Raw genomic sequence first — 56,569 nt, forward strand, 5'->3', positions numbered from 1 at the left:
GGTGGGGATAAAGTACAGCCCGCGTTGGGGTTTTTCAAGGGAATAGTCAATGACTATCAAGAGTACCTGGTCGGGGCTAATTTCTAGGTGCTCCTCTAGGGAAATATCGAGAAACTCGCCGTCGTAGTGGAAGGTCTGCGGCTGGTGTTGCACCGTTACTCCCTTGACCTGTTGCCCTACGGCATTGAGGCGCAGGTGACGCACGTGCGGGTGGAGCGGACGCAGGTGAATGTGGCACTGTCCTCCGCAGGTTTGCGCCTCTAAATCCAGCGTCAGGTCAAGAAAGATATGTTCTACCCGTCCGGGGCGATCGGGATTGTAGTGGGGGCGGGCACCAATGAGAACAAAGGACTTTGTAGAGGTGACATCAAAGGACATAAACGTGATCGCACAGCACTCCCTCCTAGTCTAGATCGCTCTTAATCTAGGAGTTCGATGACTTTATGGCGACTGGTGTGACCTTTGACCAACTGCAGGCGGGACTTGGGTACCTGAAAATAGTCCGCTAAAACTGCAATGAGTTCCTGATTGGCTTTACCATCGCTGGCGGGGGCACGCACCGCAACCACAAGTTGACCGTCAGGACTCACAGATACAGCAGACTGACGTGCATTGGGCTTGACAATGACGTGCTTCCTATTCATTGAGTTTAAGTCTAGCAATGGGCACAACTGGCTGGCCAATCTCCCTATGAATTTTCATGAGGTGTTTGACCAACCCATTCGCCAGCCTACCATGAATCATCACGGCAATAGACTCATCCCCTTGACTGCGGCGATACTCTTGCCAAAGCTGCTCAAAGTGCCACTCGACGCAGGATTTCATAAACACAATGCGCTGTTTAATACTAGAGGCACCGCAACTCTGTTCAATGGCCTCGGCAAGAGCATGAGTTGTGGCAACTAGGGCCCTGTGCTGAATGTCAAGTTGTATATTCAGCGTTGATTTTCACATAGTCGTAGCTGAGATCACAGCCCCAAGCGAGGCCGCGACCATGGCCGTGGCCGATACTCACTTCAATAACCACGGGATGTTCAATGGATTGTTGGCCGCTGGCATCCACGCTGGCAGTGGCTTGGTTCACTAAGTAGGCATTGGCAGCAGCGCGATCAAAGGGTAGGGGTTGGCCTTGGCGCATCATCGGGATCCCGCCAAGGGAAATAGCCAGATTGCCGGCATCAAAGGGCACCCCCGCGCGACCAGCGGCGGCAGCAATACGTCCCCAATTGGGATCTCGGCCATAAATGGCCGATTTCACCAGCATGGAACTGGCAATGGTTCTGGCCACTTGGCGTGCAGCTACATCATCACTGGCACCGCTCACTTGAACTTCAATTAGGCAGGTTGCTCCCTCGCCGTCGCGGGCGATCGTCTTTGCTAAATGGACACAGACTGCAGTCAACATTTCCTCTAGACGAGTTGCCGCAGGTCCTGGCTCTGTAATTGCAGGGGTACGGGATTGACCATTGGCCAAAGCAATGACACTGTCATTGGTGCTGGTATCGCCATCAACGGTAATTTGATTGAAGGAGCGATCGCAGGCGCGTTGCAGCATCTCCTGCCACAGCTGGGGAGATACAGCCGCATCACAGGTAATAAAGGCCAGCATTGTCGCCATATTTGGGTGAATCATCCCTGAACCCTTAGCGATGCCGCCAATGCGAACGGGTTGGCCTTCCCAGATGGCCTCAAGAGCAATTTGCTTAGGTACTAGATCTGTTGTCATAATGGCACGGGCAGCGGCCTCTCCATTACTGGGGCTTAAGCTTGCTGTCAGGGTGGGCAAAGCTTGGCGTATTTTCTCTAAGGGAATTGGTTGACCAATGACCCCTGTTGACGCCACCAGCACCATCTCTGGACTGACTCCTAAGGCCATTGCCACCATATCCGCTTGGGCTAAAACCGCCTGCCAGCCCTGTTCGCCGGTAGCAGCATTGGCCTGACCCGAATTACACAAAATGGCTTGCGCTGTTCCCTTCGTTTGTAACCGCTGACGACAGTAGGTTACAGGGGCTGCACACAAGTGGTTCGTTGTAAATACGCCAGCGGCGATCGCCGGCACGTCGGAAACAATCAATGCCAGATCTGCTGCCCCTGAAGCTTTTAATCCTGCTGCCATTCCCGCAGCCCGATACCCTTTGGCGGCAGTGACACCACCCGTAATCCGTTGCCAGTGGCTCATAACGTCGTCAACCAGAGAATCGTTGCGATTATATCAGGGCTATTTCCCAAAAGAGCAACGATTAACGGTTTTTGCACAAGTTCAGGGGAGGAATTGTTCAGTCATCGGCAGGGCAATATCGCGTCATGAGTCACCCTCTCGGTTGTTTAACCCGTATTGCGCATCCCTGCCGCCACACCATTGATCGTCAAAAGGGCTCCCCGCAGCAACTCGCCCCGACCGTAGCGGGAGCGGAGAATCGCGCCAGAGGTGGTTTGGCTGTTGTGCTGACGCAGCCGTTTCAAGAGAGAGACTTGTAGGAACCCCAAGGGAACAATGGTGCGGTTGCGCAATTGCACTGATCGCTGAAGTGCTGGGTCGCCGTCCAATAGCCGTTGATGTCCAGTAATTGTAAGTACCAGCTCTGTTGTCAGGCGATGCTCCTGAGCAATCTGATCATAAAGACGGAAGAAGGCTTCGCGGTTTTGGGGTTGGCTGAGTTCTTGAACGTAGTAGCGAGCGATTTCTAGATCTACCTTAGCGAGGGTCATCTCAACCTTGGAGATCACCATGCGAAAGAAGGGCCACTTGTAGTAGAAGTAGCGCAACAAAGATAGATGCTCAGCGGGTTTTTCCTCAAGAAATTCCTTCAAAGCAGTGCCCACACCGTACCAAGCCGGCAGCAGGAAGCGAGTTTGCGTCCAGCTAAAAACCCAAGGAATTGCCCGCAGACTCTCAAGGGTTTTCTTGCCCCCCCGCCGCGTTGGCCGTGAGCTAATTTGCAGTTGGCTAATTTCTTGGATTGGGGTGACCTCGTTAAAGAATTCAATGAATTCTGGCTGCTCATAGATGAGATGGCGATAGCACTGGCGCGATCGCGCAGCTAGCTCCTCCATAATCTCGTGCCAAGGCTCAATTTCATCAATGCTGCTGCGCAGCAAACTAGCTTGAATCACCGCTGTGGCCACTGTTTCTAAGTTAAAGAGAGCCAATTCCGGCAACGAGTATTTGGAGGCCAGCACCTCCCCTTGCTCCGTAATTTTGATGCGTCCTTTAATTGTTTGCTCCGGCTGCGCCAAAATGGCCTCATAGGCAGGACCGCCCCCACGCCCCACCGAGCCACCTCGACCGTGAAAAATCCGCAGTTGGAAGCCAAAACTTTCGGCAATTTTTTGCAGCCGTTGTTGTGCTTTATAAATTTCCCAGTTGCTACTGAGGAAGCCTGAATCCTTGTTGCTATCGGAATACCCCAACATCACCTCTTGGAGAAAAGGGGTACTGTGGCTGCCCAAGTAGCTGCGGCAAAAGGGTAGAGAAAACAGTTGTGTCAGCACCGCAGGGGCATGGTTGAGATCCTCCACCGTTTCAAAGAGGGGAATTGCCTGCAGGGTACTGGTGCCTGTGGCGGGATCAAAAAGTCCGGCTTCCTTGGCAAACAGGAGCACCTCCAACAGATCACTGACCTCATGGCTCATGCTAATGATGTAGGTATTGCACAGATCCGTGCCAAATTCCTGCTGTAGTTGCCGCACCATGCGGAATGTTTCAATGATTTCATTGGTGCGATCGCTAAAGGGGAGTTCTCCCGGAATCAAGGGGCGACGGGTTGAAAGTTCACTGAGAAGCCAGCGCGTGCGTTCGGTTTCCGAAAGTTCCGTATAGGGACAGGGGAGAATACCCAAATAGGCGGTAATTTCACTGAGAGCCTCAGCGTGACAGGTGCTTTCTTGCCGAATATCGAGGGCAGCCAAATTAAAGCCAAAGACCTCCACTTGGCAAATCAAATCATCCAGTTCCCGGCAGGCCAGTCCTGTTTCCTTGAGGTTACGCTGAATCAGCCTCAGTTCTGCCAAGAATTCTTGACCATGGCGGTAAAACTGCCCATTATTCAGCCTTTCCGCTTCATTGCGGCGAATGCAGTAGGTTTGTAGTGCCCGATTGCGATCGCGGGTATTTTGCAGTCGTTTGAGCACATAGGTGAGTTTGAGACGATAGGGTTCCTGCCGATAGCGCACCGCATACTGATCATAGATGCCAGGCAACTGCCGTTGATCCTGCTCCAGGGAATCCAATAAATCCGGTAGCACATCACACCAGTGCAGCGATAGGCTTAATAAATTGATCAAGCGCTCAACAGATTTAATGTATTCCTCTAGAACTAAATTGCGCTGATAGCAGGCTGTTTGCCAAGTTACTTCTGGCTTGACATAGGGATTGCCATCGCGATCACCCCCTACCCAAGAGCCAAAGCGACAGAAATTGTGACGGGGTGGCTTCAAGTAAGGAAATGTTTCATGCAACGCTTGTTCAAGCCGGCGATAGAGCTTGGGAATGACAGCAAAAATCACCTCTTTGAAGTAGTGAAGGGTGTATTCCACCTCATCGAGCACTTCGGGCTTAAATTGATGCAATTCATCTGTGCGCCACCAGAGGCGAATTTCTTCCATCAGTTGTGCCCGCAGTGTTTGGGCGTTCCAGTCCGTCAGGTGAGGAGAAGCCCCCTCTAGCACATCTAGTTGCTCCAATAATCGGGCAACCCGGCGCTGCTTATCGCGAATCGTTTGCCGCACAATCTCTGTCGGGTGAGCGGTGAAAACCAGTTGAATATCCAGTTGATCCAGCAGTTGTTGAATATGGCGTGGTGGTACATTCAGCATATGCAGTCGCGGGAAAAGCCACGCAAAAGAGCCATACTGCTGGGTGGCGGGAATGGCTTCATAGAGACTATGCTCTAGGCGCTCACTGGAACCACTGCGCACACCTGTTGCATTGGTAGCCGTGGGGGACAACGGAAATCCTTCACCACTTACACTGGAAATGGGTTCACTTATGACACGGCGAGGTCGTCGTCCCTCTTGAGCCGCCCGTTCGCGATTGTATTGTTGTTCGTAGTGCTGCTCAACAATGTTAATAATTTGAAAGTAAAGGTTAAAAGCACGGGCAGCACGAATTGCTTGATTCAGCTCGAGGGATTCAATGACCTTCAACAGTTCTCCTTCTGGAGGATGGAGGGCATGGCCTTCCGGCGAAGAAAGGGCACCCAAGCGCCGCAATAGATCAACTAATTCTTGACCGGATTCTGCTGTTAAGACATCCACCAAGACCTCTTCCACCAGTCGCAAACGTTCTTGTAAGGTACGGGCTGCTAAGCTTTCACTTTCAATCAAGCGATCGCGATTGGTCACATCGAGGACTGATGTCATATCTACCCCAGTCGGCAAACATAATCTACTTTACCGAATCCTGATGCAGCAAAATACAACAATTGCTAACAGACTTGTTAAGGATTTGTTAATGTTTGTAATGTGTTTCTAGTCTTTTTTGCTAGTTAGAATCAATTCTAGGTGTTGTAGGCGATCCTGAACCCCATAGTTCACTAAGGTAATATCTTGGAGCCGTTCTAACCCGCCGGCACTGACGCCATTGAGGTACTGAAGTAACGGCCAGCGCTGGCTCAAGGAAGCAAATAGCTGTGGCCAATGGGCATAGACCAGCCCATGAATTCCTTGACGCTGCCGCAGGAGACTTTGCGGTAGCCAAGACACCTTTTTATTCTCGCTAGGGGACAATACCGATAGAGAGGATGCAAGGATGAGGCGATCGCCCCGTTGCTCATAGACCGCTGCCACATCAGACACCAAGCCTTCACTCGTCTGGGGAGCCAGAACTAATTTCACCCAAGCGGTTACGGGTTCTTGATTCAACACCAAGCGGTTGACCTCATAGCCATTGGCACGGGCAAGATCATCCAGTTGCTGCAGCAGGACTGGCGTTTCTGGGGTATTGCCCGTCTGCCACCACCATTGCCACTGCTCATCAGCTTGGTGCCAAAGGGTAAGACTAAAGCGATCGCTAGCCAAAGGGAAGATTTGTGTCGTCAAATCCACTGGTATATCTGCCGTTAAATCCCGCAGCAACTGGCTTGCAAGAACATCCCCCTGGGGAGTTTTGCCAAAGCGGTAGTCCGCCAAAGCCTCGGTGAGTTGGCTATAGCCCTCTGGCAAGTGGGAACCCGCAATCACCACCGTCGGCATAGGCGCTTGGAAACGGAGGAACTCAAGGTCAAGGGGAGTAGAGGTGAGTGTTGGGTCACTGGTGCGGTGCAAAAGTGTTTGCAGATGCAGCTCATTGTTTTGGGTCTTTATGGCAACCAGCAGGCGATCATAGGTGGGTGCCAGTTCCCGATTCTCAGAACTCAGGGATTGCAAGTTGGCGTAGTAAAGAGCCGTAGGTTGAGCGTCTAATTGAGGCCGAGCCCGTTGATAAAAAGCCAAACCCGCAAGATTGCCATCTCCGGTCACCGCCGACCCTAAGCTAGTGGTCATGGTCTCCACATCCGAAGCGAGGAGCAGGCGATTGCCCAGTCGTGCTGTTACCAAGCCGTTGCCCACTTGGAGGGGAATGTTTTGATAGAACTGCGTCTCAAAGGGATGTGCCTGCCAGTAGGTTTCCAAAAAAGCTGTTGCTGCTTCTGGACGCTTCAGGGGCAGAATCCACAACCGGCGGGGAGTTTGGCAGGCTTCAGGGCAGGGGAACTGAGCGACAGTCACCCCCTCCCCCACCCAAGCATTTATTTCAGACCACGACCAGCCCCAATAAGTGAGTTGCGATGTCCAAAAACGCTCCCAAAAAAAACGCAGCAGACCGCTACTGGGATATTGATTGAGCTTGAGGACACTCTGGGCTTGACGGGGGACAAAAACCAGGTCATCGCCATCGGCAGCAAAGGCGGGCTGGCCACAGGTTAGAACCAACCAGCAGAGAATGAAGACCAAAAACGATGACCATAGCGATCGCTGGTGCCGTTGCATCAGTGTCCTCAATGTGGCAAGCCAAATTAGCGGTTGGTGACAGTGGCCACATCCCGCGAGGTCAAGCGCTCATAGGTGGCGCGCATTTTCAGCCCTGTCAGCACTTGGAATAGACCGGAACCATTATCAGAACCCGGATAATCGCGGTGCTTCAACAACAGTTCCGTCATTTCGCCATAGTGCTTGGTGGAGGTGTTGCTGAGGTGACTTTCGATGTAGATCAGTTCATCGAGTTTTTCAAAGCGACCGTCCACTTCTAACACCGAAACAGGATGACCATAGTATTCATCAGGTCCGTAGCTAAGGCGGATGCCCGGATAAGAGCAGGTGAGCTTACGACCGCAGGGGATCCAAGTAATCGTCGAGCCTTCATCAAAGAGATAGACTGGCTCAAAGCCGGGGATGCCTTCCCGTTGCAGCATTCGTACCCGCAGGATGTTGCTGACTTTCTCCTCTTTGACCAACTGGGTCGGCAGAATTTGCAAGACCACATCAGCGTACTGCTTCTGGGGATCGATATAGGCCATGAAGTCGGGGCGACGGGCATTGATGGAGGCAATCACATCTTCGTAACTATGACCCCGCTCGGCCATGTCGCGCTTGATTTTCCAGGCAATTTTTACATCATCGCTGATGTCGAGATACACACTGAAGTCAATGAGCGATCGCACCCGCTCATCATAGAGGGGATGCAGGCCTTCAATCACAATCACATGGTTGGGATCAACCCTCTCTGGCGGATCAATCGTCCCCGTTTCGTGGTTGTAAACGGGTTTCATGATTGATTCGCCATTTTTAAGAGCCTTGATCTGCTCATACATCAAATCAAAGTTGTTGGCGCGGGGATCAAGAGCCGTAATCCCCGTTTCTTTCCGCTGCTTGCGATCCAGACTGTGATAGTCATCCAAACAAATCACAGTCATAAATTCTTCGCCAAACAGATCGGCCAGTCGGCGCAAAAACGTTGATTTACCACAGCCGGAGTCTCCAGCAACGCCGATGAGAACCACACGGTCTGGCTTACTGCTCATAGCTGACGATTCCCTTTGCTCGTAGAAGTGGACATCCCCTAATGGGGTGGTTCAGTATTCCCTTACTGATATTACAAGGGTGGTGTCCCTCTGTGATAGTTTTTGTGCAAAAAGAAGAACATTGCTGTCCACAGTGGGAATCAGCAGTTGCCCTAAGGGCGAGTTTGGGATACACTAATAGATTGCGAAAGTTAGTCCTAGGGATTACCATGGCCTGCCCCAAAAAGAAAACCTCGAAGTCCAAGCGCAGTATGCGCCGTGCTGTCTGGAAGCGCCAAGCTGCCCTCCAAGCTCAACGTGCCCTCTCCATTGGCAAGTCTATTTTGACGGAACGTGCTCAAGGCTTTTACTTCCCTGAAGCTGAAGAAGAAGAAAACGAAGACAAGCAGGAGTAATCCATGGCTACCCCTACAGAGCCAAGCCGCACTCCAAAACTGGAAACCCCCAAGTACGGCTTTAATACGTTTGCTGAGCGGATCAATGGTCGTGCTGCCATGGTTGGCCTTGTAGTGCTTTTATTATGGGAATATTGGACAGGAGAGGGTTTGCTCCATTGGCTGGGCTGGCTTTAGCGTTGAGCAATTTCTCCGATGATTCCCTACAACCTCAGTGACCCCCGCCTCTTTGCCATTATGGTTGGGGTCATGTTTTGGATGGTGGTCAGCCGCCTTGTGTTGGTAGCCGGCTTTTTTTCGCTCGTATGTGCGCTGGCACGCTGGACGCCTCTTAAGAAACGGCGGGTCAATTTGCGCCCCTACCAGCGGGGACAATTTTGGCAGGAGTTTGGCTGGTCGTTGCTGACAGCCGCTATTTTTGCCTTGGCAGGGGCGATTGCCGCAGTGATGTGGCAGTGGGGCTGGACGGCGGTTTATCTAGAGTTGAATTCCCTTTGGGACTATATCTACTTTCCCTTGAGCATGGGTCTTGTGCTGCTGCTTCATGAAACCTATTACTATTGGCTCCATCGCTGGATGCACCACCCCAAAATTTACCGCCGCGTCCATCGCGTGCATCACCACAGCATTGTCCCTTCCCCTTGGACCGCCTTTTCGTTTCACCCTTGGGAAGCCCTATTGCAGGCAATTTTTCTGCCGGCGGCTATTCTCTTGGTGCCGCTGCATCCCTATGCAATTGTCATTCTATTGACCCTGATGACGGTCTCCAGTGTGATTAACCACCTGAATTTGGAGATCTATCCCCGCGGCTTTGCTGAGCATTGGCTGGGGCAGTGGCTAATTGGCGCAACGCACCACAGTTTGCACCACAGCCAATTTCGCTGTAACTATGGCCTCTATTTCACCTTTTGGGATCGCTGGCTGGGAACAGAGAGCCGCGACTACCTGCCTTTGTTTCGCGATCGCACCCAAGGCTGAACTGAGAATAAATTCTGCATAGGCCAATTGACGAAGGCGTAGGACAATGTGTCTAATTCAGTGGCAGTGAGCATGGTCAAGGTTCTCTCCTTTCCCAGAATCGCGGAGCGGCAACATCCCCTGATTCAGCCGTTACTCACTTGGTCCGATGAGGAATTAGTTCAACACTTTCAAAAGGAACGCGATCGTGGCTGCTACTTTGTTGCCCTCTACTGTCGCTACGGCCCCCTTGTTTACAGTGTGCTGCAGCACCACGGGCGATCGCCGGTGCAGGTGGACTATCTTTTTGCCAAGGTGTGGCATGGGTTATTTTTCAGCCTTGACCTTGTGGAGTTTACTCCTGAGGGGGTGAAAGTGGGTGATGAGGAAGCTCACTCCCTGCGCAACTGGATTGTCAATCGCACCGCCACCCTGATTCAAGAGGAACTCCCCGGCATCGAACACATTACCTATGTTCTTCAAGATGTCCCACCGCCCCTTTGGTGCTATCTAGAAGCCAGCCTTGCCTACCTCAGTCCCCTGGGGCGCTTGGTGCTGGTAACGACGCAGACATTCCATTGGAGTCTTGAGCGTGTACGCGCCTACTTAGAAGTTCAAGGGGAAACCTACACCCTTGAGGAACTCAACCAGCATTTAGAAGACGGGCTTGCACGCATCGTGGACTATCTGCCGTCAGACATTTGCCAAATTTACTTAATGCCCGGTCTCAATTCAGGGGAACCCTCTGCTACGCAGCCTACTCTTGAAGAACTCTTTCCCAATAGTGTCGAGGAGACGGGCAGCCATTTTAATAGCACCTCTACAGAAGATGTAACTGGCACAACAGATGGGAGTATTGATAACCTACTAGCAGAGTGGGAGCGGATTCTCTCCAGTTGAGATGATTTTTCTGCTCAGAGGGATCTGATCTTGATTTGCAATCAGCCCAAGACTGTACCCTCTATGCTAGACTCAATTTATTGAGAAAAAATTCTAATAAGGTCTCACTTTCATGGGTCTGGGTGTCATTGATTTGCCAGCATTTAGCCTTGAGGGCACTGTCGAAGAGGTGTTTTACAAAAAGGGGCTGCCCAAAGTCGTAATCTTGAAAACCGCCCTAGGAACAGTCTGGATTAAGCTGGAAAAGTCGCTGCGGCGCGAGTTAGTGCAACTCCCCAAGGCGGGCGATCGCCTGCGGTTAGCGGGAACCATCAGCGATAAGTATGATGGCTGGGTCAAGCAATACAAGGCAAGCTATTTAGAATTTTTAGCAACGGCTCAAGCCTCAACAGCAAAGAGTTCTCAGCTCTGTAGGGTGCTCATGTGTCAAAAATCTTCCTGCTGTCACCGAGGAGCCAAGGAATTGTGGCAAGAACTAGAAGCCCAAAGGCTCCCCATTACCCTGAAGGCAACTGGCTGTATGGGAGAATGCAAACGAGGACCTGCAGTTGTTGTCCTGCCCCATAAAAAACGGCTCACCCACGCCACCGTCCAGCAGATTCGGGAGTTAGTTTTGGCGACGGAGGCTCAGGGAGTTGAGGACAACGGCAATTGAACTGGTGGCCATACAAGCCGCAGCAATTCCGGGCGTGAGACTGAGTCCCCATAGGAGTAACCCCACACCGGCGGCAAGGGGTAAACCAACGATATTGTAGGCTACTGCCCAGAGGAGGTTTTGCTGAATTTTGCGGAAGGTGGCACGGCTGAGAGCCAACACGGCAAGCACATCCTCCAGATGATTGCGAGTGAGGATAATATCCGCCGCTTCTATGGCCACTTCGGTACCGCTGCCCAGACTAATTCCCACCTGAGCGGCTGTTAAGGCAGGGGCATCGTTCATGCCATCCCCCACCATGGCCACGATTTTGCCTTGGGTCTGCCACCCTTCAATGAGGGCGAGCTTTTGTTGCGGCTGTAGGTCTGTGTGGAGATGCGTCGGCGGTAGGCCGAGGGGTTCTAGGAGTTGCTGCGTCGCCTTGGCGGTGTCTCCCGTGAGTACGTGAATCTCATAGCCCTGAGCTTTCAGAGCTTGAACGGTGCTCACTGCCTCCGGACGTAGGCGATCGCGAAAAGTCACTATTGCAATCAGCTGGCGATCGCAGGCTAGGGCGACATGGGTTTCTAGCTCTAGGGCAGGACAATCAACGCCCTGAGCGCGTAGCCAATCGAGGCGTCCCGCCCGATAGCACTGCCCCTCAATGTAACCGCTGATCCCCAGTCCCAGTTCACTGTTGATATCAGTGACCGTTGCTTGCTCTGGGGGGTTGCCCGTGGCCGCCCATGCTTTTTGAATTGCCACGGCAAGGGGATGACGACTTCCATGCTCCAAACTGGCCAGCAAACACAGCACCTCCTCTGCGGAGTAATGGCCATACAGGTTCATCTCGGCCACTGCCAGTTCACCCATTGTCAATGTGCCCGTCTTATCAAAAACAATGGTGTCTAACTGCTGACTGCGCTCGAGAACATCGCCGCCGCGAATAATTAACCCTTTGGCAGCAGCGTGACTAGTGCCCACAAGTAGGGCAATGGGGGTGGCTAAGCCAAGGGCACAGGGACAGGCCATCACTAAAACACTCAAGGCCAGCTTTAAGGGCAACAGGGGTGTGCTATGGGTCAATTCTGGAAAGAGATGGGGGGCGATCGCGCTCCAAAACAGGGCCGTTGCCACTGCCAACCCCAGCACCCCATAGCAAAAATAGCCGGCCACCACATCCGCCATCTGCTGCACCGGTGCTTTGCGGTTTTGCGCCTGCACCACCAAGTCTAAAATCTGTCCTAAAAATGAGGCGCGACCACAGCGTTCTACCCGCAGAGTGACTGCAGCCCCCACATTCCGACTGCCTGCAAGAACGGATGCCCCCACCCCCTTAGCCACTGGTAGAGATTCCCCTGTGAGCATGGATTCATCCACCAAGGTTTCTCCCGTTACAATCGTGCCATCGGCGGGAAAGGGTTCCCCGGCATCCACCCACAGCCAGTCTCCCACTTGGATACGATTGATGGGAATTGGCCAGCGATCAGTGGTGGTCAAACTGGGTTGCCACAGGGCTTGTTGGGGCTGAAGGGCAAGGAGCGATCGCAAGTCCCGTTGCGCCTGCTGACGAACCCGTTGCTCAAGACTGCGTCCCAGTAAAATAAAGCCAAGGATCATGACAGGTTCATCAAAGAAACACTCCCACCCCAAAGCCGGCCACAACCATGCCACCGTACTGGTGAGGTAAGCCCCCAAAGCCCCCAGCGCCACCAGCGTATTCATATTGGGGTGACGTTGGATCAGGCCTATTATCCCTTCCTGTAGGATCTCCCACCCCGGCAGGAGAAGGGCAACGGTGGCTAACCCCCAATGCCAGATCATCGTTTCCAACATTGGCCAGTGACCCGGCAGCAGATCAATCCCATGCCCGACACTGGAGAGAATGAGGAGCACAAAGGCGATCCCTAGCCTGGGCAAAGAGGTTTCCTCTAACGGGGCAGGCAGCTCCAAAAGGGCACTGTCTTCTGCAAGAGTGGCTTGAAACCGTCCTTGGTTCAATCTCTCAACAATGGCGATTGGGGTTGTTTCGGTAGGGGAATAGGTGATAACGGCGGTTCCCGTCACTAGATTCACTGCCGCTGCATCTACGCCCGGCTGTTCTTTCAACTGATTTTCTAGCGATCGCACACAGCCGACACAGCGCAAACCACTGACCCGTAGGATGGCCACCTCAGCGGTGTGGGAATCAACCCTTGAATTTAGGGACACGGTGCACTCTCTCCAAAAAGATCAACTTGAACCTCACTAACTGCGTCCCCACCGCCTATTGTGACACACTGGCTTTGAGCAGTGCCGCTAGGGAATCGCTAGTGAGCGGCGGACGGGGTATAATTTTTCCAGCCAAGGACGGCACTATTGCCCACCAGACAAGCACTCTGGGCGTCTGGGTAGACATAAGACCACCTTGGCAAGGTACAACTGCACACCGCAGGGGCTTTGACCCTGCAGGTCTTGGCATTCCCAGAAGCAGGCTGTAGCCTTTTTCTGAGAATCACCCGATTTGTCAACGTAGGGAACAGGCCAAACGTTGGTCTGAACAACTTCAACCCCAAACCCACAGGCAGAAATGACCTGGGGTGCTGCAAAGGCAAAAGTTCCTAGCAGTAGGTAAGAGCGCCACCTCCCTCTCTGGTAACAGGATGGGGAAGCTGCGATTGAATGGCTAGTTGCGTTCACACAAAAGTACATTCAAGAGGGACAGGAGATGTTGCCCTTAACGCTGAGTCGCCTTTGGACAATCAGCCGTAATGTCTTTAATGAAATTCTGCGGGAGCGGGTTCTCTATGTCACGGCGCTCTTTGCCCTCAGCCTCGCCGTAGCAATTCTCATTTTGGGGCAGGTATCAGCAGGAACCCAAGACAAAATCAGCCTCGATGTAGGGATGGCGGGAATTTCCCTCTTTGGTCTAATGATTGCCGCCTTTGTGGGGGGTGGTCTTCTCAACAAAGAAGTAGAAAAACGCACCATCTTGGTGATGTTGGCAAAGCCCATCAGTCGGGCAGAATTTATCATTGGCAAGCATTTAGGTCTTTCGGCGGTCTTGCTGGTGCTAGTGGCACTGATGACGCTGATCCTGTTTATTTTGATGAGTTTAAATCAGTTTGCCTATCCCGCGGGTCCTTTAATAGTAACTGCTCTCTACATTGTGCTTCAGCTATCGCTGCTTACGGCGGCAGCGTTGCTCTTTGGGAGTTTTACTAGCTCTCTGATTGCAACGCTGTTAACAGTCGCCCTCTACTTTATGGGGCACTTTAGCCAAAACTTGGTTCGGCTGGGTCAAAGAATTGAGAGTGAGGGTGTGCGCCAACTGTTGCAGTTGCTCTATCTTATCTTTCCTGATTTATCTCGCCTAGACCTTAAAAATACGGCGGTCTATGGGATGTTACCATCCCCCCTAGAACTGGGGGTCAACGCCTTTTATGGAGTAATTTATACCGTGGCACTGCTGGCGATCGCCACTTTGATCTTCTCTCGTCGCAATTTTTAAGAAAAACTAGTAGCTCAGTGGTACAATTGTTTCCCTAATGGGCTATGATAAAATTCTTGGAATTCTTGCCCGTGTAGCTCAGTGGTAGAGCACACCCTTGGTAAGGGTGAGGTCACGAGTTCAATCCTCGTCACGGGCTTTTTGGGTCAATTCTGTGGAATTCACAATCCGCAGCGGGGGATTTATCGCTGTCGCAGCCAGTAAATGATTGCCAGTATGACCGCCCAAAAAACCACAATGCGGCGTAAAAGCACGGGGTTAACCGCGCGGGCAAATTGACCCCCCAAAATACCGCCAACAATGGTGGCGATCGCCATTCCCACAGCAACAGGCCACACCACCTCCCCCGACAGGATAAAAAAGGCAGCAGCAGCACCATTGATCCCAAAGGCTAAAACTTGCTTTAACCCATTGAGGCGCGTCAGGCTGTCCCCAAGCACAATGCCTAGGACTGCTAGCAGAATCACACTCACACCCGCACCAAAATAACCCCCATAGACCGCAGCCAGAAATACAAGGGGAATAGCACCCACTTCCGAAACAACTGGCGAACTCGCCGGCCGCTGTAACCAAGCCCGCACCTGTTCCTGAATGCCCAAAAGAAGAGCAGCTAGAAGCAACAAATAGGGAATCAAGGCATTAAATAGCGCCTCATTGGTGTGCAGCAGTAACACTGCCCCTGTGATGCCCCCTGTCACAGCGCTGGGAAACAACCAACCAAGACGCCGTTGCTGACCCTTCAGATCTTGGCGTTGTGCCACTGTGGCTCCCAAATAACCGGGAACCAAAGCCACCGTGCTCGTAAGATTGGCAACCAGCGGCGGCAAGCCGATCGCCACTAGGGCAGGAAAACTAATCAGTGTTCCCCCACCGGCAATCGCATTGACAAAACCTGCCCCTAAGCCGGCAACAGTGAGGAGTCCAATCTCGCTAATCACGTCACTGGAGCGCCGAGATAGCGCTGGATGGTTTCGCGGTACTGACTCTTAGGTTTCATCCCCACCATTACCTCCAGGAGTTCTTTATTTTTGAACAGTTGAATGGTGGGCGTGCTAGTCACCCCTGCTTGCTCGGCGATCGCGCTGTCTTCAGTGATGTCAATTTCAATCAATTGCACCTTGCCGTCAAATTCATCCACCAGTCGATCCAAAATGGGCTTGAGGGTATGGCACGGACCACAGGTGGGGGAGACATATTTCACCAACAGCAAGCGATCGCTCTCATGGAAGAGTTTGCGCAAGGCATAGCTGCCCCGATGCTTAACGGCATTGGGATCAAAGGCTTGTTCTGGGGATGCAGTGGGTTTCGCCGTTTCTTCAGGTTTAGTCTTGGTTTCCGTTTGATGAAACTCCTGAATCAGACCCCGCGCCGAAAGCCAGCGTTCTGCATCAAGGGCAGCCATACAACCACTGCCTGCCGCTGTTACCGCTTGGCGGTATTCATGGTCTTGCACATCTCCTGCAGCAAAAACTCCTTCCACATTCGTCTGTGTCCCGTGGCGGGTGATGATATAGCCGACGCTATCCAATTCCAGAAAATCCTTGAAAAGTTGGGTATTGGGTGTGTGACCGATGGCGTAAAATAGACCGCGCACCGGCAGGATGGATTCTTCCTCTGTGGCTTTATTGATAATCCGCAGACCTGTCATTAAATTGCCATCGCCAAGAATTTCCCGAGCTTCGGTTTGCCAGTGTACTGTAATTTTGGGGTTGGCAAACACGCGATCCTGCATCGCCTTACTGGCTCGCATCCTGTCACTGCGGACAAGGAGATGAACGTGGGAGCCATATTTGGTGAGATAGACTGCTTCCTCCGCTGCACTATCGCCGCCGCCAATGACCGCCAACTCGACATCCTTGAAAATTGGCGTTGCCCCATCACAAATGGCACAGGCGGACACCCCTTTCGTCCAATACTGCTCTTCGCCAGGAAGATGGAGCCGTTTGGCCGTCGCACCGGTACAAATAATCACGCTGTGGGCATACACCTGCCGCTCCGCCGAGCTAATGAGAAACGGGCGTTGACTAAAGTCCACTTGAATCACATCTTCGGTAACCATCTCTGTGCCCCAGCGCTCTGCTTGCGCCTTCATCCGTGCCATCAGTTGTGGCCCTTGAATGCCCTCAGGAAAGCCGGGAAAGTTTTCCACTTCGGTGGTGGTCATGAGTTGTCCCCCCGGCAACCCCCCAATTTGATAGCCTTCAAACATAAAGGGCTTGAGGTTAGCGCGAGCCGCATAAATAGCTGCGGTGTAGCCCGCAGGGCCAGAACCAATAATGACAACATTTTCAATCCGTGGCGGTGTCATGGCTAAAACAAACTCGAAACGACTATGAGTTATTTATTCTAACCTAATTTTTCGCGGCAAACAAGGGAATCCCCTTTCGGCATAATGGGCATAGCAAAATCAAAGGTGAGATCAATCCCTAGGCCTAATAGAGTGCAGGAGTACAGTTTGAATCAAATTCCATTGTTATCTACTATCAAATCTATCGCACCCATCGAAACAAATTTCAAACCAGACGCTCGTGTTACTATTTTTTCTGGTGATGTTAACGATTTCGTGAAACAAATTCCCGATAATTCGGTTACCCTAGTTGTAACTTCGCCCCCCTATAACCTAGGCAAAGAGTATGAGAACCGCCTGTCAGTTGATCAATATCTCAAAATCCAGTTGCAATTAATTACTCAACTTCACCGTATCTTAAGAGAAGATGGCAGTATTTGCTGGCAAGTTGGTAATTTTGTTGAAGATGGAGAAGTTTACCCCCTTGATATTCTCTATTATCCGATTTTCAAAGGGCTGGGCATGAAATTACGTAATCGCATTGTTTGGAAATTTGGACACGGATTACATGCCTCTAGGCGCTTTTCAGGGCGTTACGAGACTATTTTATGGTTCACCAAATCCGATAATTACATCTTCAACCTTGACTCGGTTCGGGTTCCAGCAAAATACCCAGGTAAACGACACTTTAAGGGTCCAAACAAAGGGAAACCATCCGGCAATCCTCTTGGAAAGAACCCATCGGACGTATGGGAAGTTCTGGTGCAAGACTGGGAAGCCCTGATTTGGGATATTCCCAACGTCAAGTCTAACCATCCAGAGAAGACGATCCACCCTTGCCAGTTTCCCATTGAGCTGGTTGAACGTTGTGTGCTGGCACTGACTAATAAAGAGGATTGGGTCTTCGATCCCTACATGGGCGTTGGTTCTGCATTGATTGCTGCGCTTATGCACAATAGGCGGGCAATGGGTTGCGAAAGGGAAATAACCTATGTGGAGATAGCCCGTCAACGCATTCAGGAGTATTACAGTGGCACGCTCCGTTATCGCCCAATGGGCAAACCGGTCTATCAGCCAACGGGGAAGGAGAAAGTATGCCAAATTCCTGAAGAATGGAAAGAATTTTCCCAAGTGTGCCTTCGGGAACAACAGGGCGGATACAAATGATCATTGGCGGTTCTATACCTACTTGGCCAAAGCTACTGAGCCATGTTCGACTGGCCTGCCCACAGTGTGTATATCGTTGAGCGGCTTCCTTAGTTGTGTACATCAAGCAGTTAGAACTCACAAATTTTAAGTCCTTTAGCGGCACAACGGTGATTCCGCTGCTGCCGGGGTTTACGGTCATTTCAGGCCCGAATGGCTCAGGGAAGTCGAATCTTTTGGATGCGTTGCTTTTTGCCCTCGGCCTTGCGGGGTCTAAAGGGATGCGGGCAGAACGATTGCCAGATTTGGTGAACCATAGCCAAACGCGGCGTGGCCATAGTGTTGTCGAAACGCGAGTTACGGTGACCTTTGCACTGGATGCCGAAACTGAATGGCGGGTGACGCGGCGACTGCGGGTAACTAAGCAGGGCACCTATACCTCAACTTATGCGGTAAATGATCAACCCTGCACGCTGAATGAACTCCACGACCAGTTGCAGGCGTTTTGTATCTATCCCCAAGGCTATAACGTCGTCTTGCAGGGGGATATCACCAGCATTATTTCCATGAATGCCAAGGCACGGCGGGAAATTATTGACGAGTTGGCGGGGGTGGCGGATTTTGACCGTAAGATTGCCCAAGCTCGCGAAAAGTTAGATACGGTCAAGGAGCGTGAAGAACGCTTGCGCATTGTTGAGCAAGAATTGATGCGACAGCGCGATCGCCTGCAACGGGATCGCCTGCAAGCTGAAAAATATCAAGCTCTACGATTGGAACTGCAGGAGCGAGAGCAATGGCTACTGGTGCGCCAATGGCAAGCCCGTGAACAGGAAAAAACACGGCTGCAAGCCCAGATTCAAGCCCTGCAAAAAGAGCAAGACCAACGCCAAGCACAGCTGCAGCAAAAAGCACGGGAGATTGAAGTGGCAGCCGTTACGCTAGAACAACTCAATCAACAGGTGAAAACCCTCGGCGAAGAAGAGTACCTCCGCCTGCAAGCAGCGTTGGCGGCTCTCCATGCCCAAGAGCGCCAGTGTCAACGCCAGCAAACCGCCTACCAACAGCAGCAGGAACAGTTGGGGGAACAACTACAGCAGCGACAAGCCCAGTACCACAGTCAACGGTTGCAGCAACAGCAACTCGCTGAAGAGTTAGAACAGCAACAGGGCGATCGCCCCCCCTTACTCCAAGCAGTTGCCACCAGCCAAGCTACCCTCGACGCCCTGCGGCAGCAGGCTCAGGAGCTGAATACAGCTGCCCAAGCTTGGTTTCAGGAGCACAGTCGGCGGCGGCAGCGGATTGAGGCTCTGATCCATGAACTGGAACCGAGTCGCAGTGAGCTTTCTCGCCTTCAGGAGCGATCGCAACAGTTGCGCCAGCGCCAGGGGGAACTCAATCAAGCGCTCACTCTCCTCAATGCCCAACAACTGGAATTGGAAAAGACCCTTACCCTAGCCAAGACAGCAGTCGGCCAGCAGGAGCAGCAACTGCAAATCCTTGCCCAAGACTTAGCAACCGTACAGCAACAATTGCGCTTAACCGCAGAAACCCATCAACGCCTTGAGCGAGAACAGCGACAAAAGCAGCGGGAGCTAGATCAACTGGAAGCGCGGCAACAGGCCGTCCAAGAAACCCAAGGGAGCTTGGCGACTCGACTGGTTTTAAGTGCTGGGATACCGGGTGTACTGGGGCTGGTGGCGCAGCTGGGGCAGGTGGAACCCCGCTATCAACTGGCGTTAGAAATTGCAGCTGGCGCACGCCTAGGAAATATCGTTGTCGTAGATGACCGTGTGGCAGCGGCCGCGATCGCCCTTCTCAAACGGGAACGGGCCGGCAGAGCAACATTTTTGCCCTTGAATCAGATGGCACGTCCCAAGACTCTCCCTCCCATTGCCTTAGTGGGCTGTGTTGACTATGCCCTGAATCTCGTTACCTTTGAACCGCAATATGCGCCAATTTTTGCCTATGTGTTTGGCAGTACGCTGGTGTTTGAGACCCTTGAGGCAGCGCGACAATACTTGGGACAGTATCGGATGGTAACCCTGGAAGGGGACTTACTGGAACCCTCAGGGGCAATGACGGGGGGGAGCCACAGTCGCACCAACCTGCTCCATTTTGGTCAGGGCATTCCCCCCCAAGAGTTGACAGAAGCTCAACTGTTGCGCGATCGCCTTGGGGAATTGGAGCACTTACTGGATCGCCTCTTACAAGAGCGCAGTCAAAAACAGCAGCTAGTCAATGAACTAAGCCAAGCCTTAAGCGAGGCGCGTCAAAACCATCGCGATCGCCAGCGGCAATGGGAGCAACTCCAACAGCAACAACACCGCCTCCATGGCCAACAGGCAGACCTAGAGCGGCAACAGCAGCGCCTCAGCCAAGAGTTAACCACCGCAGAAACTGAACTCGCGCACCTAGAGACTCATCTTCCTCAACTGGAAGCTGAACTTGCCGCAGAACGTCTTGCCCTCAATGCCCTTGAAGCCAATCCTTGCCATCAGCAGTGGCAGCAACTTCAGGAACAAATTCAAGCACAGGAGAAAATCCACGCTGACCATGTGGCCGCCCTCCAGGCGGTGGATCAAGCCTTGAGCGATCGCCAGCGCCAACTCGAGCAACTAAAGCAAGACCAACGCCAAATAGAGCAGGAGATACGGCAACTGCGCCAAGCCCAACAGGAGACACTGTGCCAGCAGCAAGCTCTCGATCAAACCCTTGGGGACTTGGCCACACAAATTCAAAGGACGCAAACTGCCCTGAGGGAGCTAGACGCCCGTCTCGGTCACCTTAAAAGCAATCGCGATCGCCAAGACTACCAACTGCGGCAGGCTCAAAAGGACTATCAACAACTGGAATGGGAATACCAAAAAGCCAGCGATACCCTTACCACGCTGCAAGCACAACTTCAGGAATTGAGCACCACTGAGGTACCCCCTTTACCGCAGCCATTACCCGAAGTGCCCGCTGGCCTTTCCCTCAGCGACATTCAGCAGCAGTGCCAAGCCCTAGAAAAACAGCTCCGCGCTATGGAACCCGTTAATATGCTGGCAATTCAAGAATTTGAGGAGACACAAGGGTGGCTCAGTGAGCTACAGGAAAAGCTCGCCGTTCTAGAAGCCGAGCGCACGGAGATCCTACTGCGGATTGAGAACTTCACCACACTGCGTCACCAATCCTTCCGTGAAGCTTTTGATGCGGTCAATGCCAACTTCCAAACCATTTTTGCCACCCTTGCCGATGGCGATGGCTATTTACAACTGGAAACGCCAGAGGATCCCTTTGCAGGGGGTTTGAATCTGGTGGCACACCCCAAGGGTAAACCCGTGCAACGCTTGACCTCAATGTCGGGGGGCGAAAAATCCCTAACAGCGCTAAGTTTTATTTTTGCCCTACAACGCTATCGCCCCTCTCCTTTTTATGCCCTTGATGAAGTGGATATGTTTCTCGATGGCGCCAATGTTGAGCGCCTAGCCAAAATGATTCAGCAGCAGAGCCAAGCAGCACAGTTTCTCGTTGTCAGTCTGCGGCGACCAATGATTGAAGCAGCTCAGCGTACCATTGGTGTCACCCAAGCACGGGGGCAACATACCCAGGTGATTGGCCTAGACCTAACTGCTCACCGCCGAGATCTGAAAATCTGAAAAATAATTTCTAGAATCTTGATAGGCCATCGGCGTGGATCGTAGTGGAACAGTAGCATATCTTTAGCTGTCAAAACCTCCAAGTTCTGTTGAGGAGTGTCCCTATGAAATACTGGCAGAAACTCGGCCTGAGCCTACTGACTTTAGCTTATTTAGGAGCAATTGCCCCTCGGCCTGCCCAAGCCAATATGTTTACACAAACAGAGGTGGATCAAAGCCGCTATGTAGTAATGGCCATGCCCCTTGCCCGCGGTGGGTATCGCTTACTGGTGGTCGAGCAGATCAAGGATACTCGTCCCTGCTGGAGTGAATCGGGCAGTAACCCCGTGGTGATCGATCCACTGTTGACGACGTTTGACTTCACGGGCATTTGTGGTCGTGCCACCGATAGCAATGGCTACTCGATTCGGGTGGCTCAACAAGATTTAGGGTTGCAGTACAATCTGCGCATTGAAAGAGGAGATGGCGAGTTACTCCTTGTCGGCAGCAGCAATCGCGGTGGCCAGCGGATGATTATTGGTCGTACCCATGGCCTGCAGGAGGGACAGTTTCTCAAGTTCCATCTGGAACCCACATGGCGGTTAACGCGGCGCACCTATGAAGGAAACGTGCTTGGCCATGTGTATTTCAGCAATGACTCTTGGGAGGCGGCAACAGGAGGTACACTTAGCCCTACTCCTGCACCAGTCCTGCCCGTCAGTACAGAAGCCAGCCCACTCCCGAAACCGCAAAGCTAAACTTAGCGCTGCTTCATTGCCCGCTCCATTTCCCGTTTGTCTTGCCGCTGCTTGAGGTCTTGGCGTTTGTCGTGGAGTTTCTTGCCGCGAGCCAGCCCTAAGGAGACCTTGACTCGACCATTTTTGAGGTAAAGCTTAAGGGGCACAAGGGTCAGTCCCTTTTGTTCCACTTTGCCCACTAGCTTGCGGATTTCTTGCTTGTGAAGAAGGAGCTTGCGATCGCGTAGGGGGTCATGGTTATAGGATTGGTGGCTACTCTCGTGGGGCGAAATGTGGACATTCATCAACCACGCTTCACCATTGCGGATGCGGGCAAAGCCATCCCGTAAATTGACCTTGCCAGCGCGAATAGACTTGACCTCAGTGCCGAGCAGCACAAGACCACATTCATAGGTGTCCAGAATTTCGTATTGAAAGCGCGCTTGGCGATTTTCACTTAGAATTTTGACGCTATCACCCATGTGAGACTCGCAAGGGTATTGCCAATATACCGTAGTTTAGGGGAGGGAAAACTTTCATCATATCACTGCCCTCCCATCTCCTTACTGAATGGTTATGACGCCATGCCCAAGCTGCAGCAGTTAGAGTTTTTGCAAGGTCTGCCCCTGATTGCCGTGGTGCGTACAGCTGATCCTGCTGAAGCAATCGCCCGCGCTCAGGTTTACATTGAAGCAGGGTTTTCCTGCCTAGAGGTGGCTTGGACAATTCCCGATGCAGCTTTGGTGTTGCGGCAACTCCGCCAAGCATATCCCAACTGCACTCTTGGTGCGGCCAGCTTAAGCAACCCACAAATGGTTGAATCGGCAGTTGCCGCCGGCGCACAGTTTCTAGTGACTCCCCACACAGCTACGGAGCTGATTCCCATTGCCCAGCGGGCAAACCTGCCCTTGATTTTGGGCGCCTTGACGCCAACGGAAATTCTCCACGCTTGGCAAGCCAAGGCAGTGGCGGTCAAGGTATTTCCAATTATGGCGGTGGGGGGTGCAAGCTACCTGCGGGCATTGCGACCCCTGTGTGCTGAGATTCCCTTAATCCCCTGCGGAGGTATCGGCTGGGAGGATGTGGTGCCCCTCTGGAGAGCGGGGGCGATCGCCATTGGTATGGGCAGTCAACTCAGCAGCGATGTAACTCTGCTCAAGCAGCAGGTGGCTCAGGCTCGTCAAGCGTATCAGGGGTTGGGGTGAGGGTGCGTACCCGCTCAGCATGGAAGCGTTTGCGCCGCCACCGTTTGCCTAAGTTTAGGCCAATAGTTTTGTGGAAATCCTCTTGAACCTTTGCCGTCAGGCGGTAGGAGACTTGGCGGACAATTTGCGCCAACACACGGTTGCCCGTTCCTTGGACTAGTCTATGGGGCAGGCGGTAGATAAACCGTGGGAAGTACATTGCCACCCGCAAATCCAGTTCCCAATTGACCCTAGTGTAGTCCATCACATTCAGTACCAGCAGGTCGCTATCGGTTTCAGGGGTGGCTCGCATCGGTACTAAGGCCATGGCCGCTTGAAAATTGACCTCATAGTTCAAAAATGGCTGCTCTGGCACAGGAATCGTTTCAATGCGATAGACTCCCTGCTCTTGGGGCAGCAAGTGTAGGCCAATTTTGGGTTCTACTTCATAGCCATGGGAACCGTAGCGACCAATGGTGAGAATGTAGCCATGCTTACCCACCGGTTCTACTTTCATGGGATGGGCGCAGCGATGAAACCATTCTTGGTGATTGTTGAGGTAAGTTTCGTAGCGTTGCACTGGTGCATAAACTTCCATCCACCCTTGGAACTGGTTGTGAAAAACGAAGGGGGGCAACTTCGTCCCCTCTGGGAAATCCGTCATGGCGTGAAACTGGCATTGAGTGATATTCATCCTGACATACAGCTAGGGGCAATCGCCACTGGGGGGAACCTTAAAGAAGTGGTTCTTGTCTAAGGGCTGGTTTACATTTCGTTAGATTATTTTAGTATCTGAGGGTGGTGCTGCAATGGATAGCGATCGCTCGACAACGCCTTGAATCTCCTTCAACCTTTGATGAAGGCTTCACCAATGTCCACCGTCACTCCTTGGCTCGCCGTTGAATATTTAGACACACCATGGCTGTTTTGGCCATTGTGCTTGATGGGGGTTCTCAGCAGTGTCGTTTTGCGCTGGGGCAAGGTGCAGCAGTTGTGGGCGCGGGTCATAGTGGTGGGCAGTTTAATGGCCTTGATGCTTCACTATCTGCTGTGGCGATCGCTAGCCACCCTCAATCTGCGCACCCCCCTGGAGGCGGCTTTCAGTTTACTCCTGCTGGGCATTGAAAGTTTTATGATGGCGGGCTATGGCTTGCAACTGTACCTACTTTTGCACATCAAAAATCGTCGTCCTCAAGCCGATGCCGCTGCCTTTGCGGTCAAAAGTGGCCACTATCAACCTTGGGTGGATATTTTTATTCCCACCTACAATGAACCCCTGACCATTTTGCAACGCACGATTGTCGGCTGCCAAGCCCTTGACTATCCTCACAAACGTATTTATGTTCTTGACGATACCCGTCGCCCTGCCCTACGGGAATTGGCCTTGGCATTAGGCTGTGAGTACCTCAGCCGTCCAGACAATCGCCACGCCAAAGCAGGTAACCTCAACCATGCCCTTGCCCATACTCAGGGTGAACTGATTGCGATTTTTGATGCTGATTTTGTTCCCACGCGCAACTTTCTCACCCGCACTGTGGGTTTTTTTCAAAGGGCTGATATTGGCCTTGTCCAAACCTACCAGAGCTTTTACAACCCGGATCCTATTGCTCGCAACCTTGGCCTCGAGGAGCACCTGCCCCAAGAGGTGGAGATCTTCTCCCGTCATTATCAAGTCCTGCGGGATGGCATTGAAACAGCACTGTGCTACGGCAGTTCCTTTGTGGTGCGGCGGTCGGCCCTAGAGGCCATTGGCGGCTTTGTCACCGAATCTCTCAGTGAGGACTACTACACAGGAATTCAATTGGCGGCAGCAGGTCATCGGCTAATTTACCTCAACGAAAGTCTCAGTGCGGGGCTGTGTGCGGAGGAAATCACGGCGCATATTCGTCAACGGCAACGCTGGGCACGGGGCACCCTCCAAGGATTATTCATTGCAGCAAGTCCACTGCGGGTGCCCAATCTCAGTTGGCTTCAGCGCCTTGCCCACTTGGAGGGAATCACGCAGTGGTTCCACAGTCCCCTGCGTTTGCTGTTGCTGCTTTTGCCCCTAGTTGCTGCTTTTGGGGGGGTGGTACCCCTTGAAACCAGCCTGCGGCAGTGGCTCTACTATTTTGTGCCCTATTATTGGCTCCTAGTGGGTACGTTCCGCTGGCTCAATGGCCAAAGTCGCTCTGCCTTTGTGTCGGATATCTATGCGGTGATTCAGTGTGTGCCCTTGACCTTAACGGTGATTGACACGTTATTGCGTCCCTTTGGTCAGGGCTTCTGGGTGACCCCTAAGGGGAGTTATCGCGATCGCTACCGAGTTCAGTGGCATCTCGCTGTCCCTCTTTTGCTACTGTTTGTGCTTTCCGCTGCCGCCGCTGTCTTGAATTGGCAGGCATTACACACCAAGGGGCTGCTCCTGGCATGGATCTGGAATCTCTACAATTTAATTGTTCTCGCCCTTGCGCTTTATAGCCTCATTGATCGCCCCCGCCCCGATCCCTATGATTGGCTCAATGTGCAGCAAACGGTTGAACTCCATCTTGCTTGGGATAAAGCCACTGCCCTTTGGGGCAAAACCATTCGCCTTTCTGAAGGAGGGGCGATTGTTCATCTGCACCAACCCCTCCCCCCCTCTGCGATGGGTGTCTCCCTTACCTGTCGGCTGTTGGAGGCAGGCATTGACCTCAGCGGCCAAATTGTTGATATGCCCAATCAAACGACCCTAAAGATTTATTTCGATCCCCTGACCTGCGCTCAATATCGCCAATTGGTCGCCTTACTTTTTTGTGAACCCAACCGCTGGCAATGGCAGAAAGCGCCCAGTGAATTGCAAACTCTATGGTTGCTCCTGCGCACTCTTATTTCGCCTCCTTTAAGTCGCCACTGGATGCGGATTCTGCCCTCTAATCCGGCGAAAGCGTGGTCTCGCCCTTATCGCTATTCCGATCAAACATGAAGAATGACTCAGTGCAATGGAGCGATGGCTAAGATTCCAATATGATTAAATAGTTATAGTTATCGCGATGAACAGCGAGGCAATGAGCGGTTCTGATTTGCAACTCCCCCCTCTCACAGAAACCACATTGTGGCAAATTCTCAATGATGAATTGGATGATGCGACGGTAAATCAGCTTCTGTGGCACTGCTTGGGTTATCGCTATAACACCGATACTCAAACTTGGCAGAGCGATCGCGTGCCCCCAGAATGGCAGCAAGACTATCCCCAACCGCCGGACTTCATTGGTAGCCGCCCCGCCATTGTCAAACTGACACGCTCGATTCCTCCTGCCCACAAACAACTGCTCAAGGAACAGCTGGGCTTTCCTGGCTATGAAATCAAGGAACTGACCCCCCGCCGTACCCGCCGTGCCACTGCTGTCAACTGGCTGCTGAGCTACATGGCCACTCAAGCAGAAGCTGCCGTGAAATAACCTTCGGCAACCTCGATTGCCACTTGACGGATGGCTTGATAAACGGTGGCTAATTCCCCGTCGGTAACGCAGTAGGGGGGCAAAATATACACCGTATTCCCCAAAGGCCGCAGCAGAACCCCAAGCTCAATAAAGCGGCGCCGCAGTTGGGGCACAAGCTCACTAAAGTAGGAGGCTTCAGTTTCTAATTCCATGGCCGCAATTGTGCCACAGGTACGAAATTGCTTGAGATTGTTGAGATCGGCAAGATACTGCTGTTGACACTGCCAATGGCGTGTTTCTAAACTTTGGTAGCGCTCTGGCTCTGAGAGCAACAACTGGAACGAAGCCACACTTACTGCACAGGCCAAAGGGTTGCCTGTGTAGGAATGACTATGGTAAAAGGCTCGCGTTGGGTCGTCATCATAAAAGGCTTGGTAAATTTCCTCCGTTGCCAAGGTTACTGCAATGGGCAAGCAGCCTCCCGATAAGCCTTTGGACAAACACAGCAGATCTGGTTGCGTTCCTGCTTTCTCACAGGCAAAAAGGGCACCGGTACGACCAAACCCCGTCATCACCTCGTCATAGACCACTAATACTCCGTAGGCCTTGGCAATCTCAGAAATTGCCTGCAAAAACGTGGGACGGCACATGCGCATCCCCGCAGCTCCCTGCACCAAGGGTTCAATAAAGAGGGCAGCGTAGGTTTCTGGGGCCGCTTTGAGGGTGTCCTCCAGTTGAGCGATCGCCTGTGCCTCCTTGGTTTCTACCTCTGGATCCCCTGGATAGGTTGCTGGGTAGGGCAAAAGGGTTAGGGGAGGAAGCAGGGGCTGGAAGGGTTGCCACCACGGGGAACTTTGACCCACAGTCATTGCGCCTAGGGTATCGCCATGGTAACCGCCGACAAAGCCAATAAAGCGCGATCGCTGGGGTTGATCTCGCCGCTGCCAATACTGGTAAGCCATCTTCAGGGCTACTTCGACTGCTGTGGAGCCATTGTCGGAAAAAAAGACCCGTTGTAACCCCGCTGGGCTGTGGGCACACAACAGTTGGGCAAGCTGCTCTGCCGGCTCATGGGTAAAGCCGGCAAAAATGACGTGCTCAAGGGTTTGTGCCTGCTTGTAAAGGGCTTGCGCCAGCAGAGGATGGCTATGGCCGTGGAGGGTGACCCACCAACTGGAAATAGCATCAATAATCTGCCGACCATCGCTGAGTTCAAGACGGGCACCCTGGGCACCCACCACCTTTAGCGGTGGATCCGCCGTTTTCATTTGTGTAAAGGGTTGCCAAATGGGGGAGTCAGTCATGGTTGGGAGGGGGATCTAAGCGAGCAGCTAGGGTGGTAAAAATCTCCTCAGGAATGGGACAGCGGAGCGATCGCGCCAAGCGTTTTTTTTGTTTGGCCACTTTGAGACATTCAGCTGTACGACATAAGTAGGCCGATCGCCCCATTCCTCGATCCAACTGCACCCGTTGATCAGGCCAGCACCGGACGACGCGCCAAAATTCTGAGCGCTCAGCCAATCGGCCACAGGACACACAGCGGCGTTGGGGGAGAGTCATGACATCCCTAACTGGCGACCTGTTCTTCAAGGGCGGCCATGGCCAAGCGATCCTCCTCTTCGTAGTTGTATTGGGAGCTGTCGCGCACCTCAATTTTCCAGCCCGTTAGGCGAGTTGCCAAGCGCACATTTTGACCTTCTTTACCAATGGCTTGGGAGACCTTATCCGGTGCTACAAGAACATGGGCAATACGCGCTTCGGGGTTAATTAGCCGCACCTCTTCCACCGGTGCCGGACTGAGGGAATTGGCAATGTAGGTGGCGGGATCCGGCGACCAGCGAATGACATCTATTTTTTCGCCCCGCAGTTCATTCACCACCGCTTGAATGCGAGATCCCCGTGCCCCAATACAAGCACCTACAGGATCGACATCCCGCTCTAATGTATCCACAGCAATTTTGGTGCGGGGGCCGACTTTGGGAGTGGGGGGATTGGCTTCACGGGCAATGGCAACAATCCGCACCACCTCATCTTCAATTTCGGGCACTTCATTCGCAAAGAGATAGACCACCAGGCCGGCATCGGCACGGGAAACCTCCAATTGGGGTCCCCGTTGCGGCCCCTCTTTGACGCGCTTGAGATACACCTTGAATGTGGAGTTGGCGCGGTAGTTATCGTTGGGCAGTTGTTCCCGTTTTGGCAGTTCGGCCTCCACTTCTGGCTGGCTGGCGTCACTGCGCACAGCCATAATCACCGATCGCCGCTCAAAGCGCAGGACACGCCCCACAAGTACTGTCCCTTCGAGGTCTTTAAATTCCTCTTGGACAAGGCGACGCTGTTGATCTCGCAGTTTCTGCGCCAGCACTTGCTTGGTTTGCATGGCGGCCATACGGCCAAATTCCTGATGATCAGGGGTCACATCCAACAACACCGTATCGCCGACACGGGCATCCCGAACCACCTCAATCACATCGGCCAGGGCAATCTCCCGATCGGGGTTCTCCACTGTTTCCGTAATTGTTTTGGTGGCCAAAATGCGGAAGCCCTCTTGCTCGGTGTCGAGTTCCACTTCAAAGTTGGCAAAGTGATCTTCCTCAAAGTGGCCATGATGGGGACGCAGACTGCGGCGATAGCGTTCGTATCCCTTGAGTAGTGCTTCTTTGAGGGCTTGATGCACTGCGTGTTTAGGTAAGTTTCGCTCTTGGCTGATTTCATTGATCATGGCCCGTAGGCCAGGTAAGCGATAGATGGTCATTGTTGGTTACAACCTCAATTGACTGAATGAAATTCATTGGAGCTAGAGTTCGCTACTGGGGGTGTACAGTTGGACACTGGCAATGAGGGAGCGGGGAATCGCCAGCGATCGCCCCCGTTGATTGAGATAGACATTCTCCTCGTCGCGGCGAATCAGGGTCCCCTCCCAAAGGGTTTTGCCCCGATGGGGTGCAGTGGTGGTGACGCGCACCGGAAACCCGCGAAAGGCATCAAAGTCGCGATCGCTACTCAAGTAATCCGATAGACCCGGACTTGACACCTCAAGAACGTAGGCAAACTCCAATTCCGGCAGCCCATCCAAGGCCATCTCCAGTGCCCGACTCAGTCGTTCACAATCCTCTAGGCTGGTGTCATTCTCAGGATGGCGCACCTCCACCCGCAAAATGGGTGGCGATTGATGGGTTAGCCACTGCACGCTAACTAAATTGAGGTGTTCTTGATTGGCAACCTGCTGCGCCAGAGTTTGCACGACCGGCAAAAGCATTTGTATCTGCATAATAAAAAAGGCGGGACATTGCCCACCACACCCAAACAATCTCCACAAATGACACTCCTGCCTCTCTAAAGGAAGGAGGATTCTGAACCTTTCAGCGTTGAAGGTTCATGGGTGCTGTCACTACACCGCTGTTGATAAAGATTAGTATAACAGCCAACTGCCGGCGATCGCCACCTCGGTTTTCCTAGCGATCGCTAAAATCCCCATTCGTCAGTCCATCGCTGTTGTAGTCTTCTTCCTCCCGCTCCAAATCCTCCAGTACGGGACTCAGGAGCACAGCCATCTCAGCCTCATGGTGGGTCAGCCACTGTCCTGGGGTGCGGAACCAACGCGGCGGGTTAATGTAGCGAGCATAGTACCACGGGGGAGCAGTGGGCTGGCTAATTTCTGCCTGGACACGAATTTTCTCACCCGCATAGTAGGCATCTTCGGGTTCCACTTCTAACCACACTTTTTGGCCAATGATTTCTTGGGGGAGCAGCATAATGGCACTTCCTCGGGGAACCTCACCATACAGCCCTTTTCTAAGGGATAGGGGACACACAAGAGAGAATGCTGACCCTGTTTGGGTGCTGAGCGCGCGCATCCTTTTGCCGAGGGCTGTACCTTCATTTTAGTCAGTTGCTGTTTATCTGGGGAAATGTTGCATTTATTCACCATCACCCACAGCCAAGGAGGGATAAGGCTGCTGCCGTTTTGGATCTTCCAGCTTTAGGGAAATCATCCCCGCGCAGAGAACGAAAACCATCGAAATCCACAGACAGCCGACAATGCCCCAAATTTGATAGATAAGACCAGAGAGCACAGTTCCCGCCAGTCGCCCTCCAGAATTGGCCATGTAGTAAAAGCCAACATTCAAGGCTACTTTTTCATCATCGGTGTAGGCCAGCACCAAGTAGGAGTGGACTGCCGAATTCATGGCAAAAATCAAACCAAAAAGGAGCAAACCGCCAATAATCACGGCATTGGGGTTCCAATCACTCATCAAGCCCAAGGCAATGACGGCCGGGACAATCGTCAGTGTAAATGTCCAAAATTGGATAGTGGCTGCTTGGGGAGGCCGACCGCGATTGAGGTATTTCAACAAAACCGGTGCCGCAGACTGCACACCGCCATAGCCAATGACCCACAAAGCGAGAAAGCCCCCCACTTCATAAAATGACCAGTTGAGAACACTTTGGAGATAGACCGGCAGGCCTACCACAAACCAGACATCCCGCGCCCCAAAGAGGAAAAAGCGGGCAGCGGAAAGGATATTGATCTCCTTGCTCTTGGAAAAGAGTTGACGAAACTTGATTTTCTTTTTGATCTGCCCCATCCCCCGTGGCAGCAAAAAACCGGTAAACATGATCAGAATGAGGGCGATCGCCATGATCCACAGGGAGGCGGTAAAGCCCGCTAATGTCAACAGCACACTGCCCACAAAGAAGCCGACCCCCTTGAGGGCGTTTTTAGACCCCGTAAGAATCGCCACCCACTTAAAGAGGCGCGACTCCGCCTCTTGGGGCACTACCAAGCGAATGGCACTCTTGGAACTCATTTTGGTTAGGTCTTTGGCCACCCCCGACATTGCCTGTGCCGCCATTACATAGGGCACCGCAAACCACAACGGCCAGTCTTGGGTGAGGGGGGTCAGCATGAGCAGCGAGATCACCTGCAGGCCAATGCCGGCGTAAAGGGTGACATTCAGCCCTAAACGGGAACCAATCCAGCCACCGAGAAAGTTGGTAACAATGCCAAAAATTTCATAGAAGAGAAACAGGAAGGCAATTTGCAGCGGTGTGTAGCCAATCTGGTTAAAATACAGCAGCACTAACATCCGCAGCGCGCCATCGGTAATCGTGAACCCCCAGTAGGCGAGGGTAACAATCATGTAGTTACGGACACTGGTGGACACAGCCATAGCAGACTCCCTAGGACAAAGTTATGGCAACGTAGCGAGCTAATTCGGCCATGCGATTGCTGTATCCCCATTCGTTGTCATACCAGGCAAGGATTTTTACCTGCGTTTCATCCACCACCATGGTGGAGAGGGCATCGACAATACTGGAACGGGGGTCGTTGCAGTAGTCAACAGAGACAAGGGGACGCTCCTCATAGCCTAGAATTCCCTTGAGTTCCCCAGCTGCAGCTGCCTTGAGAGCTGCATTTACTTCTGCCACGCTCGTGGGGTGACTAACTTCAAAAACACAGTCTGTAAGCGATGCATTCAACAGGGGCACCCGCACCGCCAAGCCGTTGAGTTTTCCTTGAAGTTCCGGATAAATCAACCCAATGGCAGTGGCCGAGCCGGTTGTCGTCGGTACAAGGGACATAAGGCTAGAGCGGGCACGGCGCAAGTCTTTGTGGGGGGCATCAACGACGGTTTGCGTATTCGTAACATTGTGAATGGTGGTGATCAAACCATGGCGAATGCCAAAGGTTTCGTGAATAACTTTAACAACAGGGGCAAGGCAGTTTGTCGTACAGGAGGCAGCTGTGAGCAAGTGGTGTTCTTGCGGATTGTAGAGGTGATCATTTACCCCCATGACAATGTTGAGGGCTTGCTCTTTCACAGGGGCAGCCACAATGACTTTTTTCACCCCTGCTGTAAAGTAGGCAGCCAGTTGTTCTGGCGTACGGAATTTACCCGAGCATTCCAAAACAATCTCTACTCCCCGCTCTTGCCAAGGCACCTCTGCAGGGGTTTTGGCTTCAGAAAAAGTGAGAATCCGCTCGTTGATGGCGATCGCCCCCTCTTTGGCTTGGATGGTTTGGGGCCAACGGCCATGGACTGAGTCAAACTCTAGTAGATGAGCAGCCGCCGCTACTCCCCCCTTAATCTCGTTGATGTGGCGAAAGTCCAGCTCAGGCCAACCCCAAGCAGCCCGCAAAACTAAGCGACCAATACGACCAAAGCCATTGATGCCAATGCCGACGCCCATCGTTGCTGCTCCAGCAGTACACCCTTACCCTATTTCAAGACATCTTGAACTGTCAATCTGCAACAATTCTCAAAGGGTGCCCCTAGACGTGGGGACAGGGGGTTTGGGTTGGTTCATGCATTGGCACTCGGCCAAGTAACGGCATTTTTACTCTGTTGCCATTGGCGAGAGTTATCGGCGAGAAGCACCTCGACCCAGTAGCGATCGCTAGCACCAACTAGCCAAGCTGTGAGCCGGATGGCAAACCACGCATTCCCTTCACCAACCCGGTGGGTAGGACGCCCAAACCTGCAGATTAAAGGACTGACCGTTGGCGGCATGAGAAGATCAAAGACTTTGGCAACGATGGCCTGCTGCTGCGCTGGCGATCGCCTTTGCTTTAGTTGCCAAGTAACCGCAACAAAGCCAACGTAATCGAATCGTTGTGCCTGAAGCCAATGTCCTTGGCGAGCGCCTGAATGAGGTGGGCTAACCACCATTGCTCTAGCCAATTCAAGGACTTAGGCAGCATTGTCAAGATACTCTAACACCTCCAGAGCAGCACGGCGAACAATTGGATCGGTTTCCTCTCTTAAGAGGAGATACAGTGCTTCCTGCACCTGACGGCGATCAGCGCCCTGAGAGACACGAGCGAGTTGGCGAATGGCCACCAGCCGATGGAGGGGTTGAGGATGGGTGAGGTCAGTGAAATACTGGGAGACCTGTTGGCTCTGATGCTGCTGTTGCAGTTGTCCCACCGTGGTTCCCAGAAGAGCAATGACACCCACTAGCAGGAGGCCAAGGAGGACAAGAGCCACCACCAACCACGGATCTGCCGTGTGCTGCCCCACATGGAGAAGGGTATAGGTGCCCAAACAGGCCAGCGCCCCCCCCGCCACCGTAAAGGCAAAGGGGTGATATAGCCACTGCTGAACCTGCCGGCGCAGATCTTGCCACAGCGTTAAAAGTCGGCGTTGCCAGCGGCTGAGGAGAAAAATCGTACCCACCCCACTGAGAGTAGCAATCATCAGGGGGCCATCGGTTTGCCACAGAAGAAGGCCTATCCCTAGGCCAGCGATGACAAGTACAAGGCGTTCAGAAAGGAACCTCACAACAGAGGACTGCCAGCGGCGCCGGGGCGATCGCCTTTGGCGCAGCGGAGTTGAATGCTGTTGAGGTTGTGGCAATGACCATTTCGCCCAAGAGGTAACCATAGGGTGGGTGTGCTGCCAATTGCTGTCTTATTTTACCCTAATTCTAGGGTGCAGCCCCTCTAGACTAATTGGATTATCCTCTCCAGCGCAAAATGACGACTTCTTCTCGCAATTGCTCCTTTGTGCCGGTGGCAAAGCGGGTTCGGAACAGATCCGTGCGCACAAATTCATAGCCCAATGATTGGGCAATCTCGGCCAACAATTGCCCCGTGCGGATCATCACCCGCAGGTAGGACGCTTGATCCCCCACAACATAGGCCAGTTGGGCATCGGGGCGCAAAACCGAGCGCAGAGCCGCCAAGTGACGGGCCATCCCCCCAAAGTAAAGTTTGGTCACCCTGCCATAGAGTTTCTCAAAGCCGGAGGTCTTGCCCAGTTCAATTCTGCGGCGTTCAATCCTATTGGCAATGGCCTGGATTTCAGGATAATCTTGAATCCATCGATCATCATCATCGGCTTTATACACATTGCGAGTGTTAGAACGGATCAACACCTTCTTAAAGGCTTGTAAATCGGCCTTGGTTTTGATGAAACCCAGTATCACCGACTCTAAACGGGTTATTCTCGTGTAGTCCTTTTCATTGGGGTAAGGGGGTGATGTAATTACCGCATCCACAGACTGCGGGGGCAGAACTTTGTCAATCCCTCTGGCATCTGCCAGATAGGCGCGAGTAGGAGCAAAGCTTTGACCTTTTACCCGCCGCAAATTCTCGGCCATTTCGTTGATCTTGGCAATCCAAGTGCCGATTATCGCTGCATCCACTGTGGATTTTCCTACCCCAACTTCAGGTCCAAACCGGAGATTGCTTGCCGTAAAAACAAGTACGTTGGCGATCGCCAACAATTGATGCCGATAGACTTTTTCTATCTTGTATTTCTCCAAACACTCAAGGAGTACCAATACCTTATGCAAGGGAATCGGACTAATTGACCCCGAAAGGATGAGTTTATTTTGCTCAGGAGAGAGTTGGTGCAAGGGGAGGTCGGCAATATTCCCCGCAAAAGGAACCGAGTCCTCTATTCCTTGCTGCCGCAGGAGGTCAAGGGCAAGTTCTGCGACTTCGCGGGAGTGACTGTAGAGTAAGTCAGGATCAACGTCCCAATCGATCTTTACCGATGTGGCAAAATGGGCGAAGGGATTGGCTTCTATTCCCCATGAGGGAATCCCCCAGAGCTTCGACTCAACAAGAGTTGTACCTGTACCACAAAAGGGGTCAAGGATCACCTGCTTTTCATTCAAGCGGAAGTTTTCTATGTAATCTCGCACAAGATGGGGCGGGTAAGACAGCACAAACCGATACCAGTCGTGAAAGGCGCGGTCTTGCTCATCTATTTTGTTGAGATTGCTGTTGTCTTTGGTTACTTTGCTATCTTGGCAATTTTTAAGCAACTTAGCTCCTGTGACTATTTGCTCCTCATTTTCCAAGTGTATGAAAGATTGACTGTTTTAGGCGGGAGTTCACTTTGTTGACTGAAGGAACCGCAATGAAGAAAACCTTTAGCCCTCTTCGCGATATTCTTCATCCGCCTAGAGTCGTTCATGGGAGACGCTGAATTTCAGCACGGAAGCCATTGACCTCCATAAAAGCGCGCATTTGACTGGCATTGGTCTCGTTTTGGAAACTGCCCACTTGCAGAGCACGGCGCTGGCCGAGGGTAATGGGTATCACGTCGGGGACGAGCGATCGCAGGCGTTCTTGGTTGGCCAGATCATCCTCTCGCAAATCAAGTACAATTACCCGAAATCGCGTTCTGGGGGCAACGGGTGCCGGTGTTCCTCCCTCTGCTTCAGAAACCTGCGGGGGCGGTGGCAGTTGGTTCATGGCTGGGTTATTGCCCACAAATCCCATTGGAATCGGTGTCCGCGGGACCGGCAATCGTTCGCGGGAGTTGTCAAGCCGCTGAGGCGGCGGGCTAGGAATTGGCGCGGTACTCACCTCTGGCGGTGGTACAGGGATGGGAATTGGTTCTGCCGCCAATGCGGGCGTCCCCCAACCCATTAGGATCAAACATAGGTGACTCAACCACGGCTGGCAGTGAATGCTGAAACGGCTCATCAGGGACTTCATTGCTCTATCAACAATGCCGATGAACGATAAACAAGACTATGTTGATTTTTTTCTGTGGAGATCGGACGTCCTATGCAAAATTTAGCTCCCGGCTCTGAGGGGCAACGCATCCGGCGCATTCTTGATGCCAACCTTGACCGTGCCCGCGAAGGTCTGCGGGTGATTGAGGAATGGTGCCGCTTTGGCCGCGAAGATGCTGCCCTGAGTGCCGAATGTAAAGATTTGCGCCAAACCCTCAGCCGCTACCATACCCCAGAGTTGCGGGGGGCACGACAAACGGATCAGGATCCGGGGACGGCCTTGAGTCATCCGCAGGAGCGCGATCGCCAGACCCTCAGCGAGGTGCTCACCGCTAATTTTGCCCGCGTCCAGGAAGCGCTACGGGTAATTGAGGAATACGCTAAATTAACCAATACTGAGCTGAGTGAAACCGCCAAGGCGCTGCGCTATCGCGTTTATATTCTGGAGCAAGCTCTGATGCTCAGCCCGCGCCATGCTCGGCTGCAGCAATTGCAGCAGGCAAAACTTTATCTTGTTACTTCTCCTAGCGATCGCCTGTTGGAAATCGTTGAAGCAGCCCTCAAGGGGGGATTGCCCCTTGTGCAGTATCGGGACAAGACCAGCGATGATGCCACTCGCTTGACGATGGCTCGCCAATTACAGGCGCTCTGCCAGCGTTATGGTGCGCTGTTTTTAGTCAACGATCGCGTGGATATTGCCGTTGGTGCCAATGCCGATGGGGTACACCTCGGACAGACAGATATTCCCATGGAACTTGCTCGGCAAATTTTAGGGCGCGATCGCCTTGTGGGACGCTCGACCACCAATCCCCAAGAACTGGAGCGGGCACTTGCCGAAGGCGCCGACTACGTCGGTGTAGGGCCAATTTTTGCCACCCCCACCAAGCCCACTAAGGCCGCTGTTGGCTTTGACTATCTCCAGTACGCCCGCAAACACGCGCCGCTGCCCCAGTTTGCCATTGGGGGAATTGACCTGAGTAACATTGATGACGTTATTCAAGCAGGCGCGACTCAGGTGGCTGTTGTCCGCGCCATTATGGAAGCGGCTGACCCAGAAGCCACCACACGCGAGTTCCTACGACGCTTATCTCAAAGGGAGCAATCATGACTTCGGCGGCTGAAATTACCGCTGCTGTGCGGCAACTGTACAATACCTATCCCTTTCCCCCAGAACCCCTGCTTGATGAACCGCCACCGGGGTACAACTGGCGCTGGTCTTGGCCGGCGGCCTATAGCTTTTGTACAGGACGCTATCCCTCCCAATTGGACGTGGCCATCCTCGATGCCGGCTGCGGCACCGGTGTGGGGACAGAATACTTAGCCCACTTGAATCCGCAGGCAAAGATTACTGCCTTAGATGTCAGTGAGGCTGCTTTGGAAATTGCCCAAGAACGCTGTCGGCGCTCCGCTGCCACCAATGTGCAATTTCACCACCTAAGTTTAGAGGATGTAGCTCAATTGGGGCAGACGTTTCAGATGATTAACTGTGTCGGCGTACTGCACCACTTAGCGGATCCGCAGCGGGGGATTCAAGCTCTGGCCAATGTTCTTGCCCCCGGCGGTATTTTTCATATCTTTGTCTATGGGGAACGCGGCCGCTGGGAGATTAAGCTGATGCAGCAGGCCATTGCCCTCCTTTTGGGGCGCGATCGCCACAACTATCGCGAGGGGGTGGCCATTGGCCGGCAACTCTTTGCCGCATTGCCCGAGAATAATCGTCTGAAAAAGCGAGAGCAGGAACGCTGGAGCTTTGACAATCAGCGCGATGAATGCTTTGCCGATATGTATGTGCACCCCCAAGAAATCGACTACACAATCGCCAGTCTCTTTGAGCTGATTGCTGCCTCTGGTCTGGAGTTTATCGGCTTTTCCAATCCCCAAGTCTGGCGGTTGGAGCGATTGTTGGGCACTCAGCCGGAACTGTTGCAGCGGGCACAGCAATTAACCCCAATTCAGCAATATCAACTCATTGAATGCCTTGACCCTGAGGCAATGACTCACTTTGAGTTCTTCTTGGCCAAGCCGCCACTTCCCCGTCATGATTGGTCCGACGATGCCGGACTATTGGCTGCCCTGCCGTGGCGCCATCCCTGCTTGGAGGGTTGGCCGGGGGCCTGCGTCTTTAACTGCCACTATGAAGTAATTCACCTTACGCCTGCTGAGCAGCAATTCCTAACTGCTGCTATTGGGGACAGAACGGTTGCTGAGTTGCTCGCTGAGCAGCCCGACTTTTCTGTTGAGGGGGTGCGATCGCTCCTTAAGCGGGACTTACTTCTTTTGGGAGTAAAAGAATGAAAAGAATGACCGATCTTCTGGAGACGGTTTCTACAAGTGGTGCGGTTTACGATTGCAGCCATTGGGGACGCCTACGCCTTACGGGGCGCGATCGCCTGAGGTTTTTGCACAATCAAAGCTCCAATAATTGCCTTATCCTCCAACCCGGCCAAGGGGCAGACACCGTTTTCCTGACTGCGACCGCCCGCACCCTTGATCTTGCCACTCTCTTGGTTCATCAGGAGTGGGTGGATCTACTGGTATCACCACAGCGCCGCGAGTTTCTCCGCCGATGGTTCGATAAGTACATCTTCTGGGGCGATGATGTGCAAGTGAGCGATCGCACTGCCGAGAGTTACTGCTACCGAGTTTTTGGGGATGTTGCCAAAAAGATGAGTCACCAGTTCAATCTAGGAGCATTTGCCAATCCCTACGATCATGTCACTGTTACTCACGAAGGTGCTCCCCTAACCCTTGCTGCCACCAGTGGCCTCGCCATTCCCGGTTGCACGCTTTGGAGCGATCGCCCCCTTGCCGATTTACTCGCTCCCTATCCCCAACTTACTGATGCCGACTGGGAGCACTTGCGCATTTGTCAGGGTCGCCCCGCTGCCGATGCCGAACTCACAGAAGAGTACAACCCCCTCGAAGCTCGGCTGGGGCACACGATTTCTTTTAATAAGGGCTGCTATATTGGCCAAGAAACAATTGCCCGCCTCAACACTTACCAAGGGGTCAAACAACACCTTTGGGGACTAGAATTAAGTGCCGCGGTGACATCCCCCACCCCCCTACTCTTAGAGGGTGAAAAAGTGGGTCTCCTCACTAGTTGCACTGCCCTAGATAGGGGTGCCTTTGGTCTGGGCTATGTGCGCACAAAAGTAGGGGGTGCGGGATTGACGTTGCATACCCCGCAGGGCATCCTTGTCCGAGTGGTGGAGGTGCCATTCTTAAGAAGTGTTGCCTGAGTGTTGCCTGAAAATACTCTCATCAGAGAATGCTATAATCCAATCGGTTTGTGCAGACCTTGACTGAGCAAAGGAAGGAAGCCCATGGCAACGGCACAGGTGTTGGCGTTCCTGCAAAAGACCGATGCCAAACTGCGGGACGAATTGGAAAACCTTCTGGGGGTAGGCGATGGCAACACTTAGTGGGGCTGCTGAACTGGATGCTGAAGAACTAGCAGCACTGCGGGGAGAAATGGCACCGAAAGTGGTGGACTTTGCCAGTCAGCATGGTTTTGAATTTTCCATTGAGGAACTAGTGCAGGTGATAGACTCCTTTGCTCAACATCAGGCGGGGGACATCGGTGATGATAAATTTTCAGAAATTCTAGGCGTTCCTGTCAATAGGGAGCACGCTGAACACAAAAAACAGATAGCTAACCCACTCCAGCGTCTTGCTCGCTATCTCAGCAAAACCTATTTAGGTATCGATCCGGATGAGGAGAGCGAATAAGGCGCAACAACTCTCAGCAAAGCTGCGTCCAGCACGTCGGAAAATCCGTCTGTGGTCTCAATGGCTTCTCCCTGGGCTACTGGTCAAACGATGGCTGCTCATCAGTGCGGTGGGTGTCTTGCTAGCCAGCCTTGGCTTTGCCATTAGCATTAACCTCACCCCAATTTTCTACTTTTTGCAATTTCTAGAGCAGTTTCTCCAGACTGTGGCTCGTTTTGTACCGAGTTATATCAGCGGCCCTTTGCTATTCTTTGGGGGCTTAGCACTCATTGCTTGGGGGTATGCCCGTACTCTGGGTTCGATTACAGAAGTCCTCCTGCCAGAGGATGATAAGGCACTGGTGGAGCGCCTCCTCACCCATCGGCGCTTGGGGCGAGGACCGAAAATTGTTGCCATTGGTGGCGGGACAGGGCTGTCAACACTTCTACGGGGGCTGAAGCTCTATAGTTCCAATATTACTGCCATTGTGACAATGGCCGATGATGGCGGCTCCTCCGGACGACTGCGGCGGGAAATTGGGGTGCTGCCACCGGGGGATATTCGCAACTGCTTGGCAGCTTTGGCAGATGAGGAGAAAATCGTCACTGAACTTTTTCAATACCGCTTTGAAGCGGGAGAAGGCTTGGCGGGGCACAGCTTTGGCAACTTATTTCTGACAGCCATGGCGAATATCACAGGCGATCTGGAGCAGGCGATCGCCGCCAGTTCAGCGGTCTTGGCCATTCGCGGTCAGGTTTTGCCGGCAACCCTTACGGATATGACCCTGTGGGCACGCCTTGCCGATGGTCGCTTGATTCATGGGGAATCAAACATTACGGCCGCCCGCGGCAAAATTGTGGAAATTGGCTGTTCTCCCCCTGCCCCCAAGGCTTTGCCACGAGCCATTCAAGCCCTGCGCAACGCCGACTACATTATCCTTGGCCCGGGCAGCCTCTACACCAGTATCATTCCCAATCTCTTGGTGCCTGAAATTGCCCAAGCCCTAGCGGAGCGCCAATGCCCCTGTGTCTATATCTGCAACATTATGACGCAGCCGGGGGAGACTGAGGGCTATACCGTCAGTGATCATGTGCGCGCTCTAGATGCAGTGACCGGCGATCGCCTGTTTGATGCCGTGCTGGTTCAAAAATATCCCCCCAGTGCCGCTCACCTTGAACGCTATGCGCAGCAGGGCAGTGCGCCTGTGGTCATTGATCGCGAGGAACTTGCCCGCCAAAACTGCCGCCTGATCCTAGCCGATGTGATGGATGAATCCACACCCACAGTGCGCCATGATTCGCAAAAGTTAGCGGCAATTCTCATGCGTTGGTATGAGCGGGTGCGATCGCTTTAGTGCCTTGTGCCCTGTGAAGGCGATCCTTAATAATAATAGAACCGTTGCACTTGGGTCAGTGGCCTGCCATGTCCTTGGAACTTTTGCGATCGCTTGTGTGGATGGACTACCGCCTTGCAGTACTCTTTACAGTGGTCACTCCCTTGATCCTGCTACTGTGGTCAACGGCTAGAAACGTGCCGGCCATTACTCAACTGCTGATTATCTACTGGCGGGTGTCCAGCCTCTTGGCGATTACGGTGTATTTGATGATGCCCCAGTGGCCAGTAGCCTATGTTACAGGATTCATGGCTTTGGTACTGATTCCCATTAGCCTCTGGTTTTGGGTCGATCTCAATGAAGAAATTAGCGATCGCCAAGATTTGATTGGTCAAGTCTTTAGGAGTTGGCGTTGGGCAATCACACTCTACTGTGTCCTTGCTGCCCTGGGTCAGACTTTTTACCTACACTGTGCGTTTGTTGCTGGTGCCGTTCAGACCCCCAGTTGTCAAGCTTGGCTAGAGCCACCCCTGATGTTCAAGGAGATTTTCCACCCCCAAGCCCGCGCCGGTACCCTTGGCTTCTTTGCGGCGGTTGCCCTCGTGATTTACATGCTCTATTTGAGCTACTTTGTGTTTGTGCGCTTACCCAAGCAGGGACGCTCGGCCACGGGCTTATAGGAACTCTCTATGAGTCTGCAACGCATCCTAGAACCGGAGGTCATGGAGACGGCAGAAACGGCTGCTGCCTATGACGCCATGGATTTTACTGCCGTCAATATCGCCTTCTGTGAAGATCTGGCCGCCGTTTTACCCAATGTTGAGCAACCCCTCCAGGTTTTGGACGTGGGGACGGGCACAGGGCGGATTCTGCAAGTGTTGCATCAACGCTATCCCCATTGGCAACTGACGGGAATTGATCTCAGTCCTGCCATGCTGGCGATCGCGCGGCACCACAGTCCAGAATTGTCCTTCCTTGAGGGGGATGCCAAAGCCTTGCCCTTTGCCACAGCAAGTTTTGATGTGGTCATCAGCAATAGCCTCATCCATCACTTGGAAAACCCTCAACCTGCCTTGGCGGAAATGCTGCGGGTACTGCGTCCCCAAGGAACCCTCTTTATCCGTGATCTCTGTCGCCCAAATACAGGGGCTGACCTAAAAGCCCTCGTTGACCAGTATGCTGGTCAAGACACGCCTGAACAGCAGCAACTGTTTGCCGATTCCCTCCATGAGGCGCTAACTTTGACGGAAATGAGCAATCTTGTGAGAAGACTGCCGCAGTTGCCGCAGCAGTGGCAAGTGACGCTTACCTCCGATCGCCATTGGACCATGGTGGCTCAACGCTAATGAACCGGCGGCATTACTTTATTGCTTTGTTGCCCAATAGCGAAATTCAGGATCGGGTGACCCGTCTCAAGCAGTATTGTTGCGATCGCTACCAGAGCCAAGCGGCACTGCGCTCTCCCCCCCATGTCACCCTCTATCCCCCCTTTTGGTGGCCAGATGCAGTGGTAGGAGATCTTGAGCAAGCCCTAGAAGCCTTTTCCCATCAAGCCGCTCCAGTGGAATTGATCCTTGATGGCTTTGCCGCCTTTCCTCCCCGAGTCATTTATATTCACGTGGTACCGACTCCAGCGCTCAAGACTCTACAAGCGGATCTAGTCAAAGCGGTAGCGCAACCCCTGAACCTCCCTCCCACACAACGGCACCCCTTTACCCCCCACATGACAATTGCCTTTCGTGATTTAACCAAGGAAAACTTTCACCACGCTTGGGCAGACTTTCAAGAACAATCCTTTGCTGCCCGCTGTTGGGTATCTCACCTCACCCTGCTGATCCACAATGGCCGACGCTGGCAGATCTATCGTGAATTTTTGTTAAGAAATCTGGCCCATACTTCCCCTTGAAATCAATTTGTGACAAGCCAATGACTTGATTTTTGCTAACTGCGGAATTATGATGCAAAGAACACTTTTCTCTCAAACTTCCTAAAATCAGAAGTACAGCCCTTTTTACAAGGATGGCACACGCTCAAATCGTGAAAGCTGCTACAGGAGAGAATTGCCTTTCCTTTATCTATCCGATATTAAAGAAAAGGGCTGCAAGACAGGATTGGAGTCTTGGTAGCGATAAATACTTAGTGACTTTCACGGGCAATAGGAGGCCAGAGGAAAGTACTGACATTAACGGGGGGTACTTGTGTTTCCTATCGTTTGGAGCAACAGAGTTACATCCAAATCCCCTAATGATCTGAAGCGCTTTTGGGGGCAGTAGTCCATTGCTGAGGATAAGGTTATGAAACTAGAAGATATTTACACCTTTTTCCGCCAGCCACCGCCGGTTTACCTGAGCAAGGAAGTTGCCGTGTGCTATGTGCTCTATACCCTTATGGAAAAGGGGGACTCCTATGGCACAGCGCTGATCCAAGCTATTGAAAACGAGTATCCCCTGTATCGCCTTTCCGATACAGTTCTTTACAGTGCCCTCAAATTCCTAGAGGATGAGGGGATTATTGATGGTTACTGGAAAAAAGTAGAAGGTCGCGGTCGGCCTCGGCGAATGTACCACATTGTTAGTGAGAAGGAGCAACAGGCGCGGGAACTTTCGGAACTTTGGCTGCGCTATTTACAGGAACATCCCCACCGTCAGGAGTAGTCTAAGAATCGAGTTGACGTAGGCGATCGCGCACAGCTTGGATATCCTGCCACGTTAACCACTTAGGGCTGCCCGGCTCCCGTGAGTTATTGCGCAACAAATACGCCGGATGAAAAATGGGCATACACCACCGTCCCTGCCATTCAATCCACTGGCCACGAATTTTAGTAATTCCGCGATGATCTTTCAGTAAGCCAGACACAGCCGTTGCCCCCGCCAGCAGAATAATGCGGGGATTCACTAGGCGAATCTGCTCCAGTAAATAGGGCAAACAGGCTGCTGCTTCCACTGGTGTTGGGACGCGGTTGCCGGGGGGACGGCACTTCACAATGTTGCAAATATAGGCATCCCGTTCACTATCCAAATTGACTGAAGCAAGGATTTTATCGAGGAGTTGCCCCGCCTTGCCCACAAAGGGGCGGCCAGTTTCGTCCTCCGACTGGCCGGGGCCTTCACCAATAATCATCAGCTTGGCGGCAGGATTGCCACGGCTAATCACTACATGGGTACGGCTGGTTGCTAGGCCACAACGTTGACACTGCTGACAATGCGCCGCTAGGGCTTCCAAGTCACGGTAGGTACCGGCGGGGATGGGCACCTCCGCCCGCAGCGGAATCTGATTGTAGGTGGCAGCATCAAGGGGCGTTGTTGGCGCCGGTTGTGCCTCTGTGGGGGAGTCAAATAAGCTAAATTGCAGCGGCTCACTCATGGGGATTGTCACTTTCTGAGAACAATGTTAAAGAAACTTCACGAAATTTAGGAAAAACTTAGGACAAATAGCACTAATTTTATGGCGATCGCCAGAACCTTAATTTATCTCACAAAAGTATTTTACAAATTAATAACTACGGCGAAACAGGTTTCCCACCGCATTGTATAAGAAATACCTGAAGGGTTTAACAACACGGCTGTTGTTTCCCAGACCCCTTTGGGAAACAACCCATCAGGGATCGTTAGACCTTTCCGGCACGCCCAAAAGCGTTGCGCGTTCCTTAAAAACACCAAGGATCAGCTTGGTCGCTCTTAGGTTGCTTGGCACAGCCTTTAGGGAGTTGCTGATCAGCCCCCTAAGAATCCTGCATTATCTCTGTGGGCAGGAATGTCAAGAAGGTCTCACTTCTTTAACAACCTTTAAGGAGAATTGATCCATGCTAGATGCATTTGCCAAAGTTGTCGCTCAGGCCGATGCCCGCGGTGAATTCCTCACCAACGCCCAGTTCGATGCCCTGTCCAACTTGGTGAAAGAAGGCAATAAGCGTCTGGATGCCGTTAACCGCATCACCAGCAATGCCTCCACGATTGTTGCCAACGCTGCTCGTGCCCTCTTTGCAGAGCAACCCCAACTGATCCAACCCGGTGGGAATGCTTACACCAACCGTCGCATGGCTGCTTGCTTGCGCGACATGGAAATCATCTTGCGCTACGTGACCTATGCCATTTTGGCGGGTGACTCCAGCGTGCTCGATGATCGCTGCTTGAACGGTCTGCGCGAAACCTACCAAGCCCTCGGTACGCCCGGTTCCTCTGTGGCGGTGGCCATTCAAAAAATGAAAGATGCCGCAATCGCGATCGCCAATGATCCCAATGGCATCACCCCTGGCGATTGCAGCGCCCTGATGTCTGAAATTGCTGGCTACTTTGATCGTGCCGCTGCCGCTGTTGCCTAGGGCACCCTTGACGTTCTCTAACTTTGACCGTTCTGAACACGCATATTTTTTAGGGAGATATTTTATCCATGAAAACGCCGATTACTGAAGCCATTGCCGCCGCCGATACCCAAGGTCGTTTCCTGAGCAACACTGAACTGCAAGCGGTTGATGGTCGCTTCAAGCGCGCTGTGGCCAGCATGGAAGCTGCTCGCGCTCTGACCAACAATGCTCAGAGCCTGATTGACGGCGCAGCTCAAGCGGTGTACCAAAAATTCCCCTACACCACCACCATGCAAGGTCCTCAGTATGCCTCGACCCCCGAAGGCAAAGCCAAGTGCGCCCGTGACATTAGCTACTACCTGCGGATAATAACCTACTGCCTCGTTGCGGGTGGCACCGGTCCTATGGATGAGTACCTCATTGCTGGCTTGTCTGAAATCAACAGCACGTTTGATCTTTCCCCAAGCTGGTATGTGGAAGCTCTGAAATACATCAAAGCCAATCATGGCTTGACGGGTCAAGCTGCGGTGGAAGCCAACGCTTACATCGACTACGCCATTAACGCCCTCAGCTAATAGGCGTTTCCTTTTGTTGCCCGGTGAGGTAAGCAGATGTTGTCGGCGTTGGGCTGACCCTTTGTTTACAACACCGGGCTTGTTTGTACCCTTGATATTTAGGAGTTTGTACCGTGGCTATTACTGCTGCTGCTTCGCGCTTGGGTACCTCCGCCTTCAGTGATGCTCCCCGAGTGGAGCTGCGGGCCAACTGGAGCGAGGAAGATCTAGAGACTGTCATCCGTGCCGTTTACCGTCAGGTCTTAGGCAATGACTACATCATGGCATCGGAGCGTTTGGTGAGTGCGGAGTCACTGTTGCGCAATGGCAAAATTACCGTGCGGGAGTTTGTGCGCGCAGTGGCCAAATCGGAACTCTACAAAGAGAAGTTTCTCTACGGCAATTTTCAAACCCGTGTCATTGAACTAAACTATAAACATTTGTTGGGGCGGGCACCCTACGATGAGTCGGAAGTGATCTTCCACCTAGATCTTTACGAAAATGAGGGCTTTGATGCCGACATCGACTCCTACATTGATTCCCCTGAGTACACCAATAGTTTTGGCGATTGGGTAGTGCCCTACTATCGCGGCTTTAATACTCAGCCGGGGCAGAAAACCGTCGGCTTTAACCGTATGTTCCGTCTCTATCGCGGCTATGCCAATAGCGATCGCGCCCAAGCAGAAGGCAGTATGTCCCGTTTAGCGCGGGATTTAGCCACCAACAGTTCCAATACAGTAGTCCCGCCTTCGAGGAGCGATACCGCCTTTGCCTACTACGCCCCCAGTGCTGATGTTCCTCCACGGGCTTGCTTGGGCGGTTCCTTTGGTGAAAGTGGCCGCGTCTATCGCATTGAAGTGGCGGGCATTCGCCAGCCGGGCTATCCGGGGGTGCGCCGTAGCAGTACCGCTTTCTTGGTACCCTATGAGCAACTGTCGAGCAAAATGCAACAGCTTCAGCGCACAGGTGCTCGCATTGTCAGTGTCAATCCTGCCTAGGAATGTTTGTTTAGCGTCCTTTTGAGATTGGGAGTCAGGTGTCATGTTTGGTCAAACTGCGTCTGGAAGTGCTGCCCTTAGTCCCTCCGGCGCTCGCGTTTTCCGCTACGAGGTTGTGGGTCTGCGTCAAAATGAAGAAACCGACAAAATGGGGTTTCCAATCCGCCGCAGCGGTAGCACTTTTATTACCGTGCCCTACAACCGCATGAATGAGGAGATGCAGCGGATTACTCGCATGGGGGGCAAAATCGTTTCCATTACCCCAGTGGTTGCCTCTTAGGTGACTGATGTCAGGAGAGGGAATGACGACGGTCTCTGAACCGGTACAGCTTACAGTGCCCCAAATGCTGGCGCAGCTTCAGGGGACAGATCCCAGTCTCCGCTACTACGCGGCGTGGTGGTTGGGAAAGTTTGGTCTAGAAATGGCAACGGCAGCGGAGCGGCAGGCCATTGTCAAGGCCTTGATTGTGGCCTTGGCCGATGAGGCCGATCGCACAGAATTGGGGGGGTACCCCCTACGGCGAAATGCAGCCCGTGCCTTGGGCAAGTTGGGCGATCGCCAAGCTGTCCCTGCCTTAATTGAGTGCTTGCACTGTGAGGATTTCTATGTCCGTGAGGCGGCGGCCATTGCTCTTGGTCAATTGGGAGATCCCCAAGCGATCGCCCCTCTACAAGCGCTCCTAGAAGGTGGTGTAGCAATGGCACGGCCAGTGCCCGGTCGTCCTCATCTAGTGCAGCCGGTGGAAGCTGTGATTGAAAGCTTGGGGCACCTCGGTGCCACCGAGGCGATTCCCCTGATTGAGCCGTTCCTGACCCATGAGGTGCCGCGAGTCCAATTTGCCACTGCACGAGCACTGTTTCAGCTTACGGGGGCAGCGGAATATGGCGATCGCCTCTTGGCAGCGCTTGCAAGCGAGGATGTCCAACTGCGACGGACAGCGCTTTTGGATTTGGGAGCGATGGGGTATCTGCCGGCAGCAGAGGCCATTTTGCAGGCGGGTGTTGAGGCCAGCTTTAAGCTCATTGCCCTCCACGGCATCCTAAGCAAGCAACTGCGTCAGGCTGCCCCAGCCGAACAGACCCTCTCCCTTTTTCAAGGATTGGATCAACTGCTGTGAGTGATCTTCTTGCCTATATCCATGCCGTTGAGACCGCCGCCTCTGCTCCGGCGCTGCACAAAGCCGTGGTTCAGCTTGCCCAACAAAAAGACACCGCTGCCATTCCAACGCTGATTGCCGTTTTGGGGTACAACAACCCCCCTGCTGCCCAGGCCGCTGTGGAAGGCCTCATTGCCCTTGGGGATGCTGTCGTTGATCCCCTGTTGGCTCAGTTGGATGGAGACAACTATGGCGCCCGTGCCTATGGGGTGCGTGTCTTGGGAAGTATTGGTCATCCCGCCGCTCTGCGGGTCTTATTGGCTGCTGCGGAGTCGGATTTTGCCCCCAGTGTTCGCCGTGCCGCCACAAAGGCCTTGGGAACGCTGCGCTGGCAGTTAATCCCTGAGGAGACGGCAAGAGAGGCTCAATTAAGGGAAGCACTCACGGTTCTGCAGCGCAACAGTGAAGCAGCGGATTGGGCGGTTCGCTATGCCGTGGGCGTTGCCCTTGACCATTTGCATCAGCAGGCGGCTGCCTGCGCCATTCGGGAGGCTGTGTGTTCACTCCTGAATCATTTGAGCGATCGCGACCCCGACATTGTTGTGCGTTCCCGTTGTCAGCTTGCCCTCCAGAGGGACTGTCTGTCCATGCACATCTAAAAGGATTGGAAAGTTATGTCGTTACCCTTGCTGGCTGTGAAGCCCAGAACCCTTGACCAGCGGGTGGTCAGTTATGAAGTCCCCGCCGAGGATGATCCCATCATTTACCGCCTCACCGATGCCACCGATGCCACAGACGTGGATGCCTTAATTTGGGCAGCCTATCGCCAAATTTTTAGTGAGCACCTGATTTTGGCCTCCTACCGCCAGCCTTTCTTAGAATCACAACTGCGCAACCGTGCCATTTCTGTTCAAGATTTCATCCGCGGCTTAGGTAAGTCAGTGGTCTATCGCGAACAAGTAGCGGCGGTCAACTCCAACTACCGCCTCGTGGATATCTCCTTTAAGCGCTTCTTAGGTCGCCCTACCTATGGTCGGCAAGAACAGATTGCTTGGTCAATTATTTTAGCCACCCGTGGCCTTGAGGGATTTATTGATGCCCTTGTGGACAGTGAAGAGTACCAGCAAAACTTTGGTGCCGATATTGTCCCCTACCAGCGGCGGCGGCGCAGGGCGCGTCCTTTTAACCTTGTTAATCCCCGCTACAGCGACTACTGGCGCAACAAGGAAATGTCCCTCAGTGGCCGTTCTTACTATCAGGTGCGCTACTACACCACAGGGCCCCTCGACAAGCAAGTGATCCGGGGGGCGATTCCGGCCAATTTCCTCTCTATGGCGCGTTCAATTGTGGTGCCCACTCTCGATAGTCAACGCCATGTGGCACGGGCTACCTCAAGTTTGGTGAAGGTTCCTAACACAGCCCAAGAGCGGGATTTACCACCCACCCCCGTCAAACCTGTGGCCGTTGCTTTGCCCTACCGTTATTTGCCCTCTCAACCAAAGGTGTAAGCCATGACGATTCCCTTGCTAAGCTACGCCCCCAGTTCCCAAAATCAACGGGTACCGGGCTATGAAGTCCCCAATGAAGAAACCCCTTGGCGCTATTCCTTAGAAGATGCAGTGGATCAGTCGGATATTGATGCACTGATTTGGGCAGCCTATCGCCAAGTGTTTAGCGAACATGTTGTCCTCAAAAGTACCCGCCAGCCCCATTTGGAATCGCAACTGACCAATCGTGCCATTTCGGTGCGGGATTTTATTCGCGGCCTAGCCAAATCAGAGACATTCCGCCGCTTGGTGGTGGAGACCAACTCCAACTATCGCCTAGTGGAAATTGCCCTGAAGCGGCTCCTTGGGCGTGCTCCCTACAACAAACAGGAAGAATTGGCGTGGTCTATTCGCATTGCCACCGATGGTTGGCAGAAATTTGTGGATACCCTTGTGGATAGTGATGAATATACGCAAAACTTTGGCGACAACACAGTGCCCTACCAGCGTCGTCGCTATAAAGACCGCCCCTTCAACTTAGTTACCCCTCGCTATGGTGACTACTGGCGCGATAAGTTAGAAAACAGCCGCTACAAGTGGGGCGATATTCGCAATTTCTTGGAGATGGCACGGTCGGTCAAGGTGACACCGCTGCAATTCAAGCCAGTGTCCACAGCCAATGTGCAAATCCCCGATACCACGCGGCGCGATCGCCCAACGGTACCGGTTTCGATCAACCCAACGGCGACCTTTCCGCTGCCCTAGCTATTGTTTCACTCTTTGACTTGGGAGAGATCCATGGACTTACCTCTACTCGCCTACAAGCCTACGACTCAAAACCACCGCGTCGCCAGTTTTGGCATTGCCGATCAAAACGAAGATACCCCCTATATCTATCGTCTTGAGGATGCGACTTCCTACGCGGAAATTCGCGAGGTGATCTGGGCCTGCTATCGGCAGGTCTTCAGCGAGCACGCCACCTTGGCCTTTAATCGGCAGGTCACCCTCGAGTCCCAATTGGTGAATCGGGTGATTACAGTGCGGGACTTTATTCGTGGTTTGGCGAAATCGGAGCGGTTCTATAATACAGTGGTAGCTGTGAATAACAACTACCGTTTGGTGGATGTTTGCCTGCGGCGTTTTTTGGGGCGCAGTGCCTACAATGAAGAGGAAAAAATTGCTTGGTCAATTAAAATCGGCACCCTTGGCTTCTATGGCTTTGTCGATGCCCTCCTCGACAGCGAGGAATACACCAATGCCTTCGGTGACTTTACGGTACCCTACCAGCGCAAGCGAATGGAGGGACGTCCTTTTAATCTCGTAACGCCACGCTATGGCTTTGAATACCGCGACAAAGTGGGCACCACCACCACCGATTGGCGGTTTACCTTGGAGAAATTCTACGATCGCAAGTTTCAAGAGCGGCGGCTTCCGGAGGGCGACCCGCGCAAATATCGCGATTTGGCAGCGGCGATCGCACCCAAGGCGCGCTATGCCCAACAGTTGCGCGCAGCTGATATTGACTACTTAGCGAAAGTGCCCCGCCGTCGTTAAGTAAAACTAAGGAATGCACTAATAGTGTAGCCGTCGGCAAATTGACTGGCGGCTTTTTTGTTCAATACCCAATGAATTTCTTGAGTTTCTTGGAACGCTAGCATAGTTTTGTTTTAATGGTCTCACTGTTAGATCAAGCTATGAGCGATCGCCTTCTGCCTTGGCTAGTACCCGCCATCGTCACTCTCACTGTTGTGCCCGCGAGTAGTCAGGTCACCATTCCCCTCACGGTAACCGTGACTCCCGATCGCGCTATTTTGGGAGATACACTCGCCATTGTGGTCAACGCTGCAGAACAGCCGACTATCGAGGTGGCCGGCAAAGCACTGCCGGTATTCTCCATTAGCCCACAGCAATGGCGGGCTTTTGTGGCAACAACACCGCTACAGACAGCGGGGCGCCGTTCATTGGTGGTTCGGGCAGGCAATGAAATCCGCAATATGTTGCTGTGGGTGGGCGATCGCTCGTTTCCTGTGCAACACATTTGGCTGCCCCCAAGCAAAGATTCCCCAGGAACGGATGTTGAATTTGATCGCGTGGATGCCTTTAAGACACTGGTGACGCCCGAAAAACTCTGGCAAGGGCCTTTTCGCCGCCCCAACAGTGGCTCTGTGACCACCCCCTACGGCGTGCGGCGGTACTACAACGGGGTTTTTGCCAAAGACTACTTCCACCGAGGCGTTGACTATGCAGGGCCAAAGGGATCACCGGTAGTGGCCGCTCAGCGAGGACGTGTGGCTTTAGTGGGGCGAGAGTCCCAAGGATTTCTGATCCATGGCAACACCGTGGGTATTGATCATGGACAAGGGGTACTGACGATTTACCTCCACCTTGATCAAATTCGCGTTCAAGAGGGACAAATGGTGGAGGCGGGGCAAGTGATTGGCACCGTGGGCAATACTGGTGCCTCCACAGGACCGCATCTTCACTGGGGACTCTACGTCAATGGCGAGTGCGTTGATCCGCAGTCATGGCTGAGCCACGGCTGGCAGTAGTGCGATATCCACGAGCTTCCCTGCCTAGTTTACGGTCAAGAAATGCGAGATAATGCTACTTCAGAGGTAGCCGCTTCGCTACCATTGCCGCTGATAAGATTTGGGAGTTAGCAACAATGACGATTCTCTTTCAACTGGCTCTTGCTGCCCTTGTCATCCTGTCCTTTGTGATGGTGGTGGGTGTGCCAGTGGCCTTCGCCTCTCCCCAAGATTGGGATCGCTCAAAGCAGTTAATTTTCCTTGGCTCCGGGCTATGGATTGCCCTCGTGCTGGTGGTGGGTGTTCTCAACTTCTTTGTGGTTTAGTCCGACCAGCGTTGACGATAGACTTCGTACAAGAGCACTGCTGTAGCAATCGCTACATTCAGCGATTCAACGTTTGGTTCCTGGGGAATCCGCAGCGCAGTAAATGTAGTGTCATGGTAGGCCAAGGGCAGCCCTTGGCCCTCATTTCCCATGACAAGTAAGGTGGGTTGACGAAAATCCGCCTGCCAATAGATCAGCGGTGCGGTTGGGAGTGTAACCACAATTTGCCATCCTTGGGCTTGATAGGCTTTGAGAGTTGCCAAACCATCGGTAACGGTTTGCATGGGTAGGCGAAACCACTGGCCAGCACTGGCACGTAACACTTTTGGATGGGTGATGTCTACACAATCGGCAGTCAGCAATAGTCCCTCAACACCCACTGCGGCAGCGGTACGAATAATCGTTCCCAAGTTACCGGGATCCTGAAGGGTAACTAAACACAAGCCTAACCCCTTTAGGGGCAATGTAGAGGAAGGAACATGGTTGACTACAGCTATCACGCCATCGGGGGTCATTGTTGTACAAAGGGCGGCAAGCACTTCGTCACTGACTTCAACGGTGCGATCGCTCCTGTGGAGAACCTGTTGCCAAAATGCTGAGGATTGCTTCGCTTGCCAAGACCCCGTGTAACAAACCACTGAAAAACGGTAGCCGGCGGCTAGGGCTTCCTGTAGCAGGTGAGTGCCCTCTAAGAGCAAGTGCCCTTGGCGATATTTGCGGTGGTGCAGCTTGCGGATCGAGCGCACCAGGGGATTCTGCCGACTAGTAATGATCACTGCCCAATCCAGCGGTCAAGTAAACGTTCCAGATAAAGGGTTAAGATGGCTGTTTGTGGCGCTTGGGCTTCAATTTCTATCGCTGATTGAATGTGGGGACTGGGTACCAGTGCTCAATTAACTCCCCAAGGCTGACGGGGGAAATTGAAGACCAATAACGCGATCGCCCCACAGGAATCCCTGCTTGGGATGGCCAATCCTGAAACGAAGGATGCGCTTGGGCGGCTGCTGTGAGTTCAATGGGAAACCAGCCGATTTCCTTCATGGGCGCGGGGGTCACCTCTGCTGCTAGAACTTGTGCCAAGAGTTGAGCACTAGGGCAAATCCCTAAAATGGACAACCTACTGGTGATCGCTTCCCGTAAAAAGGCCTTCTCAGCTACTAACTAAGGGTAGAGAGCATCATCGTGTACCCCCATAGATCCGTCGTCCATAACGATTAGGGCATCCGCCTCCGTCCAAGCTGGTAGCGGCTCGTCTGCATAGAGATGACTCCCCTGCCAATCAAAACCACCGGCATCGCCCACTGCGCAATGGACGCGGGGGTCTCAAAGGGCACATGCTGGAGGTAGTGCAGCCGCATGAATTTTGAATTTCCTTAGGAAGAACTGCCGCCTTCATTGCCAAGAATACGGGATTTATACTCGTTCACCTTTTGGCCAAATTCGCGGCGGCCTGATTCAAAAAGGACATAGCGATAGAGAAACCAGCAAGTATAGCCAAAACCCACAAGTTCACAGGTTGGCTCTAAGAGGGGAATAGCATTCACCACTTCTAAAATGGCAACCGCTAGTGCCACAAAGGGGACAGTGGCAAGAATAATGAAGAGCGTGCGCAGGGGCTGCTTGTATTCACCCACAAATGTACTGACTTGATCGGGGAAGACCGTGAGGAGCCAATAGAGTTTTTCGCGAGCCTGTTGCCACTGTTCATCTGTGAGACCATCTGCTTTGGAGGCTATGGCTTGCTCCCGTTCCGCTAGGGGTGCTGGTGCCGGCGTTGGTTCAAAAATGGGCTTTTCCGTATGGGTGGTTTCTGTGGTTGGGGATGTCTCAAATTCATTCATGCGCTTAAATTCCTTCAGTACCTCAGCAAGTTTAGGCTAAGTTCACCGATCAGTGTTGGTTAATAGCTAATAATTGTTTAACATAGGTGGTGCGTTACCGCTAGCATCTTATGTTCCCAAAAGACAGCTTTATAAGGCAATAGCGAATCATTTGCAGCACGTAGGCATAAATTACCTTGTCATCGGCCACGCCAGTTTCAAGGGCATGACCCGCGCGGTCCCTTCTGTGGCACCATAGACGGTGAATGTGGCGCCAATGTTAAATATCAGCTGTTGAGGAGTTTTTGGGCGCTGTTGTAGTTCTCCCGCTAGGAGCAATTGCACCCCTTGTAACAGGGCTTGAATAAAGGGTCATGGCTGTCCCTTGGCCAGAAACCATTCGCCGTAAAAGTCTTGTGGATCGTAGTTTCAAATTCCAGCATTGATATTCGTTATGTAGTGATCTCCTTCAGTGGTCTTGCTCTAGAGGAGTGGGCAAATCTGATACCGCCACTAAGTGAAACCCCATTTGACAGCGAAAGTGTTGACATCCCGCTTCGACAGTACCCCCTAAGGGTGCCCCACATCGGAGCTGACCCGCTTGCCAGCGGGGTTGACCTTGGCGGTCGGCAAACAAGCAGGATTGACACACAGACTGTGACGGTAAAATCTGATTTTGGGTGAGGATCACCAGCATCGGACACCTCCCGCCGATCAGAGCTTTTTGTAGGCAGTCTTTATAGAACCCTATAGAAAAAGCCTCTAACCCTTAGTTATTTATCTTACCGTGAAAGCCTAGCGGATACAGTTGACTTCCGTTGCTCACTTTGCTGGGGATTACAACTGACAGGTGTTTTCTGGAATCAGGTGCAAGGACTCTTTGTCAGGGACGGTTTGCTAGGATAGATACTCTAAAATCAATTAAGGTCAATTTAATTATTATTGTTGCCCCTTGAGCTGTAATCCATGTTTGACGCCCTTGCTGAACGCCTTGAATCTGCTTGGAAAACCCTACGCGGTCAAGACAAAATTACGGAAAACAATATTCAAGAAGCTCTTAGGGAAGTGCGCCGTGCCCTACTGGAGGCCGATGTCAACCTCCAAGTTGCCAAAGACTTTATTGAAAACGTGCGTCAGCGGGCGATCGGTGCTGAGGTCATTACTGGGGTTCGTCCCGATCAGCAATTTATCAAAATTGTTTACGATGCCCTCGTTGAGGTAATGGGGGAATCCTACAGTCCCCTTGCTCACGTAGAGCCGCCACCGACGATTATTCTTATGGCAGGTTTACAGGGAACGGGGAAGACCACGGCTACAGCAAAGCTCGCCCTGCACCTGCGCAAAGAACGGCGCAGCAGCCTTTTGGTGGCCACCGATGTTTATCGCCCCGCGGCCATTGACCAGTTAATCACCCTCGGTAAACAAATTGACGTGCCCGTGTTCGAGCTGGGCACAGAAGTTAGCCCAGTGGAAATTGCCCGCCAAGGAGTGGCCAAGGCCAAAGAACTCGGTGTGGATACCGTGATTATTGACACGGCGGGGCGCTTGCAAATTGATGCCGAGATGATGGCAGAACTGGCCGCCATCAAGGAAGCGGTACAACCCCACGAAATCCTCTTAGTGGTGGATGCCATGACTGGGCAAGAGGCAGCCAATCTCACCCGTGCCTTCCATGAGCAGGTGGGGATTACGGGCGCCATTCTTACCAAGCTAGACGGGGATACACGCGGCGGTGCCGCTCTTTCTGTCCGCCAAGTTTCCGGACAACCCATCAAGTTTATTGGTGTCGGCGAAAAAGTCGAGGCTCTTCAACCCTTTTATCCCGATCGTTTGGCCTCTCGCATCTTAGGGATGGGGGATGTCCTTACCCTTGTGGAAAAAGCCCAAGAGGAAGTGGACTTGGCCGATGCTGAAAAAATGTCCCGCAAAATTCTCGAAGCCCAGTTTGACTTTGATGACTTTCTTAAACAACTGCGCCTACTTAAAAATATGGGTTCCCTTGCGGGAATTATGAAGCTCATTCCCGGCATGAACAAAATCTCAACGGAGCAACTCCAGCAGGGGGAAATGCAACTCAAGCGGGCAGAAGCCATGATTAACTCCATGACTCGTGAAGAACGCCGTAATCCTGAACTTCTCGCTAACTCCCCCAGTCGCCGTGAACGGGTTGCCAAGGGTTCGGGT

Annotated in this window: 60 protein-coding genes, 1 tRNA gene and 1 pseudogene (1 of these 62 cut by a window edge); 34 read left to right on the plus strand and 28 right to left on the minus strand. The window is 52.8% G+C overall.

Going from position 1 to position 56,569, the window contains the following annotated elements:
* The 7 genes and pseudogenes from P3X23_RS04580 to P3X23_RS04610 all read right to left on the minus strand — a co-directional run.
* Positions 1-378, minus strand: a pseudogene (locus tag P3X23_RS04580) (aminopeptidase); the annotation flags it as partial.
* Positions 379-419: 41 nt separating this feature from the next.
* A complete protein-coding gene (locus P3X23_RS04585) occupies positions 420-644 on the minus strand; it encodes a DUF167 domain-containing protein (protein WP_300873586.1) in 225 nt (74 codons plus the stop codon).
* Positions 637-825 carry a hypothetical protein gene (locus tag P3X23_RS04590; RefSeq protein WP_300873588.1) on the minus strand — a complete coding sequence of 63 codons (189 nt, stop codon included), beginning with the start codon at positions 823-825 and terminating at the stop codon, positions 637-639. Before P3X23_RS04590 ends, P3X23_RS04585 begins: the two co-directional genes overlap by 8 nt.
* A gap of 97 nt (positions 826-922) precedes the next feature.
* The gene (gene argJ / locus P3X23_RS04595; protein ID WP_300873590.1) at positions 923-2,182 is read right to left on the minus strand and encodes a bifunctional glutamate N-acetyltransferase/amino-acid acetyltransferase ArgJ; all 1,260 of its coding nucleotides are present in this window, start codon (positions 2,180-2,182) and stop codon (positions 923-925) included.
* A gap of 146 nt (positions 2,183-2,328) precedes the next feature.
* Positions 2,329-5,364, minus strand: a complete 3,036-nt coding sequence (gene ppc, locus P3X23_RS04600; RefSeq protein ID WP_300873592.1) for a phosphoenolpyruvate carboxylase — start codon at positions 5,362-5,364, stop codon at positions 2,329-2,331.
* 108 nt (positions 5,365-5,472) lie between these two features.
* Positions 5,473-6,972, minus strand: coding sequence for a DUF3352 domain-containing protein (locus tag P3X23_RS04605; RefSeq protein ID WP_300873594.1), 1,500 nt, complete (start codon positions 6,970-6,972; stop codon positions 5,473-5,475).
* A gap of 26 nt (positions 6,973-6,998) precedes the next feature.
* Complete coding sequence (locus tag P3X23_RS04610; protein ID WP_300873596.1) at positions 6,999-8,003, minus strand: phosphoribulokinase; 1,005 nt, start codon at positions 8,001-8,003, stop codon at positions 6,999-7,001.
* 209 nt (positions 8,004-8,212) lie between these two features.
* Between P3X23_RS04610 and P3X23_RS04615 the strand changes: the two genes are divergently transcribed.
* From P3X23_RS04615 to P3X23_RS04635, 5 genes are all read left to right on the plus strand, one after another.
* A complete protein-coding gene (locus tag P3X23_RS04615; RefSeq protein ID WP_300873716.1) occupies positions 8,213-8,398 on the plus strand; it encodes a 50S ribosomal protein L32 in 186 nt (61 codons plus the stop codon).
* A gap of 3 nt (positions 8,399-8,401) precedes the next feature.
* A complete protein-coding gene (locus P3X23_RS04620; RefSeq protein WP_300873598.1) occupies positions 8,402-8,575 on the plus strand; it encodes a hypothetical protein in 174 nt (57 codons plus the stop codon).
* Between the two features lie 18 nt (positions 8,576-8,593).
* Positions 8,594-9,376 carry a sterol desaturase family protein gene (locus P3X23_RS04625; RefSeq protein ID WP_300873600.1) on the plus strand — a complete coding sequence of 261 codons (783 nt, stop codon included), beginning with the start codon at positions 8,594-8,596 and terminating at the stop codon, positions 9,374-9,376.
* A gap of 72 nt (positions 9,377-9,448) precedes the next feature.
* Positions 9,449-10,255, plus strand: coding sequence for a hypothetical protein (locus P3X23_RS04630; RefSeq protein ID WP_300873602.1), 807 nt, complete (start codon positions 9,449-9,451; stop codon positions 10,253-10,255).
* Positions 10,256-10,367: 112 nt separating this feature from the next.
* Complete coding sequence (locus P3X23_RS04635; protein WP_300873604.1) at positions 10,368-10,910, plus strand: (2Fe-2S) ferredoxin domain-containing protein; 543 nt, start codon at positions 10,368-10,370, stop codon at positions 10,908-10,910.
* Here P3X23_RS04635 and P3X23_RS04640 read toward each other — a convergent pair.
* Complete coding sequence (locus tag P3X23_RS04640; protein ID WP_300873606.1) at positions 10,863-13,100, minus strand: heavy metal translocating P-type ATPase; 2,238 nt, start codon at positions 13,098-13,100, stop codon at positions 10,863-10,865. The two genes, P3X23_RS04635 and P3X23_RS04640, sit on opposite strands and share 48 nt — an antisense overlap.
* 496 nt (positions 13,101-13,596) lie before the next feature.
* Here P3X23_RS04640 and P3X23_RS04645 point away from each other — a divergent pair, with 496 nt between their 5' ends.
* Entirely contained in the window at positions 13,597-14,379 is a 783-nt protein-coding gene (locus P3X23_RS04645) for an ABC transporter permease subunit (RefSeq protein WP_300873608.1), read from the plus strand.
* A gap of 67 nt (positions 14,380-14,446) precedes the next feature.
* Positions 14,447-14,518: transfer RNA gene (locus P3X23_RS04650), tRNA-Thr, on the plus strand.
* A gap of 43 nt (positions 14,519-14,561) precedes the next feature.
* On the opposite strand, the gene P3X23_RS04655 is transcribed toward P3X23_RS04650, so the two are convergent.
* On the minus strand, positions 14,562-15,317 hold the full coding sequence (locus tag P3X23_RS04655; protein ID WP_300873610.1) for a sulfite exporter TauE/SafE family protein: 756 nt from the start codon (positions 15,315-15,317) through the stop codon (positions 14,562-14,564).
* A complete protein-coding gene (gene trxB / locus P3X23_RS04660; protein WP_300873612.1) occupies positions 15,314-16,687 on the minus strand; it encodes a thioredoxin-disulfide reductase in 1,374 nt (457 codons plus the stop codon). The genes P3X23_RS04655 and trxB overlap by 4 nt, the downstream gene beginning before the upstream one ends.
* Before the next feature lie 147 nt (positions 16,688-16,834).
* Between trxB and P3X23_RS04665 the strand changes: the two genes are divergently transcribed.
* From P3X23_RS04665 to P3X23_RS04675, 3 genes are all read left to right on the plus strand, one after another.
* Positions 16,835-17,833 carry a site-specific DNA-methyltransferase gene (locus tag P3X23_RS04665; protein ID WP_300873614.1) on the plus strand — a complete coding sequence of 333 codons (999 nt, stop codon included), beginning with the start codon at positions 16,835-16,837 and terminating at the stop codon, positions 17,831-17,833.
* Positions 17,834-17,928: 95 nt separating this feature from the next.
* Positions 17,929-21,450 carry a chromosome segregation protein SMC gene (smc, locus tag P3X23_RS04670; RefSeq protein ID WP_300873616.1) on the plus strand — a complete coding sequence of 1,174 codons (3,522 nt, stop codon included), beginning with the start codon at positions 17,929-17,931 and terminating at the stop codon, positions 21,448-21,450.
* Between the two features lie 104 nt (positions 21,451-21,554).
* Positions 21,555-22,187 carry a DUF3747 domain-containing protein gene (locus tag P3X23_RS04675; RefSeq protein ID WP_300873618.1) on the plus strand — a complete coding sequence of 211 codons (633 nt, stop codon included), beginning with the start codon at positions 21,555-21,557 and terminating at the stop codon, positions 22,185-22,187.
* A 2-nt stretch (positions 22,188-22,189) separates the two neighbouring features.
* On the opposite strand, the gene smpB is transcribed toward P3X23_RS04675, so the two are convergent.
* Positions 22,190-22,648 carry an SsrA-binding protein SmpB gene (gene smpB, locus P3X23_RS04680; protein ID WP_300873620.1) on the minus strand — a complete coding sequence of 153 codons (459 nt, stop codon included), beginning with the start codon at positions 22,646-22,648 and terminating at the stop codon, positions 22,190-22,192.
* A gap of 102 nt (positions 22,649-22,750) precedes the next feature.
* Between smpB and P3X23_RS04685 the strand changes: the two genes are divergently transcribed.
* Positions 22,751-23,371 (plus strand): keto-deoxy-phosphogluconate aldolase, encoded by a 621-nt coding sequence (locus tag P3X23_RS04685; protein ID WP_300873622.1) that lies wholly within the window; start codon positions 22,751-22,753, stop codon positions 23,369-23,371.
* Here P3X23_RS04685 and P3X23_RS04690 read toward each other — a convergent pair.
* Complete coding sequence (locus P3X23_RS04690; RefSeq protein ID WP_300873624.1) at positions 23,322-24,044, minus strand: DUF1997 domain-containing protein; 723 nt, start codon at positions 24,042-24,044, stop codon at positions 23,322-23,324. The genes P3X23_RS04685 and P3X23_RS04690 overlap by 50 nt on opposite strands.
* Before the next feature lie 177 nt (positions 24,045-24,221).
* Here P3X23_RS04690 and P3X23_RS04695 point away from each other — a divergent pair, with 177 nt between their 5' ends.
* Positions 24,222-26,294 (plus strand): glycosyltransferase, encoded by a 2,073-nt coding sequence (locus P3X23_RS04695; protein ID WP_300873625.1) that lies wholly within the window; start codon positions 24,222-24,224, stop codon positions 26,292-26,294.
* Between the two features lie 82 nt (positions 26,295-26,376).
* Positions 26,377-26,769: a DUF1823 family protein gene (locus tag P3X23_RS04700; protein WP_300873627.1), complete on the plus strand. Its 393-nt coding sequence runs from the start codon at positions 26,377-26,379 to the stop codon at positions 26,767-26,769.
* Here the strand turns inward: P3X23_RS04700 and bioA are convergent.
* The 11 genes from bioA to P3X23_RS04755 all read right to left on the minus strand — a co-directional run bounded on the left by bioA (position 26,745) and on the right by P3X23_RS04755 (position 36,196).
* The gene (bioA, locus tag P3X23_RS04705) at positions 26,745-28,055 is read right to left on the minus strand and encodes an adenosylmethionine--8-amino-7-oxononanoate transaminase (protein WP_300873629.1); all 1,311 of its coding nucleotides are present in this window, start codon (positions 28,053-28,055) and stop codon (positions 26,745-26,747) included. The genes P3X23_RS04700 and bioA overlap by 25 nt on opposite strands.
* Positions 28,048-28,311 (minus strand): YlxR family protein, encoded by a 264-nt coding sequence (locus P3X23_RS04710; RefSeq protein WP_300873631.1) that lies wholly within the window; start codon positions 28,309-28,311, stop codon positions 28,048-28,050. Before P3X23_RS04710 ends, bioA begins: the two co-directional genes overlap by 8 nt.
* A gap of 7 nt (positions 28,312-28,318) precedes the next feature.
* Positions 28,319-29,506: a transcription termination factor NusA gene (nusA, locus tag P3X23_RS04715; protein WP_300873633.1), complete on the minus strand. Its 1,188-nt coding sequence runs from the start codon at positions 29,504-29,506 to the stop codon at positions 28,319-28,321.
* A 42-nt stretch (positions 29,507-29,548) separates the two neighbouring features.
* On the minus strand, positions 29,549-30,010 hold the full coding sequence (gene rimP / locus P3X23_RS04720; protein WP_300873635.1) for a ribosome maturation factor RimP: 462 nt from the start codon (positions 30,008-30,010) through the stop codon (positions 29,549-29,551).
* A 196-nt stretch (positions 30,011-30,206) separates the two neighbouring features.
* A complete protein-coding gene (locus P3X23_RS04725; protein ID WP_300873637.1) occupies positions 30,207-30,506 on the minus strand; it encodes a hypothetical protein in 300 nt (99 codons plus the stop codon).
* A 165-nt stretch (positions 30,507-30,671) separates the two neighbouring features.
* A complete protein-coding gene (arsJ, locus tag P3X23_RS04730) occupies positions 30,672-31,925 on the minus strand; it encodes an organoarsenical effux MFS transporter ArsJ (protein ID WP_300873639.1) in 1,254 nt (417 codons plus the stop codon).
* A 10-nt stretch (positions 31,926-31,935) separates the two neighbouring features.
* Positions 31,936-32,946 (minus strand): ArsJ-associated glyceraldehyde-3-phosphate dehydrogenase, encoded by a 1,011-nt coding sequence (locus P3X23_RS04735; protein WP_300873641.1) that lies wholly within the window; start codon positions 32,944-32,946, stop codon positions 31,936-31,938.
* A gap of 113 nt (positions 32,947-33,059) precedes the next feature.
* A complete protein-coding gene (locus tag P3X23_RS04740) occupies positions 33,060-33,425 on the minus strand; it encodes a hypothetical protein (protein WP_300873643.1) in 366 nt (121 codons plus the stop codon).
* Positions 33,426-33,446: 21 nt separating this feature from the next.
* Positions 33,447-34,139 carry a hypothetical protein gene (locus P3X23_RS04745; protein WP_300873645.1) on the minus strand — a complete coding sequence of 231 codons (693 nt, stop codon included), beginning with the start codon at positions 34,137-34,139 and terminating at the stop codon, positions 33,447-33,449.
* A gap of 73 nt (positions 34,140-34,212) precedes the next feature.
* On the minus strand, positions 34,213-35,529 hold the full coding sequence (locus P3X23_RS04750; RefSeq protein WP_300873647.1) for a DNA methyltransferase: 1,317 nt from the start codon (positions 35,527-35,529) through the stop codon (positions 34,213-34,215).
* A 148-nt stretch (positions 35,530-35,677) separates the two neighbouring features.
* Positions 35,678-36,196 carry a hypothetical protein gene (locus P3X23_RS04755; protein ID WP_300873649.1) on the minus strand — a complete coding sequence of 173 codons (519 nt, stop codon included), beginning with the start codon at positions 36,194-36,196 and terminating at the stop codon, positions 35,678-35,680.
* Between the two features lie 84 nt (positions 36,197-36,280).
* On the opposite strand from P3X23_RS04755, the gene P3X23_RS04760 reads away from it, so the two are divergent.
* The 9 genes from P3X23_RS04760 (at position 36,281) to P3X23_RS04800 (ending at position 43,926) form a co-directional block, all read left to right on the plus strand.
* Positions 36,281-37,336 (plus strand): thiamine phosphate synthase, encoded by a 1,056-nt coding sequence (locus P3X23_RS04760; protein WP_300873650.1) that lies wholly within the window; start codon positions 36,281-36,283, stop codon positions 37,334-37,336.
* Positions 37,333-38,523: a bifunctional 2-polyprenyl-6-hydroxyphenol methylase/3-demethylubiquinol 3-O-methyltransferase UbiG gene (locus P3X23_RS04765; RefSeq protein ID WP_300873651.1), complete on the plus strand. Its 1,191-nt coding sequence runs from the start codon at positions 37,333-37,335 to the stop codon at positions 38,521-38,523. Before P3X23_RS04760 ends, P3X23_RS04765 begins: the two co-directional genes overlap by 4 nt.
* Positions 38,524-38,528: 5 nt before the next feature.
* The gene (locus P3X23_RS04770; protein WP_300873652.1) at positions 38,529-39,470 is read left to right on the plus strand and encodes a folate-binding protein; all 942 of its coding nucleotides are present in this window, start codon (positions 38,529-38,531) and stop codon (positions 39,468-39,470) included.
* A gap of 169 nt (positions 39,471-39,639) precedes the next feature.
* Entirely contained in the window at positions 39,640-39,960 is a 321-nt protein-coding gene (locus P3X23_RS04775) for a hypothetical protein (RefSeq protein ID WP_300873653.1), read from the plus strand.
* Positions 39,944-41,293, plus strand: coding sequence for a uridine diphosphate-N-acetylglucosamine-binding protein YvcK (gene yvcK / locus P3X23_RS04780; protein ID WP_367186515.1), 1,350 nt, complete (start codon positions 39,944-39,946; stop codon positions 41,291-41,293). Before P3X23_RS04775 ends, yvcK begins: the two co-directional genes overlap by 17 nt.
* A gap of 68 nt (positions 41,294-41,361) precedes the next feature.
* Positions 41,362-41,952, plus strand: a complete 591-nt coding sequence (locus P3X23_RS04785) for a DUF3177 family protein (protein ID WP_300873654.1) — start codon at positions 41,362-41,364, stop codon at positions 41,950-41,952.
* A gap of 9 nt (positions 41,953-41,961) precedes the next feature.
* Positions 41,962-42,618 carry a class I SAM-dependent methyltransferase gene (locus P3X23_RS04790; RefSeq protein WP_300873655.1) on the plus strand — a complete coding sequence of 219 codons (657 nt, stop codon included), beginning with the start codon at positions 41,962-41,964 and terminating at the stop codon, positions 42,616-42,618.
* Positions 42,618-43,178: a 2'-5' RNA ligase family protein gene (locus tag P3X23_RS04795; RefSeq protein ID WP_300873657.1), complete on the plus strand. Its 561-nt coding sequence runs from the start codon at positions 42,618-42,620 to the stop codon at positions 43,176-43,178. The genes P3X23_RS04790 and P3X23_RS04795 overlap by 1 nt, the downstream gene beginning before the upstream one ends.
* Positions 43,179-43,566: 388 nt before the next feature.
* Positions 43,567-43,926, plus strand: a complete 360-nt coding sequence (locus tag P3X23_RS04800; protein WP_300873659.1) for a PadR family transcriptional regulator — start codon at positions 43,567-43,569, stop codon at positions 43,924-43,926.
* Position 43,927: 1 nt separating this feature from the next.
* On the opposite strand, the gene P3X23_RS04805 is transcribed toward P3X23_RS04800, so the two are convergent.
* A complete protein-coding gene (locus tag P3X23_RS04805) occupies positions 43,928-44,635 on the minus strand; it encodes a uracil-DNA glycosylase (RefSeq protein ID WP_300873661.1) in 708 nt (235 codons plus the stop codon).
* A gap of 439 nt (positions 44,636-45,074) precedes the next feature.
* On the opposite strand from P3X23_RS04805, the gene P3X23_RS04810 reads away from it, so the two are divergent.
* The 11 genes from P3X23_RS04810 (at position 45,075) to psbZ (ending at position 52,565) form a co-directional block, all read left to right on the plus strand.
* Positions 45,075-45,593: a phycocyanin subunit beta gene (locus tag P3X23_RS04810; protein ID WP_011057792.1), complete on the plus strand. Its 519-nt coding sequence runs from the start codon at positions 45,075-45,077 to the stop codon at positions 45,591-45,593.
* A 68-nt stretch (positions 45,594-45,661) separates the two neighbouring features.
* Positions 45,662-46,150: a phycocyanin subunit alpha gene (gene cpcA / locus P3X23_RS04815; protein WP_300873663.1), complete on the plus strand. Its 489-nt coding sequence runs from the start codon at positions 45,662-45,664 to the stop codon at positions 46,148-46,150.
* Positions 46,151-46,263: 113 nt separating this feature from the next.
* A complete protein-coding gene (locus P3X23_RS04820; protein WP_300873665.1) occupies positions 46,264-47,127 on the plus strand; it encodes a phycobilisome linker polypeptide in 864 nt (287 codons plus the stop codon).
* Between the two features lie 43 nt (positions 47,128-47,170).
* Complete coding sequence (locus P3X23_RS04825; RefSeq protein WP_149818199.1) at positions 47,171-47,407, plus strand: phycobilisome linker polypeptide; 237 nt, start codon at positions 47,171-47,173, stop codon at positions 47,405-47,407.
* Between the two features lie 7 nt (positions 47,408-47,414).
* Positions 47,415-48,245 (plus strand): HEAT repeat domain-containing protein, encoded by an 831-nt coding sequence (locus P3X23_RS04830; RefSeq protein ID WP_367186517.1) that lies wholly within the window; start codon positions 47,415-47,417, stop codon positions 48,243-48,245.
* Positions 48,242-48,883, plus strand: coding sequence for a HEAT repeat domain-containing protein (locus P3X23_RS04835; RefSeq protein ID WP_300873669.1), 642 nt, complete (start codon positions 48,242-48,244; stop codon positions 48,881-48,883). Before P3X23_RS04830 ends, P3X23_RS04835 begins: the two co-directional genes overlap by 4 nt.
* 15 nt (positions 48,884-48,898) lie before the next feature.
* Entirely contained in the window at positions 48,899-49,732 is an 834-nt protein-coding gene (locus P3X23_RS04840; protein ID WP_300873671.1) for a phycobilisome rod-core linker polypeptide, read from the plus strand.
* A gap of 3 nt (positions 49,733-49,735) precedes the next feature.
* Positions 49,736-50,476 carry a phycobilisome rod-core linker polypeptide gene (locus P3X23_RS04845; protein WP_300873673.1) on the plus strand — a complete coding sequence of 247 codons (741 nt, stop codon included), beginning with the start codon at positions 49,736-49,738 and terminating at the stop codon, positions 50,474-50,476.
* Between the two features lie 33 nt (positions 50,477-50,509).
* Positions 50,510-51,265, plus strand: a complete 756-nt coding sequence (locus tag P3X23_RS04850; protein WP_300873675.1) for a phycobilisome rod-core linker polypeptide — start codon at positions 50,510-50,512, stop codon at positions 51,263-51,265.
* Positions 51,266-51,381: 116 nt separating this feature from the next.
* The gene (locus tag P3X23_RS04855) at positions 51,382-52,260 is read left to right on the plus strand and encodes a M23 family metallopeptidase (protein WP_300873677.1); all 879 of its coding nucleotides are present in this window, start codon (positions 51,382-51,384) and stop codon (positions 52,258-52,260) included.
* Between the two features lie 116 nt (positions 52,261-52,376).
* Positions 52,377-52,565, plus strand: coding sequence for a photosystem II reaction center protein PsbZ (psbZ, locus tag P3X23_RS04860; RefSeq protein ID WP_298614337.1), 189 nt, complete (start codon positions 52,377-52,379; stop codon positions 52,563-52,565).
* On the opposite strand, the gene P3X23_RS04865 is transcribed toward psbZ, so the two are convergent.
* The 4 genes from P3X23_RS04865 to P3X23_RS04880 form a co-directional block, all read right to left on the minus strand.
* On the minus strand, positions 52,562-53,341 hold the full coding sequence (locus tag P3X23_RS04865; protein WP_300873679.1) for an RNA methyltransferase: 780 nt from the start codon (positions 53,339-53,341) through the stop codon (positions 52,562-52,564). The two genes, psbZ and P3X23_RS04865, sit on opposite strands and share 4 nt — an antisense overlap.
* A 76-nt stretch (positions 53,342-53,417) precedes the next feature.
* Complete coding sequence (locus tag P3X23_RS04870) at positions 53,418-53,621, minus strand: hypothetical protein (protein ID WP_300873681.1); 204 nt, start codon at positions 53,619-53,621, stop codon at positions 53,418-53,420.
* 317 nt (positions 53,622-53,938) lie between these two features.
* Positions 53,939-54,406 (minus strand): CAAD domain-containing protein, encoded by a 468-nt coding sequence (locus P3X23_RS04875; RefSeq protein ID WP_300873683.1) that lies wholly within the window; start codon positions 54,404-54,406, stop codon positions 53,939-53,941.
* Between the two features lie 448 nt (positions 54,407-54,854).
* On the minus strand, positions 54,855-55,082 hold the full coding sequence (locus tag P3X23_RS04880) for a hypothetical protein (RefSeq protein ID WP_300873685.1): 228 nt from the start codon (positions 55,080-55,082) through the stop codon (positions 54,855-54,857).
* A 269-nt stretch (positions 55,083-55,351) separates the two neighbouring features.
* On the opposite strand from P3X23_RS04880, the gene ffh reads away from it, so the two are divergent.
* Positions 55,352-56,569: the 5' portion of a signal recognition particle protein gene (ffh, locus tag P3X23_RS04885; protein WP_300873687.1), read on the plus strand. 192 nt of this gene lie beyond the right edge of the window; only the first 1,218 of its 1,410 coding nucleotides appear in the window; the start codon lies at positions 55,352-55,354; the stop codon falls past the right edge of the window.

The sequence above is a fragment of the Thermosynechococcus sp. Uc genome (assembly GCF_029335995.1).
Lineage (GTDB): Bacteria > Cyanobacteriota > Cyanobacteriia > Thermosynechococcales > Thermosynechococcaceae > Thermosynechococcus.

Coding starts and splice junctions, on each gene's coding strand:
- P3X23_RS04745 (WP_300873645.1), bottom strand. CDS start 34,139: ATGGTTACCTCTTGGGCGAAATGGTCATTGCCACAACCTCAACAGCAT.
- P3X23_RS04795 (WP_300873657.1), top strand. CDS start 42,618: ATGAACCGGCGGCATTACTTTATTGCTTTGTTGCCCAATAGCGAAATT.
- P3X23_RS04635 (WP_300873604.1), top strand. CDS start 10,368: ATGGGTCTGGGTGTCATTGATTTGCCAGCATTTAGCCTTGAGGGCACT.
- P3X23_RS04585 (WP_300873586.1), bottom strand. CDS start 644: ATGAATAGGAAGCACGTCATTGTCAAGCCCAATGCACGTCAGTCTGCT.
- P3X23_RS04765 (WP_300873651.1), top strand. CDS start 37,333: ATGACTTCGGCGGCTGAAATTACCGCTGCTGTGCGGCAACTGTACAAT.
- P3X23_RS04725 (WP_300873637.1), bottom strand. CDS start 30,506: ATGCTGCTCCCCCAAGAAATCATTGGCCAAAAAGTGTGGTTAGAAGTG.
- P3X23_RS04740 (WP_300873643.1), bottom strand. CDS start 33,425: ATGGTGGTTAGCCCACCTCATTCAGGCGCTCGCCAAGGACATTGGCTT.
- P3X23_RS04810 (WP_011057792.1), top strand. CDS start 45,075: ATGCTAGATGCATTTGCCAAAGTTGTCGCTCAGGCCGATGCCCGCGGT.
- P3X23_RS04645 (WP_300873608.1), top strand. CDS start 13,597: ATGTTGCCCTTAACGCTGAGTCGCCTTTGGACAATCAGCCGTAATGTC.
- P3X23_RS04805 (WP_300873661.1), bottom strand. CDS start 44,635: ATGAGTGAGCCGCTGCAATTTAGCTTATTTGACTCCCCCACAGAGGCA.
- P3X23_RS04675 (WP_300873618.1), top strand. CDS start 21,555: ATGAAATACTGGCAGAAACTCGGCCTGAGCCTACTGACTTTAGCTTAT.
- P3X23_RS04845 (WP_300873673.1), top strand. CDS start 49,736: ATGACGATTCCCTTGCTAAGCTACGCCCCCAGTTCCCAAAATCAACGG.
- P3X23_RS04830 (WP_367186517.1), top strand. CDS start 47,415: ATGTCAGGAGAGGGAATGACGACGGTCTCTGAACCGGTACAGCTTACA.
- P3X23_RS04700 (WP_300873627.1), top strand. CDS start 26,377: ATGAGCGGTTCTGATTTGCAACTCCCCCCTCTCACAGAAACCACATTG.
- P3X23_RS04760 (WP_300873650.1), top strand. CDS start 36,281: ATGCAAAATTTAGCTCCCGGCTCTGAGGGGCAACGCATCCGGCGCATT.
- smpB (WP_300873620.1), bottom strand. CDS start 22,648: ATGGGTGATAGCGTCAAAATTCTAAGTGAAAATCGCCAAGCGCGCTTT.
- psbZ (WP_298614337.1), top strand. CDS start 52,377: ATGACGATTCTCTTTCAACTGGCTCTTGCTGCCCTTGTCATCCTGTCC.
- P3X23_RS04710 (WP_300873631.1), bottom strand. CDS start 28,311: ATGACTCTCCCCCAACGCCGCTGTGTGTCCTGTGGCCGATTGGCTGAG.
- nusA (WP_300873633.1), bottom strand. CDS start 29,506: ATGACCATCTATCGCTTACCTGGCCTACGGGCCATGATCAATGAAATC.
- P3X23_RS04880 (WP_300873685.1), bottom strand. CDS start 55,082: ATGCTGGTGATCCTCACCCAAAATCAGATTTTACCGTCACAGTCTGTG.
- bioA (WP_300873629.1), bottom strand. CDS start 28,055: ATGACTGACTCCCCCATTTGGCAACCCTTTACACAAATGAAAACGGCG.
- arsJ (WP_300873639.1), bottom strand. CDS start 31,925: ATGGCTGTGTCCACCAGTGTCCGTAACTACATGATTGTTACCCTCGCC.
- P3X23_RS04850 (WP_300873675.1), top strand. CDS start 50,510: ATGGACTTACCTCTACTCGCCTACAAGCCTACGACTCAAAACCACCGC.
- P3X23_RS04685 (WP_300873622.1), top strand. CDS start 22,751: ATGCCCAAGCTGCAGCAGTTAGAGTTTTTGCAAGGTCTGCCCCTGATT.
- P3X23_RS04615 (WP_300873716.1), top strand. CDS start 8,213: ATGGCCTGCCCCAAAAAGAAAACCTCGAAGTCCAAGCGCAGTATGCGC.
- P3X23_RS04695 (WP_300873625.1), top strand. CDS start 24,222: ATGTCCACCGTCACTCCTTGGCTCGCCGTTGAATATTTAGACACACCA.
- rimP (WP_300873635.1), bottom strand. CDS start 30,010: ATGCTTTTGCCGGTCGTGCAAACTCTGGCGCAGCAGGTTGCCAATCAA.
- P3X23_RS04790 (WP_300873655.1), top strand. CDS start 41,962: ATGAGTCTGCAACGCATCCTAGAACCGGAGGTCATGGAGACGGCAGAA.
- P3X23_RS04735 (WP_300873641.1), bottom strand. CDS start 32,946: ATGGGCGTCGGCATTGGCATCAATGGCTTTGGTCGTATTGGTCGCTTA.
- ppc (WP_300873592.1), bottom strand. CDS start 5,364: ATGACATCAGTCCTCGATGTGACCAATCGCGATCGCTTGATTGAAAGT.
- P3X23_RS04620 (WP_300873598.1), top strand. CDS start 8,402: ATGGCTACCCCTACAGAGCCAAGCCGCACTCCAAAACTGGAAACCCCC.
- P3X23_RS04875 (WP_300873683.1), bottom strand. CDS start 54,406: ATGAATGAATTTGAGACATCCCCAACCACAGAAACCACCCATACGGAA.
- P3X23_RS04785 (WP_300873654.1), top strand. CDS start 41,362: ATGTCCTTGGAACTTTTGCGATCGCTTGTGTGGATGGACTACCGCCTT.
- cpcA (WP_300873663.1), top strand. CDS start 45,662: ATGAAAACGCCGATTACTGAAGCCATTGCCGCCGCCGATACCCAAGGT.
- P3X23_RS04840 (WP_300873671.1), top strand. CDS start 48,899: ATGTCGTTACCCTTGCTGGCTGTGAAGCCCAGAACCCTTGACCAGCGG.
- P3X23_RS04605 (WP_300873594.1), bottom strand. CDS start 6,972: ATGCAACGGCACCAGCGATCGCTATGGTCATCGTTTTTGGTCTTCATT.
- yvcK (WP_367186515.1), top strand. CDS start 39,944: ATGAGGAGAGCGAATAAGGCGCAACAACTCTCAGCAAAGCTGCGTCCA.
- P3X23_RS04630 (WP_300873602.1), top strand. CDS start 9,449: ATGGTCAAGGTTCTCTCCTTTCCCAGAATCGCGGAGCGGCAACATCCC.
- P3X23_RS04690 (WP_300873624.1), bottom strand. CDS start 24,044: ATGAATATCACTCAATGCCAGTTTCACGCCATGACGGATTTCCCAGAG.
- argJ (WP_300873590.1), bottom strand. CDS start 2,182: ATGAGCCACTGGCAACGGATTACGGGTGGTGTCACTGCCGCCAAAGGG.
- P3X23_RS04770 (WP_300873652.1), top strand. CDS start 38,529: ATGACCGATCTTCTGGAGACGGTTTCTACAAGTGGTGCGGTTTACGAT.
- P3X23_RS04755 (WP_300873649.1), bottom strand. CDS start 36,196: ATGAGCCGTTTCAGCATTCACTGCCAGCCGTGGTTGAGTCACCTATGT.
- P3X23_RS04590 (WP_300873588.1), bottom strand. CDS start 825: ATGAAATCCTGCGTCGAGTGGCACTTTGAGCAGCTTTGGCAAGAGTAT.
- P3X23_RS04775 (WP_300873653.1), top strand. CDS start 39,640: ATGGCAACACTTAGTGGGGCTGCTGAACTGGATGCTGAAGAACTAGCA.
- P3X23_RS04855 (WP_300873677.1), top strand. CDS start 51,382: ATGGTCTCACTGTTAGATCAAGCTATGAGCGATCGCCTTCTGCCTTGG.
- P3X23_RS04800 (WP_300873659.1), top strand. CDS start 43,567: ATGAAACTAGAAGATATTTACACCTTTTTCCGCCAGCCACCGCCGGTT.
- P3X23_RS04825 (WP_149818199.1), top strand. CDS start 47,171: ATGTTTGGTCAAACTGCGTCTGGAAGTGCTGCCCTTAGTCCCTCCGGC.
- trxB (WP_300873612.1), bottom strand. CDS start 16,687: ATGACACCGCCACGGATTGAAAATGTTGTCATTATTGGTTCTGGCCCT.
- P3X23_RS04610 (WP_300873596.1), bottom strand. CDS start 8,003: ATGAGCAGTAAGCCAGACCGTGTGGTTCTCATCGGCGTTGCTGGAGAC.
- P3X23_RS04625 (WP_300873600.1), top strand. CDS start 8,594: ATGATTCCCTACAACCTCAGTGACCCCCGCCTCTTTGCCATTATGGTT.